The 40420-nt window shown below is 49.1% G+C and carries 28 protein-coding genes; 25 read left to right on the top strand and 3 right to left on the bottom strand.

Annotation, left to right across the window (positions count from 1 at the left end; translation table 11 throughout):
- Positions 1-679 precede the first annotated feature (679 nt).
- Positions 680-2125, bottom strand: a complete 1446-nt coding sequence (locus tag AC0QH1_RS28580) for a glycoside hydrolase family 13 protein (protein ID WP_324634840.1) — start codon at positions 2123-2125, stop codon at positions 680-682.
- Between the two features lie 720 nt (positions 2126-2845).
- On the opposite strand from AC0QH1_RS28580, the gene petM reads away from it, so the two are divergent.
- Positions 2846-2947, top strand: a complete 102-nt coding sequence (gene petM, locus AC0QH1_RS28575; RefSeq protein WP_324634839.1) for a cytochrome b6-f complex subunit PetM — start codon at positions 2846-2848, stop codon at positions 2945-2947.
- 164 nt (positions 2948-3111) lie between these two features.
- Here petM and AC0QH1_RS28570 read toward each other — a convergent pair whose 3' ends face one another.
- A complete protein-coding gene (locus AC0QH1_RS28570; protein ID WP_324634838.1) occupies positions 3112-4176 on the bottom strand; it encodes an AI-2E family transporter in 1065 nt (354 codons plus the stop codon).
- 554 nt (positions 4177-4730) lie between these two features.
- Between AC0QH1_RS28570 and AC0QH1_RS28565 the strand changes: the two genes are divergently transcribed.
- From AC0QH1_RS28565 to AC0QH1_RS28540, 6 genes are all read left to right on the top strand, one after another.
- A complete protein-coding gene (locus tag AC0QH1_RS28565) occupies positions 4731-5480 on the top strand; it encodes a MotA/TolQ/ExbB proton channel family protein (protein ID WP_324634842.1) in 750 nt (249 codons plus the stop codon).
- A gap of 44 nt (positions 5481-5524) precedes the next feature.
- Entirely contained in the window at positions 5525-6058 is a 534-nt protein-coding gene (locus AC0QH1_RS28560) for an ExbD/TolR family protein (RefSeq protein WP_324634837.1), read from the top strand.
- 22 nt (positions 6059-6080) lie between these two features.
- A complete protein-coding gene (locus AC0QH1_RS28555; protein WP_442957380.1) occupies positions 6081-7430 on the top strand; it encodes a class I SAM-dependent methyltransferase in 1350 nt (449 codons plus the stop codon).
- A gap of 108 nt (positions 7431-7538) precedes the next feature.
- Complete coding sequence (locus AC0QH1_RS28550) at positions 7539-8072, top strand: type IV pilin-like G/H family protein (RefSeq protein ID WP_324634836.1); 534 nt, start codon at positions 7539-7541, stop codon at positions 8070-8072.
- Positions 8073-8326: 254 nt separating this feature from the next.
- Complete coding sequence (locus AC0QH1_RS28545) at positions 8327-10522, top strand: O-linked N-acetylglucosamine transferase, SPINDLY family protein (protein ID WP_324634835.1); 2196 nt, start codon at positions 8327-8329, stop codon at positions 10520-10522.
- A 77-nt stretch (positions 10523-10599) separates the two neighbouring features.
- Positions 10600-12849 (top strand): O-linked N-acetylglucosamine transferase, SPINDLY family protein, encoded by a 2250-nt coding sequence (locus AC0QH1_RS28540; protein ID WP_324634834.1) that lies wholly within the window; start codon positions 10600-10602, stop codon positions 12847-12849.
- A gap of 19 nt (positions 12850-12868) precedes the next feature.
- Here the strand turns inward: AC0QH1_RS28540 and AC0QH1_RS28535 are convergent, their stop codons facing one another.
- Complete coding sequence (locus AC0QH1_RS28535; protein ID WP_324634833.1) at positions 12869-13879, bottom strand: FkbM family methyltransferase; 1011 nt, start codon at positions 13877-13879, stop codon at positions 12869-12871.
- 401 nt (positions 13880-14280) lie between these two features.
- Here AC0QH1_RS28535 and AC0QH1_RS28530 point away from each other — a divergent pair, with 401 nt between their 5' ends.
- The 18 genes from AC0QH1_RS28530 to AC0QH1_RS28445 all read left to right on the top strand — a co-directional run bounded on the left by AC0QH1_RS28530 (position 14281) and on the right by AC0QH1_RS28445 (position 40192).
- Positions 14281-14817 carry a class I SAM-dependent methyltransferase gene (locus AC0QH1_RS28530; protein WP_324634832.1) on the top strand — a complete coding sequence of 179 codons (537 nt, stop codon included), beginning with the start codon at positions 14281-14283 and terminating at the stop codon, positions 14815-14817.
- A gap of 149 nt (positions 14818-14966) precedes the next feature.
- The gene (locus AC0QH1_RS28525) at positions 14967-16112 is read left to right on the top strand and encodes a glycosyltransferase (RefSeq protein WP_324634831.1); all 1146 of its coding nucleotides are present in this window, start codon (positions 14967-14969) and stop codon (positions 16110-16112) included.
- Between the two features lie 15 nt (positions 16113-16127).
- Complete coding sequence (locus AC0QH1_RS28520; RefSeq protein ID WP_324634830.1) at positions 16128-16934, top strand: aminotransferase class IV; 807 nt, start codon at positions 16128-16130, stop codon at positions 16932-16934.
- A gap of 184 nt (positions 16935-17118) precedes the next feature.
- Positions 17119-18954: an ATP-dependent zinc metalloprotease FtsH3 gene (gene ftsH3 / locus AC0QH1_RS28515; RefSeq protein WP_442957379.1), complete on the top strand. Its 1836-nt coding sequence runs from the start codon at positions 17119-17121 to the stop codon at positions 18952-18954.
- Positions 18955-20151: 1197 nt separating this feature from the next.
- A complete protein-coding gene (locus AC0QH1_RS28510) occupies positions 20152-22626 on the top strand; it encodes an FG-GAP-like repeat-containing protein (protein ID WP_324634828.1) in 2475 nt (824 codons plus the stop codon).
- 483 nt (positions 22627-23109) lie between these two features.
- Positions 23110-27948, top strand: a complete 4839-nt coding sequence (locus AC0QH1_RS28505; RefSeq protein ID WP_324634827.1) for a TIGR03032 family protein — start codon at positions 23110-23112, stop codon at positions 27946-27948.
- Between the two features lie 617 nt (positions 27949-28565).
- Entirely contained in the window at positions 28566-29027 is a 462-nt protein-coding gene (locus AC0QH1_RS28500) for an ATP synthase subunit I (RefSeq protein ID WP_442957378.1), read from the top strand.
- Positions 29028-29074: 47 nt separating this feature from the next.
- Positions 29075-29827, top strand: coding sequence for a F0F1 ATP synthase subunit A (gene atpB / locus AC0QH1_RS28495; protein ID WP_324634825.1), 753 nt, complete (start codon positions 29075-29077; stop codon positions 29825-29827).
- 151 nt (positions 29828-29978) lie between these two features.
- Entirely contained in the window at positions 29979-30224 is a 246-nt protein-coding gene (atpE, locus tag AC0QH1_RS28490; protein WP_324634824.1) for an ATP synthase F0 subunit C, read from the top strand.
- Between the two features lie 107 nt (positions 30225-30331).
- The gene (locus AC0QH1_RS28485) at positions 30332-30820 is read left to right on the top strand and encodes a F0F1 ATP synthase subunit B' (RefSeq protein ID WP_324634823.1); all 489 of its coding nucleotides are present in this window, start codon (positions 30332-30334) and stop codon (positions 30818-30820) included.
- A gap of 106 nt (positions 30821-30926) precedes the next feature.
- Positions 30927-31463 (top strand): F0F1 ATP synthase subunit B, encoded by a 537-nt coding sequence (locus AC0QH1_RS28480; protein WP_324634822.1) that lies wholly within the window; start codon positions 30927-30929, stop codon positions 31461-31463.
- Positions 31460-32008 (top strand): ATP synthase F1 subunit delta, encoded by a 549-nt coding sequence (gene atpH, locus AC0QH1_RS28475; RefSeq protein ID WP_324634821.1) that lies wholly within the window; start codon positions 31460-31462, stop codon positions 32006-32008. Before AC0QH1_RS28480 ends, atpH begins: the two co-directional genes overlap by 4 nt.
- A 113-nt stretch (positions 32009-32121) precedes the next feature.
- Positions 32122-33639 carry a F0F1 ATP synthase subunit alpha gene (atpA, locus tag AC0QH1_RS28470; protein WP_324634820.1) on the top strand — a complete coding sequence of 506 codons (1518 nt, stop codon included), beginning with the start codon at positions 32122-32124 and terminating at the stop codon, positions 33637-33639.
- 119 nt (positions 33640-33758) lie between these two features.
- Positions 33759-34712 carry a F0F1 ATP synthase subunit gamma gene (locus tag AC0QH1_RS28465; RefSeq protein ID WP_324634819.1) on the top strand — a complete coding sequence of 318 codons (954 nt, stop codon included), beginning with the start codon at positions 33759-33761 and terminating at the stop codon, positions 34710-34712.
- Positions 34713-35095: 383 nt separating this feature from the next.
- The gene (locus AC0QH1_RS28460) at positions 35096-35401 is read left to right on the top strand and encodes an AAA family ATPase (protein WP_324634818.1); all 306 of its coding nucleotides are present in this window, start codon (positions 35096-35098) and stop codon (positions 35399-35401) included.
- Complete coding sequence (locus AC0QH1_RS28455) at positions 35352-35909, top strand: AAA family ATPase (protein WP_324634817.1); 558 nt, start codon at positions 35352-35354, stop codon at positions 35907-35909. Before AC0QH1_RS28460 ends, AC0QH1_RS28455 begins: the two co-directional genes overlap by 50 nt.
- Positions 35902-36678, top strand: a complete 777-nt coding sequence (locus AC0QH1_RS28450) for a hypothetical protein (protein ID WP_324634816.1) — start codon at positions 35902-35904, stop codon at positions 36676-36678. Before AC0QH1_RS28455 ends, AC0QH1_RS28450 begins: the two co-directional genes overlap by 8 nt.
- Positions 36679-37066: 388 nt before the next feature.
- Positions 37067-40192, top strand: coding sequence for an SdrD B-like domain-containing protein (locus tag AC0QH1_RS28445; RefSeq protein WP_324634815.1), 3126 nt, complete (start codon positions 37067-37069; stop codon positions 40190-40192).
- The last annotated feature ends 228 nt before the right edge of the window (positions 40193-40420 follow it).

Below are 40420 nucleotides of genomic sequence, written 5' to 3'. Positions count from 1 at the left end.
TTTGGGGCTGTGTTCCTTGCCCCGCTTACGTTTCGGGCATTTACCCTCCACTTTTGCGGGAACGAATCGCACTTTAGGTCTTGATTATAGCGTTTTTCAGATTGATGCGATCCGCAGGAGTTTCTGTGATTCCAGCACAGGTACCTCGTCAGTGAAACATTCTCTATCTGGCTCATATGAGACCTGCTATAACCATTGGATGTTCGCAACGGTTTTTTCCCCGCCTGATTAACTATTAGATGTTCGCAACGGTTTTTTCCCCGCCCTGGAACCTGGTAGGGAAATTAACCATTGGATGTTCGCAACGGTTTTTTCCCCGCCTGATTAACCATTGGATGTTCGCAACGGTTTTTTCCCCGCCTGATTAACCATTGGATGTTCGCAACGGTTTTTGTCCCGCCGTGGGGGCTGGTGGGGAAATTAACTATTGGATGTTCGCAACGGTTTTTGTCCCGCCGTGGGGGCTGGTGGGGAAATTAAGCAGGTCTGTTGCTTGATGCGATCCGCAGCGGTTTCTGTGCCAACCGCGTCGGCACCTCCGAGGTGAAAAAGTTTCTACCTACTCCATATGAGAACTGCTATAAAAGCAATTTTGCATATTAATCTGAAAATCCTATAGCCGTAGGGTGGGGAATGCCCACCCAAGCTGATTTTAATCCGAAGGTTCGGCGTGATGAATTTAACCTAAGATGCAACCGGTGCGCGCCGGAATCGTTAACGTCAGATTATCGTTACTCCAAACGCACTCCGCATTGCCGTATAAGAGGCGATCGCACCGAGTTTTCAGACGGGTGGCATCCACGGTAATTTCACCCACAGTGGTTCCCACATTAACCGCCACAATCGATTCTTCTTCTGGTAACTGACGGGCGAAGACATAGACCGTGCCTTCTGCGGATAAAACCTGGTAAGTGCCGATTCGCAACGATGGGCGATCGTGACGCAACGCAATCAATTTTTTGTGGTAATCGAGAACCGGACGATTCCAATCTGGTTCGTCAGGAAAACCGCGACGGGAGTCAGGATCCAGACGACCCGGTAAGCCAACTTCATCGCCATAGTAGACGCTAGGAGGACCCGGGAAAGTCATTAATAATAGAGTAGCGAGTTCCACCGTTGGTTCATCGCCACCTGCAATCGAAATCAAGCGTGCGGTATCGTGACTGGCGAGTAAATTCAGTTGGGTAAGTTGGATTTCCCAGGGGTACATTTCCAGCAAATGTTGGATTTTTTCCGCATAATCCCCAGCGAAAAGCGGGGGGTAAGGTTGGTAATCGCGTCCTTCAACTTGTTCGAGGTCCACGCGATCGCCGGCGGTAAAGGCAATTGTGGAGCCGGTAAAGAGATAATTCATCACCCCATCAAACTGAGTCCCATCCAACCATTCCCGGGAATCTCCCCAGACTTCACCGACAATGTAGGCATCGGGGTTAAGCGCTTTGACGCGATCGCGAAATTCCTGCCAAAACCCTTCCGTTTTCACCTCAAACGGCACATCCAAACGCCACCCGTCAATCCCAGAGTTAATCCAATATTCCGCAATTTCCATAATGTATTCGCGCACTGCGGGATTGTTGTGATTAAATACTGGCAGTGCCCGGTTATCTGCCCACCCCAAATAATTTGCCGGTTTACTGCCATCATAAGCAGACAGTGGCCAATCTTCAATTTGGAACCAATCCACATAGGGTGAATGGGGACCATTTTCTAAAATATCGTGGAAAAAGAAAAAGCCGCGACTGGCATGGTTGAAGACTCCATCCAAAACCACCTTCATATTACGTTTGTGCGCCGCCATCAACAGTTCCCGAAATGCAGCGGTACTCCCCAACATCGGATCCACTTGATAGTAATCGTGGGTATGGTAGCGGTGATTGCTCGCCGATTGAAAAATGGGAGTAAAGTAAATGGCATTTACCCCTAAATCTTGCAAGTAATCCAGTTTTTCAAGTACCCCCCACAAATTGCCGCCCTTGTACCCTTGAAGGGTAGGAACCGCAGACCAATCTTCCCAGCGAATATGGTCTAACATCGACTTGCCCGGTTGCTTCCCCTTGGCGAAGCGATCGGGAAAGATTTGATAAAATACTGCGTGCTTAACCCAATCTGGCGTGTGAATTTCCATAACCTTTTATTTGCCCTGCATCGACAATGCTACAATCGTAGCTGAGGTTTTTGGATCTAACCTGCGGTAGAAACTCCCCGCTACAAGGTTGCGATTTTAACGAACATTCAGTTTTTATTCACTTCTGCGTTAACGCTTCGGGTGGATATGAAAACTCGGAAATCTACAATGTAACGGGGTGATAAGTTGTAGGTTAAATTCACGAATATGCGGGTTCCAGGGAAAAGCGATCGCTGGAGGGATGGTGTAAGAAGAAAAAATCCAGGAATTGGGTTAAATTTCTCTTTATAATCGGCTTTCACTATGGGGATGAGTGAGGGGAGTATCATCTCGGCGATGTCCGACTGTTCGAGGGAGGGGAAGATAGAAACCGCCCATAAATTTGCATCGGCTTTTGGAGAAAAACATCGATTCCGAAGCGCGATGGATTGGTTGGGAATTGGATTGGATAGGGATACCAATCAACCCGCTTTAGGCGATCGCAGATTGGGGGGGATGGATTCAGATGATGGGGTGATGGGGTTGAGATAGAACCCGCCCCCACAGAGGCGATCGCCCCAATCGACCCGTTTCATTCCACTTCTAGCACAGATTGAGACCGAAAGTGTTTTACAATACTCCCTGCGGGTGTCACCACCCCAGAATTGAGCTGACTTGCGCGATCGCCCGAGATTGCGGCGGTCAATAGAACTTATTTTTATCCCATTAGGAGAAAACGCGATGACCGGTGAAATTTATACCACAGCCTTTTTGTGCTTTTCCTTAGTCCTGGTAGGATTAGCCCTCGGTTTTGCCTTACTCAAAATTCAAGGAGCGGAGTAAAGCGCAGGGTACTGAGGCGCAGTACCCCTAATGCAAACCCAGTGCAAGCGCACAAAGCAAGCGATCGCCCCCGAACTTATCCAGAAGGCGATCGCTTTTTTCGAGCGCAACCCGCGAAAACCAGTTCGGGGGTTGGTTCCTCGAACTCCGAAAAATTGACCCTTTCAGTGGGCGCTAGATACCTCAACCGGGGAACTATCGGAATCCGCGCGCAAGCTATCCGACGTACTTTTAATAAAACTCGCCAAAGGCACAGCAATCAACAGACCCAGCACACCGCCCAGCTTGGCACCCAGAAGCAAGGAGATTAAAACCCATACCGGATTGAGACCTGTAAAGCCCCCCAACAAGCGCGGCGCGATCCCATTTTCGATGCCTTGTTGGATCGCCAGGGCCACCAGCAGGACTTTAACCCCCAGCCAAAAATCGTTAAACGCCACCAGGACCGTCACCAGAGCAATACTCAAACTGCCCCCAAACGGCACCAAGCTAAACACTCCCACCACAAGACCGAATAACAGACCAAACGGAACTCGCAGCAGTAAAAAGCCCAGAGTCATCGACAGGCCCATCAGAGAAGCAACCGTGACTTGTCCGACGAAATAATTATGGAAATTTTCGCCTAGGGAGAAGCGCAATTCCTTTGCCAGACGGGGAGGAAGCCAGCGTAAGAGACCTTCCCAGAGATTGCGTCCGCGCCACAGCAGGTAGAAGGTTAAGACAACCGTGAGGATGACATCTAAGAGTCCGCCCACCGTACCTACGGCGAAACCGAGGGCTTGACCGGCGATCGCCTGGGCTTGACTGGACAAGCGCTGGGTGAGTTCGGTGGTCAACCCGGTCAAATCGATCGGCCAATTGCGAGCGATCGCCAGATTTTGCAGCGCTTCGAGTTGGGTAGCACCAGACTGGATCCAAGTGGGAAGTCGGTTGGCTAATTCCCTTAACTGAGTCAGGGCGATCGGCACCAAGGTGATGCCGGCACCCACCAATCCGAACAACGTCACCAGAAAAATCAACACCACGGCGGGGGTATGTTTGACGCCATATTTCTCTAGGAGATTGACTGGATAATCCAAAACGAAAGCCAGTAACGAGGCGGCGAGCACCACGTTGAGGATCGTGTGAAAATAGTTAAACACCACCAACAACAGCCACCCGTTGAGGAAGATTAGAGGAAACGCTAATCCTAAAGCCACCCATTGAGGTAGTTTTTCCGCAAATTTCATCGTTAACTCTCGATAAAAGCAATGAGGCATCTTGGCCTCAGAACAGGCAACGGTATTAATAATGTTGTCTATCGTAGATCGCGGGGGAGGCTTCTAGGAGAGGCGGGGAAGATTTCAAAGCAGCGATCGCCTCGGTGGATAGATTGCCCGCCACAGTCCCCCTCATTTAAACCTCGGGCAAGCCAATGCCCACCTTCTACCCAATGGGTGGGAGAATTGCACAACCGAATTGGGGGATCGCGCACCGACAATCATGGCTACAGTTTATTGAGTCGCGCGATGTGGATTATTTCAAAAAAAAGGTTGACATATTAAAAATAGTGTGTTATAATAATTGGATTTGCAAAGTGGGCAGCACCCTACCCCCCGATGCAGGGAGAATTCTACTGAATCGTCCTCGGGTGGTTGTAAAGTAATCGGAATTTATAAAATGGGAATAACAATAGGATGGGTTGAGAACCGTCCGTAGCCCAGGGGCGAGGAACCAACGGAGGAAGGCAAACACAGTGAATTTAGAGACAATCGAACAAATCTTTGACAAAGGCGGCGTTTCCATGTGGCCGCTGTGGCCGTTGCTGGTTTTGTCCGTTCTAGCTGTCGCCACAATTTTAGAGCGCAGTTGGTTCTGGGCCACTGTGGTCAGTAAAGAACGAGAAGTAGCCTCGCGGGTACTCGAAGCCGCGCGATATGATTGGCGAGTCGCCCAGGAGATTGCCAGACAAGCCAGCAAGCGACCCATCGGGCGCGTGCTGTATTCCCCCTTGCGACTGCAAACCCCCGATCCAGAAGTGTTTCGACTGGCGCTAGAAGCGGGAGCCGATGATGAAATTGCCGCTATGCGTCGCGGGGACAAGGTTTTAGAAGCTGTGATTGCCTTGGCTCCTTTGTTGGGATTGCTCGGTACCGTGTTGGGGTTGATCGAGTCGTTGGGATCGATTCGCTTGGGAGATATCGGCACGGGAGCCACTGCAGGCGTGACCACCGGGATTGGTGCGGCGCTGATCAGTACCGCATTTGGCTTGATTGTGGCAATTACCAGTTTGGCCTTTTATCGCCTGTTTCAAGGGTTATTGTTCAAGCAGGTGAAAATGTTCCGCAAGTGCGGGAATGAATTAGAATTGCTTTATCGTCAGTATTGGTCGCAACTGAGCCAAAATCCAACGCCAATGCCCGAGACGCCAGTGTCGTTGAAGTCCCCGGGAAACTTCGGCGATCGCCCCCTGGACTCGAAGAACTCCAAAGAGCCAAAGGGAGAGTCTGAGGATCCCGGAAAGATAGATGGCTTCAATCCCTCGGAATCCTAGACTTGCAGACTCACTCGCGAATTGAATCCCTCCTCACAGGACAAATGAAGATTAATTATGATTCTCCCACGGAAGAAGCTCGCATTGAGCTGATTCCTTTGATTGATGTGATATTTTGCATTTTGACCTTTTTCCTGCTCGCCGCACTGCAGCTAACGCGACAGCAGGCGGTGAACGTGGATTTGCCCAAGGCAGACACCGGAACCGTGCAGATGCAAGAGATGAAACTGTTTGTCAGCATTGACCAGATCGGTCAGACCTACGTGGACAAACAGCCGGTCAGCCGAGAGCAACTTTATCAGTTGTTGGTGGCTTATAAAAGGAATCAGCCCGAGGGGTTAATTGTACTCTCAGCGTCCAAGATGGCCAGTTACAATGACGTGATGCAGGTGTTGGATTTGCTCCGGGAAGTGGGGGGCGATCGCGTTGCCCTCGCTACCCTCCCCGGTACCGGCGAAGTGCAGGAAAATCCGCAGGGAACCCCAGGGGGCGATCGCTTTGGTCTGCCCGATTCCCCGGATTCTGAACCGGGGGGCGAAAATGGGCCCGAGCCACCAGCGCCGGAAAATGGAGGGTAATGTTGGCGCAAGAGTGATAAATATGCTTAATCAGGAACACTACCAAATGAAAATACCAAATTCTCAATTACAAGAAAAAATTCGCCAGCAGTTTGAAGCTGGACCTTATCCCCGGAAACCGTTAGAAGAATCTCCCAAAGAAGATTATGACTTTCTGTTTATTCACAACTTGGTTACGCCTTTTTATCTGAGAAATAAAGTCGTAGTGGATTGTGAAGGAAAAGTCATTTTAGATGCTGGATGTGGTAGTGGATACAAAGCATTAGCATTAGCTTTAGCCAATCCAAAGGCCAAAATCATTGGGATAGATATTTCAGAAGAATCGGTGAAGCTGGCGCAAAAGCGTCTCCATTATCACGGGTTTCAGAATGCCGAGTTTCATGTTTTGACAATTGAAGAGTTGCCCGAACTGGGAATCGAGTTTGATTATATCAACTGTGATGATGTTTTATATCTACTCAGCGATATAGTTGCTGGCTTAAAAGCCATGAAAGCAGTTTTAAAACCCGATGGGATTATTAGGGCGAATCTTCATAGTTTTTTTCAAAGAAATTTTTATTATCGCGCCCAGACGGTTTTTAGAATGATGGGGCTGATGGATGACAACCCGGGGGAACTAGAAATTTCAATCGTTCGGGACACCATGAAGGCGCTCAAAGATGAGATATTGATCAAGCAATACACATGGAAACCCGCGTCGGAAGAAGATCCAGAATATTATCTAGCCAATTATTTATTGCAGGGAGACAAAGGGTACCAGATTCCAGAAATGTTTGCTGCTTTAAAAGCAGCCGAGCTAGAGTTTATTAGTATGGTGAAGTGGCGACAGTGGGAACTAATAGATTTGTTCAAAGATCCTCTCGATCTGCCGGCATTCCTGGCGATGAGCTTGCCCGAAATAGAAGAGGAGGAAAAGCTTCATCTGCTTGAACTACTGCATCCAATCCATCGCTTACTGGATTTTTGGTGCGGTCATCCCAACGCAGCCAAACCAGTGGTTCCTGTGGATGAATGGACCGATGCCGACTGGAAAAAGGGGCGAGTGTACCTGCATCCTCAGCTAAAGATACCAAAATTACGCGAACATCTGCTGCAATGCATTACATACCAGCGTCCGTTTGAGATCTCTCGCTACGTTCCTGGGTCAACAATCAATCCGGTAAAATTAGGCAATGGAATAGCGGCTTGTCTGCTACCTCTGTGGGAGGAACCGCAGCCCATGATGTCCTTACTAGAGCGCTGGCTGAAGATCAGACCCCTCAATCCCATCACCCTAGAGCCAGTCAGGGAGAACGAGGCGATCGCGGAAATCAAGGCCGTTTTGCGCGAGCTGGAAAACTTTCTGTACTTGCTTTTGCAGCGTTCTGGCTAAAAATCTGGAAAAAATTTTGCCCCAGGTGATATGAAATTCTCAGAGGGTGGGTAAGTTATGTTCAGGAGTTAGAAATCACGCATTCCACACCTCAAGGAGATCCCTATTATGAAGACCGAATTTCAAGCCAAGTTCCTGCAACACATCAACCACAAAAAAGCCCAAGAAGGTTTCACCCTGATTGAACTGTTGGTTGTGGTTATCATCATCGGGATTCTGGCTGCGGTGGCGTTGCCCTCTCTGCTCAGCCAAGCCAACAAAGCCAAGCAAGTTGAAGCGCGCAATAATGTGGGTGCAATGAACCGGGCACAACAAGCCTACTTTTTGGAAAAAGGTCGATTTGGTGCTTATAGTGAAATCGGCGTTGGCATCCAGACTCAAACCACTAACTATGAATATACATTCGCGCCAGACGCACCCAATACCAGCAACACAGGTCTTGCTGTTATTGCAACCACGAGAACTCAAGGACTCAAGCCTTACACGGGTCTGGTGTGGTCAGAAGTAGACGCTACCACATCTCAAGCCACAACCCGCGCTCTCCTGTGCGAGGAGCAAAAAGCTCTAGCTACCCCGGGTGGTCCGTCAGTCACAGCCGCAGCAAAAACTTGTGGCGGGAATATGGTGACTCTGGGAGAATAATTCTAGCACGATTAGCGCGGCTTAACTTACCCCCCAAAGCCGTGAACCTTTGGTTGAAAAGAGTGGATAGCGTTTCTATCCACTCTTTCTCAAAAAGCAAAGGAGATAAATTATAGGAAACTGTACAATTTTGGTTTAATGGTGATTCACAACCCTATGTTGGGAATGGGAAAATAACCTAGGTTTTACGTCACTTGGCGTTTTTAGTTTAGCTAGTCATTATCACAGGAAATTTTTTCGCGAGCAGTTCTTCGGTGCAGCAGCAAACTCATCAATTCTTCATCCAAGGAGACTATGGCAAGGCGGCGAAATTTTATCAAGCAGCGATAAAAGCCGAACCCGAGGCTATGTCTCACTACTGGTACCTAGCATTGGCGTTAATGTTGCAAGGGAAGGAAGAAGCGATCGCCAGTAGCTTGCTGCAAATCGTGGAGGCAGACCCGCAACAGCCTGAGGTGTGGACAACACAACTCACAGAAAGCTTGGAAACGGAAGCGAAGCGACAAGAAGCACGAGAAGACTACAGTCGAGCTGGGTTGATTCGGGAACACATCAGAGAAATTGAGCAAACCCATCTTATAACGTTACTGTCTTTGATGCAACTAGCCCTTTCTCAAGGCAGATTTACGGGAGAAGAACTGACACAGTGGGGAGTAATTAGACGGCTACAACAGGAAACCCCCGCTCCTTACATCAATGCCGATGAGTTACTGCAAATCTTAGAAAATATTTTACAGGCTCGTCCACTGCACCCATCCGCAATAGAATTCGCCCAAGGGTGTCTGCCTCATCTACAGCACCATCGCAATTTTATCGGCATGATGCTATCAGCCGCCCTGGAAATGGGGCATTTGCTGTTAAAGCCAGCAATGGCGGCATCGCTTTTGGAGTTGTGTCGGCAAGTAGAACCGCGAAACACAGAAGTCTTGCTCAATTTAGCAGCTTTTTATCAAAATGGGGTAGACTACACCAAAGGCATAGAACTGGCAAGAAGCTGCTATTCGCTTGTGGAAACAGTACCCGAGCGAATTTTTGCCAATCACTTGCTGCTACGAGGATTAATGAGCGCAGGCGGGTACTGGGAAGAAGCCCGCGAGGTCTTGCAGCATCAAGAGTCACTGCTGTTGGCGCTAGAAGAAGAAGACCTGAGAAAAGTAGAGCCAGCAACAGTGGCACGCTTGCTGAGTACAGACTCTTTTTTCCCGTATTTTCAAGATCGGGGGCGGGAAAATCGAGAAATTATTAATCACGTCTCCCGGCAAGCTCAGTGTTATTTTTACGAGCGTGCAATCGAACAGGTGCAGCGCTACGATCGCGGCTTCCGAGAGCGTAAAAAAAGTAGCACGGAAGTTGGCAGCTACCGATTAAAAATCGGATACATTTCTCATTGCCTGAGAAGCCATTCCGTAGGCTGGTTAGCCCGATGGCTGGTTCAACATCACGATCGCGCGCGCTTTGAAATTCATGCATATTTAATGTTTTATCGGGAACTGGGAGATCCCTTACAAACCTGGTATGTGAATCAAGTGGAACGCTGTCACAAATTAGGGGCAGATGCGGGTAAAATTGCCGAGCAAATTTATGAAGATGGAATCGATATATTAATAGATCTCGATAGTCTGACCCTATGCAATACCTGTAACGTCATGGCACTCAAGCCGGCACCCGTTCAAGTCACTTGGCTGGGTTGGGATGCTTCGGGATTACCGACAATTGATTATTTTATTGCCGACCCTTATGTTTTGCCGGCGTCGGTGCAGGATTACTATCGAGAAAAAATCTGGCGCTTGCCCCACACTTATATCGCAGTGGATGGGTTTGAGGTAGCTGTACCCACTCTGCGGCGCGAGGAGTTGAATATTCCGAGCGATGCAGTGGTTTATTATAGCGGACAGAGGGGGTATAAGCGGCATCCCGATACGGCACGACTGCAAATGCAGATTGTCAAACAAGTGCCGAAAAGCTACTTTTTGATTAAAGGCTTTGCGGAGGAAGAGTCAATTATCCGCTTCTTTCGCGAACTTGCACAATCAGAAGGAGTAGAAAGCGATCGCCTAAGATTTCTGCCGATGGAAACCGAGGAAGCAGTGCATCGCGCTAACTTGGGCATTGCTGATGTAGTGTTGGATACCTATCCCTATAATGGAGCGACAACAACCTTAGAAACGCTATGGATGGGCATTCCGCTGGTGACCAGAGTAGGCGAGCAGTTTGCCAGTCGCAACAGCTACACCATGATGGTGAATGCTGGGGTAACGGAAGGAATTGCTTGGACAGATGAAGAGTATGTAGAGTGGGGAATTCGCCTTGGAAAAGATCCAAAGCTGCGACAGCAAATCTCCTGGAAACTGTGGCAATCTCGCCAAACTTCTCCTTTGTGGAACGCCAAGCAATTTACCCAGGAGATGGAAAAAGCATACCTAAAAATGTGGCATAATTCTTGCCGATAAACCTGGGCGAATAAATCAGGCGCTAAATTCAGTATAACCTAGAGGAAATACAAGTTGATGGCGATTGAGTGATTATTATGACTTTTTTAAACTCCCCCAGCAATCCAAGTTCATGGGAAAAGCAAGCTCATACATACTTGCTGCAAGGCCACTATAGCAAAGCGGAAACCTGCTACGAAGAAGCGATAAAAGCCGAACCTGATGTCCAGGAACACTACTGGTATTTGGGATTGGCATTGCTGTTGCAAGGAAAAGAAGAAGAGGCAACAACAACCTGGTTGCTGGCAATGGTGGAAGGAGAATCGGAACAGCTAGAACTGTGGACAGCACAACTGGCAGAAATTTTGGAGACTGAAGCAAGGCGACAAGAAGCAAGAGAAGATTATTCGCAAGCATGGCTAATTCGGGGGCATATCAGAGAACTACAGCCAACCAATCTGGGGAATTTATTGGCTCTGATTCAACTGGCAATTTCTCGCGGGTTATTTACGGGAGAAGAACTCACAGAGTGGGGGGCGATCGAACTGATCCAAGCTCACCAAAGCACTGAGCTAGAGATAGATGAGTTACTCCAAGTTTTAAACGCCATCTTACAGCATCCGCCACTGCATCCATCTGCGATCGAATTCACAGAAGTGTGTGCCCCCCACCTACAGCAGCATCCAGATTTTATGGAAGTTATACTCACGGCGGCAGTGGAATTAGCTTACTCGGGCGGCCAAGTGACAATGGCGCTTCGTCTTCTAGAAATAGGTCGGCACGTTCAGCCAAGTAATCTGGAAATTTTACGACATCTCGCCGCTATCTATCAAAATGGGATTGATTATGCCAAGGGAATCGCTTTGGCAAAAGAAATCTACTCTGTAGTGGAAACTCTACCCGAAAAAATTTTTGCCAATCATTTGCTGCTGCGCGGGTTAATGGGCGCAGGCGGATATTGGGAAGAAGCTGCTTGTGCGATTAAGCACCAAGAATCACTGATCTCTTCACTAATCGGACAAGAACCGACCGAACTCGCCCAAGCTACAGTGGCGCGCTTGATTACTGCCGGTTATTTTTTCCCTTACTTTCGCGATCGGGCGCGGGAAAATCGACAGATTATGAATCAGTTATTGGAACGCTGCCAGTGTTATTTTCAATTTCAAACCTATGAAGTAGAACAAGTCAAACATTATTATCAGCAGGGTAAAAATGTAAAAAAAATTAACGCGGATGAGCAAGGCAGACGGATAAAAATCGGATATCTATCTCATTGTTTTAGAAGTCATTCGGTAGGCTGGCTCGCGCGATGGTTGTTTCAATATCACGATCGCCAACGGTTTGAAGTTCATGCCTATATGATATCGAATCAAGACATCGGCGACCCGTTAAATGAATGGTATATCAATCATGTCGAATTTACTCAAAGGATGGGAAGTAAAAATGTGGAAATAGCCGAAAAAATTTATCAAGATGACATCGATATACTCATCGATCTGGATAGTATCACAATGGATCTGGCTTGTGAGGTCATGGCACTCAAGCCAGCTCCCATTCAAGTGACTTGGCTGGGGTGGGATGCTTCTGGATTGCCGACGATTGATTACTTTATCGCCGATCCTTATGTGTTGCCAGAATCAGCGTCGGATTACTATCGAGAAAACATCTGGCGACTCCCACAAACTTATATTGGAGTAGATGGATTTGAGGTGGGAGTACCAACCCTGCGCCGAGAGGATTTGAACATTCCCAATGATGCCGCGATCTATTTCAGCGGACAGAAAGGCTACAAACGCCATCCCGATACGGCACGACTGCAAATGAAAATTATCCAAGCAGTGCCGAATAGCTATTTTTTGATTAAAGGTTTGGCGGATGAAGCATCAATCAAAAACTTTTTTATCCAACTTGCGGAAGACGAGGGGGTAGATCCAGATCGCCTGCGCTTTTTACCCCCAGCTCCATCCGAAGCGATTCACCGAGCAAATTTGGGGATTGCGGATGTGGTGTTGGATACCTATCCTTACAACGGCGCGACAACAACCCTAGAAACCCTGTGGATGGGCATTCCTTTAGTGACGCGAGTCGGGGAGCAATTTGCCGCCAGAAATAGCTATACCATGATGATGAATGTCGGTGTGACGGAGGGAATTGCTTGGACAGATGAGGAATATGTAGACTGGGGAATTCGTCTGGGCAAAGATGCGGCATTGCGGCAAGAAATATCCTGGCAACTGCGGCGATCGCGGCACACTTCTCCTCTGTGGAATGGTAAAGAGTTTACGCGCCAGATGGAGAAATCTTACCAGCAGATGTGGCAAATTTATCTCCAAAATCAGGCGAGTTAACTCGTAACCAATACGCCCTTTAAGCGTTTTTTTCCTCCTGCAATAGCTCCAGAGCGCTACCGAAGGCGCGATCGCGAATTTTCTCAACTATGGGAAGAGCATTTAACCCTTTAGGAATGAGTTGTGGAAATTTAGCTAAGCCTTCTACGATCGCATTAGCACAATTGTACTGAGATTCGTTTCCATAGTTGAGAGTCAAATACTCCAACAGTTCTAATGCATAGTCGGGAAAGCCCATAATATCAGCAATACAGGCAACTTTGAGAATGCGCTCTGGGGTTTTAAATTCGATTTGTAGGTTTGGATCGATCGGATCGCGGATATAAAATGCATCTCCCCAAAGGAATTGTCCGGGTTGTTCGGATGAAACAATCGGGGAGCTAGCGCGGGGACGGCAAGCTGCTGTCAGTTTAAACAAGCTAAAACCCCACTTTCTGAGAAAAGTATCCACCTCAGCAAATAAAGGTTGACCGACATATAAAGGGGCAAATTCCACTTCAACTTTAACCGCAAGAATGCTGCGTTCTAGCAGTCGAGAGCTTCCTTCCAATACCAGAAGATCTGCACCTTGAACGTCGGTTTGCAAAAAATCAATTTCTTCGATTCTTTCTTGGTCACAAAACTCATCTAAAGTCGTCGTTTCTATCTCCACCGTAAAATCCAGTTCCATTAAATCTGTGACTGTATTATTAAAGCGTCTTAAATAAACTTGGTTTGGTGGATATAACGAACTACACTGGGGGTTTCTGGTGACGTAAAGGGTACGTTCTCCCGACGCATTGGCAAATGCTAAAGGAATGTGTTGTTCGCTCCAATTGATTTGTCTCGCTTCCAGGTCGGCGTTGGCTGCTTCACAAGCATCTGCATCCGCATCAAATCCATAGATAGTTAACTGAGGGGCGAATAAATCCCACCCTTGGCTTGCCAAGTCATCTTCTCTTTCGACTTTACGCGACCCTACGTTAAACAGAGTCATCTGAATTTGGTCTAAGTGACCGCCTTTTTTTAAGAACGGAACAAAAAGCGCCATTTTATCTGGGTTCCTAAAGTTTACATAACCTCATACAAGCAGGGTGGATATTCCATTAAACTTATCGGTTGGAATTTCACCCCCGATTAATAAAGATTATAGAATAAAGTTGGGTGAGTTACTCTCTTTAGACTCCCACTTATTATCTGCCTCGGATGAGAATAGCTCCACCGACGAAGAGTTTTTAAACTCCCTGAATGGCCCGTCCCTCGACAGGTGGGAATCTCTGTGATGTTATTATACCACCTCATTACTTGCGCTTCTCCTCTAAATCTTAATTTTTTTTGAAATTTCCGTCAAGGAGGCGTCTTCTGTGTTAGGATTGGATACCTAGTTGGTAAACAGCAATATTTTTCAATTCGAGCGAGCGGAAACTGAAAGGGAATATGACGCCACTTAAATTGCATATTGGAGGGAAAGAACCTCACCCGGAATGGAATATTTTAGATATCGAGCCTCGTCCGGAAGTGGACTACGTTGGCAATGCTGCTGACTTGAGTCAGTTTGAAAGTGATTCAGTGGACGCTATTTATGCCAGCCATGTTTTAGAACACTTTCATCACACACTAAATGGCGAACTCATCAACACTCTCAGCGAATGGCATCGGGTTCTAAAACCCGGGGGTAAGCTTCTGATTAGCGTACCGGATTTAAAAACTTTGTGCTGGCTCTATTTGCATCCTAATTTGATTCCGATAGAACGGCTGCATTTAATGAGAATTATGTTTGGCGCTCATTCCAATGAATATGACGTTCACAAAGTCGGATTTGATAGCGAAACTTTAGCCATGTATCTGGCAGAGGTGGGATTTGAAGAATACGAACAAGTATCGGAATTTAATTTATTTGATGACTGTAGTAGTTTACGCATTCTAGACACTTTGATTAGTTTGAATGTTGTGGCCACCAAATCAACACCAGCCTCAGATGAAAGTTGAGTGGATTCACATGAGTAGCAATCCCTCCCTCTTCGATCCCTAGAACTATAACTGAGTTGGTAAGTTTCGCAGGAATACAGGCATCCCTAGCCTAACCCCATGTTAGGCTAGGGAATATAGCTTTTTAATTTTAGAAAATTATAACATCTATGAACCAGCCTTTTCTTTCCTTCTGCGCCATTGTCAAGAATGAAAAACACAATCTTCCTCGCTGTTTAACCAGCGTTAAACCTTATGTGGATGAAATGATTGTGGTGGATACCGGGTCGGAAGACAAAACGCCGGAAATTGCTCGCGAACAGGGTGCCAATGTCTTTTCCTTTGAGTGGTGCGATGATTTTGCAGCTGCTCGCAATTATGCTGTATCCCAAGCATCTGGAGAGTGGATTTTAACATTAGATGCAGATGAAAAACTCATTGTTGAGGCAGAAAATTGGCGAGACATCCTAGCGACCAATTCCCAAGCGCTCGTTTATTCCCTCGACTTAATTAATGTAGGCGAGAACTGCTCGCAACTTGGGGGTAAGCTGCAAAGAATCTTCCGAAATAGTCCGGAAATTCGATATCGAGGGCGTTTGCACGAGCAGTTAATCTATCAGGGTCACGCGATAACTGGCGATCGCCGACTCTATTTAGATAGGGTCAAAATTTTGCATTATGGTTATAGCAATCCAGCATTTACACAACACAAAGCCCGAGAACGAAATATTCCGCTACTCGAACGGATGCGTGAGGAAGAGGGGCTGAGTTTACCCAATCTCTATTGTCTGGCAAGTCTGTGTCAAGATGTAGGAGAGACAGAAAAAGCCGAACTCTATTATGGAGAAGTGTTTGAAAATTTGCTGCCACATATTTTAACCGGACAACCTCCAGACGAATTGGTGCGCGTTGCAACGATGCTTCATTTTTTTGCGTCTCAAGCATTGAAACAGGAAGATTATGAGACCTCAAGGATGTTTTGTCAGCGCGGACTTGAATGGTTTCCCGATTTTCCTCCTCTGATTGCCTTGGCGGGGGATATCCTCATGCAGTTAGGATTTTATCTCGGGGCAGTTCCTTATTTTGAAAATTGCCTTCAACTCGATCGCGAAGGCAATTACTACAAACGCGACCCGTTTTCCGTAAGTTATCTTCAAACTTATCCCGCCTATCGGTTGGGGTGTGCCTACATGAATCTGCAACGATGGCAGGAAGCCAAAAAATACCTTGAACTAGCGCTTTCTTTTGATGCCAATTACACGCTGGCTCAACAACTTTTAGAGCAAACCAATGGTTTTTTACAAGAAAAAAGATAGGGCTAAATTGGGAAAATGTTTTTCTACAACGGAAACCTACACCACTCCACCACCCTAGAACTCCCGATCGCCGAACCCGGTTTGCTTTACGGTGCAACGGTATTTACCACCCTGCGGGTTTACGACAATTCCTTAGACCATCACCTGACCCAGTGGGCGGGGCACTGTCGGCGTCTGAAAACCTCTCTGGATGACTTTCAGTGGCCTCAGCCAGACTGGCAGAGCTTGCGAGAGGGTGCCGAAAGGATGATGGAGCACGGGTCGGTGCTGCGAATTGCAATTTTCCCGGACGGCAGAGAATTAATTACGGGACGCATTATACCACAAGACTTGGCCAATCGTCAAGAGATGGGAATTAAAGCCTGGGTCGCGGACGATCGCATGTATGTCCGCTCGCTCCCCACCCATAAAACGGGCAATTACCTCTGCTGCTGGTTAGCGCTGCAAGCGGCGCAACGGCAGCACTGTCAGGAGGCGATTCTCATAAATGGGAAAGGTGATTGGCTCGAGACCAGCACCGGCAATCTGTGGGGGTGGAAGGATGGACGCTGGTGGACGCCACCAGTGGAGGCGGGAATTTTACCGGGGGTGATGCGATCGCAGCTTTTCCAGTGGCTCGAAACCCACCATTACCCTGCGATCGCCCAACCGTGGACCGCCGAGGTAGTGGCTGGGTTTGAAGCGATCGCCTATAGCAACAGCGTCGTCCAAATCATTCCCCTGCGGGAAATCCAGCATCAAAACAGCCACCTCACCTACGATCCGCATCATCCCGCCCTGGCAAAATTGCGAAAACTTTTCCCCGCCACCCGCCCGGGTTAAAATTTCCCATTTCCCTGACCCAGAAAGGGTTTGAGCCATCCAGTTTTCCTCCATGCTCCCCAATCTGAAGCCTCTAACTATACCACGGCTTGCACGGTCAGTGGTAAAGAGTGTTAACATTAATTAACAGTTCAACTAAGAAAAGCGCAAATCCCCCCAAAACCAGAACCTAGGAGGAATGCCGGTGAATAAAAAATGGAGAAACGCCGGACTATATGCATTACTGGCGATCGTTGTCATCGCATTGGCAACGGCATTTTTTGACAAACAACCCCAGAACAAAGAAACCTGGCGCTACAGTCAGTTCATTCAAGAAGTTCAAAATAACCGGGTAGCCAAAGTCAGCATCAGCGCCGATCGCAGCAAAGCGCTGGTCACCACAGGAGACAAAAAAGTTCTAGTCAACCTGCCCAACGACCCAGAACTAATCGACATCCTGACCGAAAACAACGTCAACATCGACGTCTTACCCCAAAGCGATGATGGCTTCTGGTTTAAAGCCCTCAGCAGCCTATTCTTCCCCGTCCTCTTATTAGTCGGGTTAGTCTTCTTGCTGCGGCGCGCCCAAAGCGGTCCGGGTTCGCAAGCCATGAACTTCGGCAAATCCAAAGCTAGAGTGCAAATGGAGCCGCAAACCCAAGTCACCTTTGGCGATGTAGCGGGTATCGAACAAGCGAAACTGGAACTGAGCGAAGTCGTAGACTTCCTCAAAAACGCCGATCGCTTCACCGCCATCGGAGCCAAAATTCCCAAAGGCGTCTTGTTAGTCGGCCCTCCGGGAACCGGGAAAACCCTGCTCGCCAAAGCCGTAGCCGGTGAAGCAGGGGTGCCGTTCTTCTCCATCTCTGGCTCGGAATTTGTGGAAATGTTCGTCGGTGTGGGTGCCTCTCGCGTCCGCGACTTGTTCGAACAAGCCAAATCCAACGCCCCCTGTATCGTATTCATCGATGAAATTGACGCCGTAGGTCGTCAGCGCGGTGCCGGTTTGGGCGGCGGTAACGACGAGCGCGAACAAACCCTGAACCAATTGCTCACCGAAATGGATGGGTTTGAAGGCAACACCGGCATCATTATTATTGCTGCCACTAACCGTCCCGACGTACTGGACCAAGCCTTGTTGCGTCCGGGTCGCTTCGATCGCCAAGTGGTGGTCGATCGCCCAGATTATGCCGGTCGTCTGGAAATTCTCAAGGTTCACGCCCGGGGCAAAACCTTGGCCAAAGATGTGGATCTGGAGAAAATTGCCCGTCGCAGTCCCGGTTTTACTGGCGCAGACTTGTCCAACCTGCTCAATGAAGCCGCTATCTTGGCCGCACGGCGCAATTTGACCGAAATCTCGATGGATGAAATTAACGATGCCATCGATCGCGTCCTGGCCGGTCCGGAGAAAAAAGACCGGGTGATGAGCGAAAAACGCAAGAGCTTGGTGGCCTATCACGAAGCGGGTCACGCTTTGGTGGGTGCCCTGATGCCGGATTACGACCCGGTGCAGAAAATTAGCATCATTCCGCGCGGTCGTGCTGGCGGTCTGACTTGGTTCACCCCGAGCGAAGAACGGATGGATTCGGGTCTGTACAGCCGATGCTATCTACAAAATCAGATGGCGGTAGCCCTGGGCGGTCGGATCGCGGAAGAAATTGTCTTCGGTGAAGAAGAGGTGACCACCGGTGCGTCGAATGATTTGCAACAGGTGGCTCGCGTGGCACGACAAATGGTAACGCGCTTTGGGATGAGCGATCGCCTCGGTCCGGTAGCCCTGGGCCGTCAGCAAGGCAATATGTTCCTCGGTCGCGATATCATGGCCGAGCGCGATTTCTCTGAAGAAACAGCAGCGGCGATCGATGATGAAGTCCGCAATTTGGTGGAACAAGCCTATCGCCGCGCCAAAGAAGTGCTGGTGGGCAACCGTGGAGTTCTCGATCGCTTGGCAGAAATGCTGATCGAGAAAGAAACGGTTGATTCGGAAGAGTTGCAGGAATTGCTGGCTGAGAGTGATGTGAAGATGGCCGCGATCGCCTAAACCCCATTCTGAATAGAGCGCGATCGCTTCGGTCTTCATTCTCGATCGCGCTCTATTTTGAATAAGGTTCGCCGTACTCTCCTTTTCTCGCGTAGCAGGTTGATGCTCAGGCGAGGTTTGCAGGAGCCTCATCCACTCTATTCACTGAAAAGCAGTGAGTGGAGTGGATGAGCGACGAATCACCAACAGGTTTGTGGTACAATCATTTCATCTCGACCGGTACGGTAAAGGGCGCAACACTGATTCCGAGCTACCCGGAGATAGGGCCTCTTGAGAGATGGAGCAACATCCTGTAAATCCTAGAGAGTCGGTTCATACAGGTCGCAGTCCCGGTCAAAGTTTCACTACAGTCCCCATAACGGAAACCACTTGGGGGTGTTGCTGGGCTAACGTTCCCAGAACAGGGCGATCGTGGCTCCTGTGGGGAGGGATAAGCCCTTCCAATCAAAACACCACCACCTGGCGTAGCAGGTGGTGGTGCATTCATGTCGAGGAAATGCTGCAATGACAATCATGTGAGGACTTCTTCATCGTCGAGTAATCCAGTAGGGGAGGTGCGAAACGCACTTCCCCTAGTTTATTTAATATTGGCAATCTGCAAGATTCATAGGTTCTAGCACTTGACAAATTGGTAAATTCGTGGTATGGGAAAAGGAAGATAACAGGCAGTAGCTCTGGCAGGGGGTCCGTGCTGAACCCTGGAAACGAGCAAATTTCTCCAATGACCCATGAGTCATGGGGTTTGTTCTTTGTCATTAGTCCTTTGTCATTTGTGGAAGTACCAATGACAAATGACCAACGACCAACGACCAATGACCAATGACAAACCCGTTAAGATTAGGTTAAAAATGTTACCGTTTCCTGACTTTGCCTGGATTGATTTTATCCCATCAAAGTGTATAACTGCAATTGCAATGAAGACCCCAAACCAGGGCCAAAAGGGTTGCCAATCCCAATGGGAAAGCTTTCTGCGCGAGAGGTGTAGTTTTTGCATAGGTTGCGGTCAATCCCAATTCTCAACATTAATTCAATTAGCGATCGCAGCAGAATCTACGGGAGTTCACTGAGGTTGATGTCCGGGTAGCCGAGTTAAATAGAGTTAACCGTTGACAATACTCGAACGGCTGTTTAATCGTGTTAAAAAAATAACAATCGAGCTGACCCAATCACTCAAAATCGATCGCAGAGGAATTGCAGATGAGTATCCTAAATTACACAAGGCATCAACCGATACAATCCCGAGAGCAAGGCGAGACACAGACCCAGGGCGTAGGTGCCCGGGAATTGGTGGTGATTGACGCCCAGGTTAACCAATGGGACGCGATCGCCGCCGGAGTGCGTCCCCACAGTGAAGTGGTGGTCCTCCATCCCCACGAAGATGGCATCGCGCAGATTGCTGAGCTGTTCTTCAAAACCGGGCATTCCCCGGTGCCAACCACGCTCCACCTGATTTCCCACGGGTCTCCCGGCACCCTTTACCTGGGCAACAGCATTCTCAACCGCGAAACCCTGACCCGCTACGCCACCCAACTGCAACAGTGGCCCATTGACCGACTTTACATTTACGGATGCCAAGTCGCCGCCGATTGCGAGGGACAAGAGTTTTTACAACAGCTATACCAATATCTCCCCATCCCTATCTACGCCAACCGCCATCCCACCGGCAACCCTGAAGCAGGGGGCACCTGGAACCTGCAAGAAATTTTTCCCCAGTGGGAACAGGCACATGGGAAGGGGGAATGGCTCATGGGTGATGGGACAAAAGACCAAGGACCAAGGACAAACGACTTCTTACCCCTTTCCGCCACCACCCTCGCCACCTATCCCCACACCCTGAATTTTGCCGCCCAAACCACCTTCAGTGTCGGAGACTCTCCGCTTGTTGCTGCGGTGGCAGACTTCAACGGAGACGGGAACTCCGACGTAGCCGTAGCGAACTCTTCCGACAACACGGTGTCAGTGTTGCTGGGGGATGGGGCGGGGGGTTTTGGCAACCAAACCACCTTCCCTGTGGGCAGCGAGCCGTACTCGATCGCCGTAGGAGACTTCAACGGGGACAACAATCCGGATGTAGCGACGGCGAACATCGGCAGCAAGGACCTCTCAGTGCTGCTCAATGACGGGTCGGGCAGTTTTTCCACCACCACCGTCACCGTGGCAAACGATCCCTACTCCGTCGCCGTAGCTGATTTCAACGGGGACGGGAACGCTGACTTGGCAGTGGCGAACTATTATAACAACAGCATCTCAGTGCTACTAGGTGAGGGGTCGGGCAATTTCGGTAGCGAAACCAGCTATACCGTGGGAGGCGGTCCGTACTCGATCGCCGTGGCAGACTTCGACGGCGACGGAACCCCGGATTTGGCAACGGAGAATTATATCGATAATACCGTTTCCGTGCTGCTCAATGACGGGTCGGGTAGTTTCGGCAGCCAAACCAGCTACGCGGTGGGTAGCGATCCCTATGTTGTGGCTGCGGGAGACTTCGACGGCAATAATCGCCCGGACTTAGCTGTAGCGAACTATAGCGATAACACCGTCTCCGTGCTGCTCAATGACGGGTCGGGCAGTTTCGGCAGCCAAACCACCTTCCCCGTGGGCAGCGGGCCGTACTCGATCGCCGTGGCAGATTTTGACGGGGATAACAATCAAGATTTAGCCGTAGCAAATTATCTAAGCAATACAGTTTCCCTGCTGCTGGGTGACGGGTCGGGCGGTTTCGGTAGCCAAACGACCTACGCTGTGGGCAATGCAGCGGCGTTTGTCGCCGTGGGAGAGTTCGGGGGGGATAGCAACCCGGATTTGGCTGTGGCGAATTATAACGACAATAGTATCTCACTATTAGTAAGCACTCCTCTGGATACTCTCATCGGCACTAATGGTGCTGACGAGCTAACGGCTGAAGCCGATCGTACCTTTATACAAGGGTTAGAAGGCAACGATCGCCTGTTTGGCAATCAGACTAACGATACCATCCACGGCAACCAAGGCATGGACTCTATCCAAACAGGTCTGGGGGATGACTTGGTTCACGGGGGCAAGGATGACGATAATATCCTCGGTGGCGATGACCGCGATGCGTTATACGGCGACCTCGGCAACGATACCTTGGTTGGGGAGGCGGGCAATGACTTCGCCAATGGCAACCAAGGTATGGACTGGGTTAACGGCGGCGAGGGCGATGATGTGCTGCATGGCGGCAAAGATGACGATACCCTGAACGGCGGCACCGGCATTGATGAATTATTCGGGGATTTAGGGAACGATACTCTATCTGGTGACGCTGATGGGGACTTCATGTATGGCAACCGAGGCGAGGACTCCCTGGATGGCGGCGATGGCAATGATGTGCTGTGGGGTGGCAAGGATAATGATATCCTCACTGGTGGCGGCGATCGCGATTGGTTGCTGGGGGATTTGGGTAACGATACGGTGACGGGAGGCGGCGATCGCGATCGCTTTGTCATCGGCGAAGGTCGCGGTACGGATACCATCCTCGACTATACCGATGACTTTGACTTAATCGGGTTGGTTGACCTCACTTTCGAGCAACTGTCGATAACCGGTAATGGCACGGATAGCTTTGTCAGTTACAATGATGAGCTGCTCGCGATTCTCACTGGCGTCGATGTCAATACCCTGGGATTGGAGGACTTCTTCATCGTCGAGTAATCCAGCAGGGGAGGTGCGAAGGGCACTTCCCCTCGTCTATCTACTGTTCTGAATCTGTAATGATTGGGTGGAGGCGGAGCCTCAGGAGGGGCGTTCCCAGGCGGTCGCCTGGGAACGAGTGAACGAGTGAACGAGTGAGGATGAGTGAGGGCGGGTGAGGGGGAGTGAGAGCGTATGAATCCGCGTCGGGGGACTATAGCTCGCTTCGGGCATGGCTTCGCTAAGGCTAGCGGAGGCGCGATGTCAATGGCCCGCTTTTTATTGACAAATTTATTGACAAAACAGGATTTTTGTGGTATGTTGCTGCGGGGGTTCTGAATCGCGAGAGAAAGAGAATTCTTGTGATTTGAGAAGCGCCAAACCATTGCCGATCGAAAATTGTATGAATCGGGGGGTCGATCGCATAAAATAGACAGAGGGGCAAATCTTCCTAAAAAAAGGTCGATCGCCTGCCTTTGTATTGTTATCAGAAGCGTTAGTGAAATGCCACAAAGCACTCCATTTTTAACCAGCGATCGCGAATTTATTCCGTGGTTGCAACAACAGCAAATCAGTCTAGCATTCACCACCTACCAAACCGGTTGGTTAGCCCTGATTGGCGTCAATCCCGAAAGCGGGCAATTTTCTGCCTTTCAGCGGCGATTCGAACGGGCGATGGGACTGTATTGTAGTCGAGATCGGCTTTATCTAAGTTCCAAATATCAATTGTTGCAATTAGATAACGTACTCGCCCCGGGGCAATTGTACCAAGGGTATGACAAACTGTACGTTCCTCGGATAGGCTATACTACGGGCGATTTGGACGTGCATGACGTTATCGTAACCGAAGCGGGACAACCGATTTTTATCAGTACCCTATTAAACTGTGTAGCCACCACCAGCGATCGCCACAGTTGCAAACCGTTGTGGAAACCGCCCTTTATCAGCAAAATGATTAACGAAGATCGCTGTCACCTAAATGGGTTAGCAATAGTAGAAGGGAAACCGCGCTACGTCACCGCCTGCAGTCGGTCCGACGTAGTAGATGGGTGGCGAGACAAACGGCGCGATGGCGGTATTGTCATCGATATGGAAAGCGATGAAATTATCCTAAGTGGATTGAGCATGCCTCATTCCCCCCGCTTTTATCGCGGCAAATTGTGGGTTTTGAACTCTGGCGCGGGAGAATTTGGCTATATAGATTTAGACACCGGTAAATTCGAATCGGTGACATTTTGTCCCGGGTATGCGCGGGGATTGGCATTTTGGGAGAATTACGCGATTGTGGGACTATCCAAACCGCGATCGGGGGATGGCACATTTTCCGGATTATTGTTAGACGAACGACTGGCGCAGAAAGATGCCGAGGCGCGCTGTGGGTTGCTAATTATCGATTTGAATAGCGGGGCGACGGTACATTGGATGCGGATTGAGGGAACGATAACCGAGTTATATGATATCGGGGTTTTGCCCGAAGTCAAGCGCCCGATGGCGTTGGGATTTCAAACCCAAGAAATCGAGCAGTTGATTACCTTAGAACCGCTGGAAAGTAGCACATCAGAACCCACCAGCGATCGCCCCTCTCGCAGTTCCATCACCCCGGAAGCAAACCGGGAAAAAAAAACGGATTTTCCCAGTCAAAAACCGATCGCATTTCACCCCGGGGATAGGGAGGTAATTTGGCGCGATATTGTGCCAGAACCTACTCCCATAGCGGTAGAAAAAAAAGGCGATCGCGGGGGAATTGTATCCGCAGAAAATCTCCTGGGGCAATCTGCATCCACTCAAAAAACTGCAATGGGCGGCGCGTCTTTTCCCACTTTAAACGTGCTGTTATTTTTTCAAGGCTCGCGCAGCTTCTATCGGCCCATTTTATTCTCGCAGAACGAGATTTTTTGTAGCCCAGACTGCGAAACCATTATAGAAGGCGATCGCTTTCGCACCATGAAAACCCCGGTAGGGCAATTTGACGCCACCGAAATTATCCAGCAGATTCCTACTTCCCAAAAACCGGATTTAGTCATCGTCAAAGCTGACGCGACTCAACGAGTGCTTCCGCAAAACCTACAGGCGATCGACTGTCCGAAAATTTTATTTTGTGCGGATACCCACCACTTAAATAACCCAATTACCCGCTTACTCGATTATGCTGCGGCTGAATCCTTTGATTTCTATTTATTCAGTCGCGATCGCCACCACGCGCATTATTTCCAAGAAGCCGGCTTTGCCAATCTCTTCTGGATGCCCGTGGTTCATATTTACCCGCGTCCCCAATCCCCCCGCACTTCCTACAAATATCCCTTGTCATTTGTGGGACAAGCCGGAAAATTTCACCCTTATCGCCGTTATGTATTAAACTGGATTCGCCAGCATAACTTTCCGCTGAATCAGCAGCAGACTTCCCACGAAAAAGCCGCCGAAATCTATGCCGACTCTCTGATTAATCTCAACGTCAGCTTAAATGGAGATTTGAATTTGCGGAGTTTTGAAGTAATCGCCAGTGGCGGATTTTTGCTGACGGATAAAATTAGTCCGCAAGCGGGGTTAGAGTTATTATTTGCCGATGGAAAGCATTTGGTCACTTACGCCAATGTAGAGGAATTAGGGGAAAAAATTCGGTATTTCTTAAATCAGCCAGAGGCGGCGAGAGAAATAGCCCGCCAGGGGTATGAAGCCTTTTGGCGCAATCATCGCCCGGAACAAAATGTCTGGCGGGTGATGGATTATCTCGATGGCAAACCGCTGGATGCGATTTATCAAATTGAAGCCGAAAAGCGCAGTATTTATTTGACGAAACCCAGCGATCGCCGATGGCCCAGTGAAGAGTTACATCAGCGGATATCGATTTACCAATACCTGCAAGAAATGCACCGAGTTACGCCTACTCTGCGGGGGTTATTTTGGCGTGGCGTGGATGCGAAAATTATCTGCGATGCGGTAGATTTACCGCGATTGCAGGTTCACTTGCTGCAAGATGGAAATACCCCCATCGATTCGCTTTACGATCGCTGCGAAGTCAGGGAACAAATTCAGTTGATTTCCCCCACACAACTCCACTGCATTCGCGAAACTTGGGATGTGGTGGTTATGACTCAGGCGCAATTGCAGGCGATGGGGGTGGAAGAGTTTTGCGAGCGCCTCAATTTTCGGGTTTTGATATTGAGCGATATTGTAGAAAATGCCGATTGCGATCGCAGTTTAACGCAGTATGGATGGGTAAAAATTTGCGATCGCCCGCTGGTATATTCCGCGCAACCCAACCCTGCTGCAAAACCGGATATGGGGCAAATTCTCAATACCGCTATCACTTACCAGAAACAGCAGCAATACGAAGCAGCGATTTCTCTCTATCGACAAGTTTTAAACCTCGAATCCGACAATGCGATCGCCCTTACCAACTTCGGCAAATCCCTGCAAAAACTAAACCGACATTCCGAAGCGATTCCTGCTTTTCGTCGCGCCATCCAACTCAACCCAGAAACGGGTGAATTGCAGTTTTATTTGAGTCAATCTCTCAAAGCGATCGGAGACATTCAAGCCGCTGCAAAGTGTTTGCGCGAAGCCATTCGCTTGCAACCGGATTTTTGGGGTGCTTACAATAACTTAGGGACAATTTTGCAACAGCAAAACAACCTTGTAGAAGCCGCCCAATGCTACGAAAAAGCCCTGGAATACAACCGTAATTTTGCCCAAGCACAAGCGAATTTAGCTAGTATTTGGCAAGTGCAAGGGGATTTAGAACGGGCAAAAATTGGCTTAACTCGGGCGTTGGAACTGCAGCCGAAATACGTTCCGGCGCTGTTAAATTTAGGCGGTATATACAAGCAACAGGGAAATCGCAATAAGGCAATTTCTTTGTATCAGCAAGTTTTGGCACTTTCACCTTGCCCGGAAGCTTATTATAATCTGGGCGAAATTGCTGAATATGAAGGGAATGTGGATGTAGCATTACTGTTTTATCGCAAAGTTCGGGAACTGGATGCGGCGAATTATAATATTGTGGGTCACATCAATTACTTGCGCTTAAAACTTTGCGATTGGGAAGAGTACGAACGCTGCGTTTGTAGTTTTATCGAATCCCTGGAACAGTATCTGCGAGGAGAAACGGAATATTCTCCGAGTCCCCTCGCCGTGAGTAATTTTCCGGTTCCTTTGCAGTTGCATCGGCAATTCGCACAACGCTATGCGAGGCAAATTGCCGAAAAAATGGCGCAAAGCAAACAATCTCTTGATTTTTCCTATCCGAATAGCGCGTCGGAGAGATTGCGAATTGGTTATATTTCGCCGGATTTTCGGGAATATGCGGTGGGTAAAATCGTGAAAGATATGTTCCGCGATCGCGATCGCACCCAGTTTGAGGTGTATGCTTATTCTACCCTCGATTATGCGGATGAGATTACCGAGACGATTCGCGCTGGATGCGATCGCTTTGTGGATATTTCTGGGATGAAACCCGAAGATGCGGCGCGTCAGATTAATGGCGATCGCATTCACATTCTTATCGATTTAGCGGGAAGGACAATTGGTAATGCGATGGAAGTGTTGGCGCTGCAACCCGCCCCGATTCAGGCGCAGTTTTTGGGGTATCCGGATACGATGGGTGCGGATTTCATTCAATATGCGATCGCTGATTCTTGGTTGATTACCCCAGAAATTGCCCAATCCTACACTGAAGAGATTGTTTATTTGCCTCACGCTTTCTTTTCCTCGCCGATGGAAATTTGCGATCGCCCCATGACGCGATCGCAATTTGGCCTGCCCGAAGAGGGGTTTGTATTTTGTTGCTTCAATTCTCATTATAAAATTACCCCAGACTTGTTTGATGTCTGGATGCGAATTTTGCAAAAAGTCCCGAATTCCGTGTTGTGGTTAACTCAGGGTAGCGAAACCGTGATGGCGAATTTGCGACGGGAAGCCCACCAGCGCGGAGTGGAGGCAAAACGATTGATTTTCGCCGAAAAACTCCCCAATTCTGAATATTTAGCCCGCTATCGATTGGCAGATTTGTTCTTAGATACTTTTATCTACAATGCCGGTTCTACTGCAATTAGTGCCTTGTGGGCGGGATGCCCCGTTTTGACCCGCGCCGGGAATACCAACGCCTCGCGCATGGGGGCGAGTATCTGCGCTGCTGCTGAATTAAATTCCTTAATTTGTAATACCAGCGACTATTACGAACAGCGGGCTATTGATGTGGCCAATAATCCGCAATTGCTGGCATACTACCGCCATCATCTTACCACAAAGCGCGACCAATTACCGTTATTTAATCTGCCAGGTTTTGTCGGCAATTTAGAAGCGGCTTTCCGGCAATTGTGGGATGATTATTTGGCTTCTAAATAATGCGAGAAATACTTCATGGTTTGCCAGTATCTTGCTCGCACCTTATCAATCTCAAGCCTCAAAATAGTCCGCGTAGGCGGAATTTACCTGTATAGGCGCGATTTCAATCGCCCGCTCGAATTAATGTCTACTTTGGCTATGCCTCGGCACGATTTCCATTCCCCGCCATTTGTATAGGCGAGATTTCCATCCCCCGCTTAATCAATCGGCTTGATAAAATTAACCTTTTATGGTATTTTACGCCAAACCCGATCGCCATTGCCTAGAGAAGCAGGACAAATGCCACCCCCATCCGCCATCGACCTTGGCTAGGGTTAGCAATCTGCAATCGGAATCCTAGGTCAACCGGAATGGATCCGAGAGAGAGGGGAGGAATTGGGTAGAAGAAAAGGTTGACAAAAGAGACGAAGTGTGTTGTGCGAAAGCGGGGGTGGGAGTGGGGGTGCGCGCCTGGGGCGAAAGAGACAGGGGAGGGGCAGGAGGGATCTGCCGAGAAGAGAATAAAGAAATCTGTGGGGATTGATTAATTAATTTTTAAGGAATGTTACCCGGCGTGATATGATTCATGTTGGCCTGTAGCATCCAGGTTGAAATATCTGGAGAGAAAAGTACAGACGGTGAACTTGTCAGACCCATCTCCCGAAACCAACCCAGAAAGGCAGGAGCCATCCGAAGAGCAGGAGCGCGTAGAAAGCGAGACTGCTAAAGAGAACGTAGATCGCTCAATGGAGGAGTACCTACAGCTCAAAAACCAGTTGTTGGCCTACACCTTTGTAATGAGCGCGATCGCGTTTGTGTCTGCATGGTTCTATTACTCCTTAAACGTCGCCTTGAATTATGCGATCGGGGCGTGCGTGGGTGTGGTTTACTTGAGAATGTTGGCAAGAGACGTCGAGCGGCTAGGGAGGGAGAAAAGCAGCCTAAGTAAATCCAGGCTTGCATTATTCGCTGGGTTGATTATAGTTGCAACCCAATGGAATCAGCTACAGGTATTGCCCATATTTTTGGGTTTCCTGACATATAAAGCCGCATTATTCGTCTACGTCCTACAAACGACCCTTCTGCCTGATGCCGAATAGGCTGTCGTCAGGTTGGAAACCTCAACTGAAAGGGAGAAGGTTCCTAAATGCACACCATCGAGGGATTAAACCAATTGAGTGGTATTTTCCTTGCCGAGTTGGAAGTAGGCCAACATTTTTACTGGCTCCTTGGCAATTTTAGACTGCACGGACAGGTGTTCCTCACCTCCTGGTTTGTGATTGCCGTGCTAGTGGTGCTTTCCATGGTAGCGACTCGGAACCTGCAAAGAGTGCCGAGTGGCGTGCAGAACTTCATGGAATATGGCCTGGAATTCATCCGGGACTTGGCCAAAACCCAAATCGGCGAGAAAGAGTATCGTCCGTGGGTGCCATTTATCGGCACGCTATTTCTGTTCATTTTCGTGTCCAACTGGTCCGGGGCACTAATTCCCTGGAGGGTATTGGAATTGCCATCAGGGGAATTAGCAGCGCCGACGAGTGACATTAACACCACCGTGGCATTAGCGCTGTTGACCTCCTTAGCGTATTTTTACGCAGGAATCAGCAAGCGAGGGTTGGGGTATTTTAAGCGGTATATTGAGCCGACCCCGATTTTGTTGCCGATCAATATTCTGGAAGATTTTACGAAGCCGCTTTCCCTAAGCTTCCGTCTATTTGGTAATATTTTAGCCGACGAACTGGTGGTGGCAGTATTTATTCTGTTAGTCCCCTTATTCATTCCGTTACCGGTGATGATACTGGGATTGTTCACCAGTGCAATTCAGGCTCTTATTTTTGCCACATTGGCAGGTGCCTATATAGGCGAAGCAATGGAAGGACATGGGGAAGAGCATGAGTAGAGAAAAAGGGCGATCGCGATCGTAAAATAGGGAAGGAAAGCGATTGCCTGTGTGCTGAGAGTGCGACCGCGCGAAAACTCGTGTGGAGAGCGCCAAGCGCAAGACCATCAAACTCGTTTTGTCGTTCAACTCGTAAACTAAGGAAAAAATCATGGATTCATTAACTGCTGCTGCGTCCGTTATTGCTGCTGCGTTGGCCGTTGGTTTAGCTGCGATCGGCCCGGGTTTGGGTCAAGGTAATGCAGCGGGTCAAGCAGTAGAAGGGATTGCCCGTCAGCCAGAAGCCGAAGGAAAAATTCGCGGCACCTTGCTGTTGAGCTTAGCCTTCATGGAAGCGCTGACAATTTACGGCTTGGTTGTGGCGTTGGTGTTGCTGTTTGCGAACCCCTTCTCCTAAGAAATAGACAGCCAGTTGTAGGAAAGCGCCCGCTTTTCTGCGACTGGCGAAAATTTTCTGGTCTTGATAGAAATTTGACCCAAACAACCACAAGCGGCTGATTGAATATGATGCATTGGACAATCCTGCTAGCCGCTGAAACAGCGGTAGAAGAAGGTGGCCTGTTTGATTTTAATGCCACCTTACCCCTAATGGCGCTGCAATTCTTGATTCTGGCGGTAGTGCTCAACGCCATTTTTTACAAGCCTCTGGGAAACGCGATCGACGAGCGAGCGGATTATATTCGTTCTAACGAACAGAATGCGCGAGAGCGCTTGTCCAAAGCGGAAAACTTGGCGAGAGAATACGAAAAAGCCTTAGCGAAAAGTCGGAAAGAATCGCAAGAGATAATTACCAAAGCGCAAGAAGAAGCGCAGGAGATCGTCTCTGAGAAAATTGCCGAGGCACAACGGGAGGCCCAAGCGCAACGCGAACAAGCGCAACAAGAAATCGAACAGCAAAAGCAAGCGGCGATGAGTTCGCTAGAGCAGCAAGTCGATGCCTTGAGTCGCCAGATTCTCGAAAAGCTATTAGGCTCTGAGTTAGTCAATAGTTAGAGGGTAGTAATTAACGGTTAAATATTAACGAGAACCTTTCCTCTAACCCGCAAAAAACGTCCCAGAGAACCAGTGAATTTAGAAAAGGAAGTTATCGAAGAGAATCATGGGAACTTTTTGGTGGATCGCTTCAGTAGAAGAGGCGGCAGAAGGGGGTTTCGGTCTAAATCTAGACTTATTTGAAACCAACATCGTAAACCTGGCGATCGTCATCGGCGTCCTGATTTACTTTGGGCAAAAAGTATTAGGGAAAATTTTAGCCGAAAGACGGGAAAATATAGAAAAGGCGATCGCCGAAGCCGAAAAACGGCAGAAAGACGCGGCAGCACAACTAGCCGATCGCGAGAAAAAACTCGCCCAGGCGCAAGCCGAAGCCCAAAGAATCGTCGAGCAAGCCCAAGAAAGAGCCAAAGTGGCCAAAGAAGAAATTTTGGCCCAAGGGCAAAAAGACATAGAGCGCTTGCAAGCCGAAGCCGGACAGGACCTCAGTGCCGCACAAGAGCGAGCGATCGCCGAATTGCGGCAAAGAGCCACACAACTGGCATTAGAACGAGTAGAAAGCCAACTGAAAGCCCAGCTTGACGAAGGCAAACAGCAAAAACTTGTAGATAACAGCATCTCCATGCTTGGAGGGTCTCGATGAGTATAGTCCAAGCGGAAATTCTCGAACCATACGCGCAAGCCCTGATGTCCGTAGCGCAAGAACACAACCTCACCGATGCGATCGGCGAAGACATGCGCGGCATCATCGAAGTGCTGAAAAACTCAGAAGACCTGCAGCAAGTTCTCAGCAACCCCTTTATCAAAGACCAAGCCAAAAAAGACATCTTGGGGCAAATTATGGGCGAGGGGGTACAGCACTTCACCCGTAACTTTGTCATGCTGCTCGTCGATCGCCGGCGCGCGATTTTTCTCGAAGGAATCGCCCAACAATACCTCGCACTGCTTCGCAAGCTCAATCAAACCGTCTTAGCCGAAGTCACCTCCGCCGTAGAACTCAACGACGGACAAAAAGATGCCATCCGCGACAAAGTACGCGCCATCTCATCCGCCCGCGACGTGGAACTCGACACCAAAATCGACCCCGAAATCATCGGCGGCGTGATTATCAAAGTTGGCTCTCAGGTGCTCGATGCCAGCTTGCGCGGACAACTGCGGCGAATTGGGATTAGTCTCAGTAGCGTCTAACCCAGAAGCGTTGGTTTCCGGTTGAGCGGTGAGCGATCCAGCGCCAAAATCAACCCTCAACCCCCTTAGATCTACAACAAACAACCCAAGAGAATTCATAGCGAAAAACTGCCATGATCAGCATCAGACCCGACGAAATCAGCAATATTATTCGCCAGCAAATTGAGCAGTACGACCAGGAAGTTAAAGTTTCCAACGTCGGTACCGTATTGCAAGTTGGTGACGGCATTGCGCGGATTTACGGCCTAGAAAAAGCAATGGCCGGCGAACTGTTGGAATTTGCAGATGGAACCATCGGCATCGCCCTCAACCTCGAAGAAGACAACGTGGGCGCAGTGCTGATGGGAGACGGGGTGGAAATCCAAGAAGGATCCAACGTCACCGCCACCGGCAAAATCGCCCAGATACCCGTAGGCGACGCCCTCAGCGGTCGCGTCGTAGATGCCCTCGCCCGTCCGATTGACGGCAAAGGCGAACTCGACACCAGCGAAAGCCGCCTGATCGAATCCCCCGCCCCAGGGATTATCGAACGGCGGTCCGTGTACGAACCCCTGCAAACCGGCATCACCGCCATCGACTCCATGATTCCCATCGGACGGGGACAGCGCGAGTTGATTATCGGCGATCGCCAAACCGGGAAAACCACCATCGCCGTAGACACCATCATCAACCAAAAAAATGAAGATGTGATCTGCGTCTACGTGGCGATCGGACAAAAAGCCTCCACCGTGGCGCAAGTCGTCGGCACCCTGCAAGAAAAAGGCGCGATGGACTACACCATCGTCGTCGCCGCCAACGCCAACGAACCGGCCACCCTGCAATATCTGGCCCCCTATACCGGTGCGGCGATCGCCGAATACTTCATGTATAAAGGCAAGCACACCTTGGCGATCTACGATGACCTCTCCAAGCAAGCCCAAGCCTACCGCCAGATGTCCCTCCTCCTGCGTCGTCCCCCCGGTCGCGAAGCCTATCCCGGCGACGTCTTCTACCTCCACTCTCGCTTGCTCGAACGCGCCGCCAAACTCAGCACCGAAATGGGCGAAGGCAGCATGACCGCTCTGCCAATCATCGAAACTCAAGCCGGCGACGTTTCCGCCTACATTCCCACCAACGTGATTTCGATTACCGACGGGCAGATCTTCCTGTCTTCCGACCTGTTCAACTCCGGTCTGCGTCCCGCAGTGAACGCCGGGATTTCCGTGTCCCGAGTCGGTTCCGCCGCCCAAACCAAAGCCATGAAGAAAGTGGCCGGCAAAGTGAAACTGGAATTGGCTCAGTTCGCCGAACTCGAAGCCTTCTCTCAGTTCGCCTCCGACCTGGATGCGGCCACTCAGAAGCAATTGGCCCGGGGTCAGCGCCTGCGCGAACTACTCAAGCAACCACAATATTCTCCCCTGTCCGTCAGCGAACAGGTGGCCATTATCTATGCCGGCATTAACGGCTATTTAGATGATGTTCCCTTGGATAAAATTACCCAATTTACCAAGGGTCTGCGCGAATATCTGCGGACGAACAAGCCCAAGTATGCCGAAGTGATTCAAAGCTCCAAGAAGCTGGAAGAAGAAGCCGAAAATCTGTTGAAGGAAGGCATTAACGAATTTAAGCAATCCTTCATGGCAGCCGCTTAGTCACCTCGAGAATGAAGAATTGAGTCGCATAGAATTCACCGAGGCAATGGTGATGCCGGCTCGATTCTTCATTCTTCATCATTAGGGAATTCTTAAGTCTTCATTCTTGATTTTTTGTTATGGCAAATTTAAAAGCGATTCGCGATCGCATTCAGTCAGTTAAAAACACCAAAAAAATTACCGAAGCCATGCGCCTCGTCGCCGCCGCCAAGGTGCGCCGCGCTCAAGAACAGGTTCTCGGAACTCGCCCGTTTGCCGATCGCCTGGCCCAGGTCCTCTACGGCTTGCAATCTCGCCTGAGATTCGAAGACGTGGATTTGCCCCTGTTGCAACAACGGGAAGTCAACACTGTGGGCTTGCTGGTGATTACCGGCGATCGGGGTCTGTGCGGTGGCTACAACACCAACCTAATCAAACGCGCCGAAGCGCGCGCCAAAGAACTGCAAGCCGAAGGACTCGATTATAAATACGTCCTCGTCGGGCGCAAAGCCACCCAATACTTCACCCGTCGCAACGCCCCCATCGACGCCAACTACACCGGCTTAGAACAGATTCCCACCGCCGCAGAAGCCTCGGAAATTGCCGACGAATTGCTCTCCCTGTTCTTATCCGAAAGCGTCGATCGCGTGGAATTGGTCTATACCAAATTCGTCTCCTTGATCAGTTCCAAACCCGTGGTGCAAACCCTCCTGCCCCTCGACCCGCAAGGTTTAGAAGCCGCCGACGATGAAATCTTCCGCCTCACCACCCAAGGCGGATCGTTCCAAGTCGAACGGGAAAAAGTCACCACCCCCTCCTCCGACACCTTCCCCCGCGACATGATTTTCGAGCAAGACCCCACCCAAATTCTGGAAGCCTTGCTCCCGCTTTATCTGAATAACCAACTGCTGCGGGCACTGCAAGAAGCCGCCGCCAGCGAACTCGCCGCGCGCATGACCGCCATGAACAACGCCAGCGAGAACGCCAGCGAACTAATCGGCACCTTGACTCTCACCTATAACAAAGCCCGTCAAGCCGCCATTACCCAAGAAATCCTCGAAGTGGTCGGCGGTGCCAACGCCCTGGAAGGGTAAATTACACTTGACAATTTAGCAGTTTTATGCTATGAGCGTCTGAGACAACTCAGGCGCTTTTTTATTGGAAATCTCCCCAGTTTAAGGTTTGGTTCGATTCACCGTGCTTCTTCTTTTACGTACACTACTGAGCTGGGTTTCTGTAGACAAAAAAGGCATTTTGCTAGAATAAAAGCACAGAGTTTTCCCTCCCTCCAAATGTTACCTCAATGAAAATGCCAATGCACTGGCAACATGGATAATCAAGAGAGGTAACGGAATTTGAATGGCTATTGCAGGGGGTCTGGATTGGGAGTGGCGATCGCCACCGCTGTTCCCCGTTCCCCATTCACCGATTCCCTACCTATCCGTAAACACCCAGACAAGAGAATGCAAACACTTCCATGCTGGAAAATGTAAAACTTCAGAACTTCAAAACTCATCACGATACAGAACTGAATTTAGATGCATCGCGTCTTCACGCACTGGTGGGACAAAACAGTTCTGGTAAAACCTCCGTGTTAGAAGCTCTCCATTACCTGAGTAGATTGGCGAATTCCCCCTTTAAAACTATTTTTGGATATCAAAGAGCGCCTGAATTTTTAACCACCCGTGAACAAGACAAACTGTTGGTGAGTGCTAGGGGTTTTTCAGGAACTATTGCAACGAATTGTTCCACCGGTACGGAAAATAGGCATAAGGCGAGCTAAGGTCAAAGTCAATCGCCAACGCTTAATTGAAGTGGATGGAAAAGCCATTTCCTACGACGAAACTCAGGAAATGGTCGGACAAGAAGTTATCCTCGATATGAATACCGGCGATCGCATTCCAGCCCATGCCATTAGCGAAGGCACAATGCTCGCTCTCGGATTATTGACTGTTTTCATGAATCCTCCACAACCCAATTTAGTCTTACTCGATGACGTGGAACAGGAACTTCATCCCAAAGCACAACGAGAACTCATCGCTGTTTTTCAGGAAATTATCCTCTCTAATCCTAATTTGCAAATTATTTTTTCCACTCATTCTCCTTATATCTTTGATGAACTTACCCCGGCTCAAGTCCATGTATTTAATAATCCAAAATCAGGATTTACTCCTGTCAAACGATTAGACGAACATCCGGATATAGAATGGGCACAACAAACTTTAACTACTGGCGAAATTTGGGATGCGGAGGAGGAAGACTGGGTGCTTGAAGGGGAAAACCATGATTGAGTTTATTGTCATTGTAGAAAGTAGTGCAGACGCAAGAACTGCTACTTATCTAGCCGAACGAGTGTTCCTCGAAAAAATCGATTGGCTAGAGCGCGAACAACTTCTATATCTATTTCGATGGAGCGGTTTAAAAGAAAATTCCGCTCATTCTTGTTGGAAAGATATTGTCGATATCCTTAAGTGGGCAGAAGAACGAGGAATTCAGATGCCAAGGTTTCGCGGTCGTCGTAAGAATAGAATGCCCCCATTGAAATATGATGCAGCTAATTCTATTAAAATTCTTAATTTGATTGGTTATTTTCAAAGAACGCCAGAGATTAAAGCGGTGCTTTTTATTCGCGATTTAGATAATCAACCCGCGCGCAGAGCAGCGATAGAACAAGTCCGCAACGAACGCAAAAATACACAAAATTCATTAAAAATTGTTATTGGCACAGCAGACAAAATGCGGGAAGCCTGGGTTTTAAATGGGTTGGTTCTATCTAATCCAGAGGAAATCCAACGGTTAGCAGAACTAAAGGCTCGATTACCGTTCGATCCTTATGAGGAGTCACATAGACTTCGTTCAAATTCAAAGGAAGAACCCAGTCGCATTAGAAATCCTAAATTTGTGGTAGAAATGCTGACAGATGGAGATATGGAACGCAAACGCCAGTGTTGGGAAGAGACGAGTTTAGAAATTTTACGACAAAGAGGAATTCATACAAGATTAACAGCCTATCTTGACGAAATCGAGCGATTCTTGATTCCCCTTATCGGAGCTGAGTAAAATAGTAAAGGAAATGCCTACAGTCTAAGGCGATCGCTCCATTCTATATCGGTCAGAATACGTCAGAATAATAATCACGCAACGCCGATCGCATCACTCTGAAAAACGCTCTAATCCAGGTTTTCAAAACTAATGATGCCGATGAAAGGAAGTTCTCCGGCTATGCCTGTCTTTACAGGCGGTAGTGCTCCATCACGGGTAAGCGAAAATGGGGATTAAGCCCCATCTCCCCCGCCAACTGTATGGAATATTTCCCTTTCCCTAAAAAATAAAACCAATCGCCATCCATCTGCGAGAAAATACGGAAGCCGAAAATTTTACCTCAGCCAAGGGAACTCCCCGGGCAAAAAACCAGACAACACTGCCAAAGTCAATTTAGGGGGATTGTATGAGCCTTTCCATCGAAGTGCTTTTCGACGAAAACTACTACCTATCGGTGAATACCGACGTTGCAGCAGCCATCACCCGGGGGGAATTTACCAGTGCAGAGCAACACTACCGACTGTTTGGAGAAGCCGAAGGTCGCGACCCCGGTTATTGGTTCGATCCGGAATTCTACGCCCAGCAAAACCCCGACGTTGTTGCTGCAGTGCAAGCCGGACAGGTGAGTAGCTTAATCGAGCATTTTATCACATTTGGAGCCGCCGAGGGGCGCAATCCGTTTGCTTGGTTCGATTCTAACTTTTATCGCTTGGAAAACCCCGAGGTTGCCACTGCAGTGGCCCAGGGAGAATTCAGCAGCCTATTCGAGCATTTCGTTACATTAGGGGCCGAACAACAGCGATCGCCCAGCTTCTTATTTGACGCCGAATATTATTTAGCGCAAAATACCGATGTCGCCGCCGCCGTTAGCCAAGGCGAAATCAGCAGCGCCTTAGAACACTTCCTCCAGTTTGGACTAGAAGAAAATCGCGAATTTTCTCAATTTATCGATTTAGACTACTATCGAACCAACTACAGCACTCAAATCGCCAGCTTCTACAACGTCACCAGTCTGTCCGAAATCAGTTTCGAGCAAACCGTCACCCACCTGGTCGAAGTCGGACTCTCCCAAGGACTCAATCCCTCCCAGTACGTCAATTTCGACTATTATCGCGAAACCTTTGCCCAAAACCTGCGGGAATTTTATCAAGTTGAGTCCATCTCGCAAATTAGCTTCGAGCAGACCTTTTCCTATCTAACCACCATTGGATTGTCATCGGGCTTCAATACCTCCGAATTTATTGACTTCAACTTTTATCGCGATCGCTTCGCCCAACAAATCACCAACTTTTACCAAGTTGAATCCCTCTCGCAAGTGAGCTTCGAGCAAACTTACGAATTTATGATTAGTGCGGGGTTAGCCCAAGGCTTAAGCACCTCAAGCGTGGTTGATTTTGAATTTTATCGCACCAACTTCGCCCAAGAAATCAGCAGTTTTTATGGCGTCGAATCCATCACCCAAATTAGCTTCGAGCAAATCATCCAATATATCGCGATCGCCTCTCAAACCCAAAACACCAGCAGTAGCATTAGCGGCTTAAAATGGAACGACCTGAATGGGAACGGCATCCGAGACGGCGAATTCATCCAAGGAGACGAACCCGATGTGGTCTTCGTGATTGACGTTTCTGGCAGTACCAATGCCCGATTTCGCGGAACTCCCGTGGGCGATGTCAACGACGACGGCAAATCCAACCGGATTCTCGATGCCGAACTCGCCGGTTTTCTCGCCTTAAACCAAGAACTCATCGACCTGGGATTTGGCGATACCGCCGATGTGGGCGTGGTAGTCTTCGGGACCAATGCCGCTTCCGTAGATATGGATCCGAGTACCGATGGCGTGCAACTCAACGCCACCCCCCTCGCCGACGCTGATGGTAACGGCACGTTAGATGTGGAAGATGCCCTCAAATCTATCGAAGTTGCCGATTTAGGCGTCGGACGATTTACCGATTTTGAAGATGCCTTAGAACAATCCCAAGACATCTTAAATGCCTTAAACACCCCCACTGGAGAAGGTAACATCATTTTCCTCTCCGATGGTAAGCACAACCAAGACCCCTATGAAGATGAAGTAACTGCCCTGAAAAATCGCGAGGTGAATTTACGAAGCTATGGCGTGGGAAGCTCTGCGTCATTAGCTGATTTAACCAAAATCGACCAAGGTGCAGAAATTTTCACCACCACCGATGAGATTTTAGACGTCTTCGGCGATTTGAACCCCGGAACCGGTGGGGGTAGTGGGGGCGCTAGCGACCCAGCGTTAGAACCCGGACTCGGTGGAATTACTATTTACCTGGATTTAGATAACAACGGACAACTCGACCCCAGCGAACCGAGTGTGGTCACCGATGAGGAAGGGCGCTATGAGTTTACCGGTTTAGCGCCGGGAGAGTATATCGTCCGCGAGGCGGTGAATGCCGGCGTTTCGCAAACTTTCCCGGAATCCGGCGATGGATATTTGGTGCAGCTTGGATTGAACGAAACGGTGGAAAATCAGGATTTCGGGAATATCCTGGAAGGCAGTGCCTCGGTAAGTGGAACTAAGTGGATTGATTTTAATGGGAATGGGGTGCGCGATCGCGGATTGATTGCTGGCAATTCGCCGGATGTGATTTATGTGGTGGATGTTTCCCGCAGTACCCTGGATGCAATTGAAGGGACGGAAGTGGGGGATGTGAATAATGATGGATTGGCCAATACGGTGTTAGATGCTCAGTTGGCCGGTTTTCAGGCATTGAATCAACAGTTGCGCGATCGCGGTTTGGCTCAAACGACAAATGTCTCTCTGGTGGTGTTTGGCAAAACTGGCGCGCTACTGGATATGGATTTGGCTACCAGTGGCATGCAAATGGCGATCGCAGCCGGTGCAGATGCGGACAATAACGGCATCAATGATGTAGACCAACTCCTGCAATCGATTACCGTAGAATCCTTTGGCGTTGAAGCGGGAACCAGTTTTGAGGCAGGATTGCAAGCGGCACAGAATGCGATCGCCTCTCTGGGCACTCTCCCGGGCAATGCCAATGCAATTTTTATGTCCGACGGCGAGGATGATAGCTTGGACTATCTCGATGAAGTCACCGGATTGCGAGCTTCTGATGTGAACCTGCGCGCGTTTGGCGTCGGGCCGAATGCATCGTTGAGCAGTTTGCGCGAAATCGATTCCCAGGCGCAAGTGTTTGCAACCACTGATGACTTGCTTGGCGTGTTTGGCCCGGATACCGACGGTGGTACTCCCGATGGCACTAACCCACCGATTCTTACTGAACCGGCGTTTGAGGGGGTAACGGTTTATTTGGATGTGAACGAAAATGGCTTGTTCGATCCGAACGAACCCAATGCCGTTACTGATGAGCGCGGTGAATATGAAATTGCCAATTTGCTCCCGGGTACCTACAGTTTGCGGGAAGTGCTGCCGACTGGTTTTTCCCCCAGCTTCCCGGAAGCAGGCGCTTACACTGTTACCCTGGATGTGGCCGAAAGTCTCGAAGACCTGGATTTCGGCAATCGCAACGTAACTGTGGTGTAACCCCTGTGGAATCGCAGCGTCTCGTTCCTTAACTCAAACCATGACCGGGCCTGGGTTTCAATCCACGCCTCGTCATGGGTGGGCCGGCAAATTCTCCCATCCCTTGACAAAGGAGAGGGCGATCGTCTATACTGAACCCGTGGCGGCAACTAGGACTTAAATGCAATGCAAATATTGCTTAAGTGCCCTGCCCCGATGATTGAATTTCGCTTCTCTTAGCATATCATT

The sequence above is a fragment of the Phormidium sp. CCY1219 genome (assembly GCF_055795085.1).
This window is presented reverse-complemented; position numbering and strand designations above follow the sequence as displayed.

Bases quoted from the DNA above. Each gene is read 5' to 3' on its own strand.
- AC0QH1_RS28520 (WP_324634830.1), top strand. From the start codon at position 16,128: ATGTTTTTCTACAACGGAAACCTACACCACTCCACCACCCTAGAACTC.
- AC0QH1_RS28565 (WP_324634842.1), top strand. From the start codon at position 4,731: ATGTGGCCGCTGTGGCCGTTGCTGGTTTTGTCCGTTCTAGCTGTCGCC.
- AC0QH1_RS28480 (WP_324634822.1), top strand. From the start codon at position 30,927: ATGGGAACTTTTTGGTGGATCGCTTCAGTAGAAGAGGCGGCAGAAGGG.
- AC0QH1_RS28510 (WP_324634828.1), top strand. From the start codon at position 20,152: ATGAGTATCCTAAATTACACAAGGCATCAACCGATACAATCCCGAGAG.
- AC0QH1_RS28560 (WP_324634837.1), top strand. From the start codon at position 5,525: ATGAAGATTAATTATGATTCTCCCACGGAAGAAGCTCGCATTGAGCTG.
- AC0QH1_RS28570 (WP_324634838.1), bottom strand. From the start codon at position 4,176: ATGAAATTTGCGGAAAAACTACCTCAATGGGTGGCTTTAGGATTAGCG.
- AC0QH1_RS28505 (WP_324634827.1), top strand. From the start codon at position 23,110: ATGCCACAAAGCACTCCATTTTTAACCAGCGATCGCGAATTTATTCCG.
- atpH (WP_324634821.1), top strand. From the start codon at position 31,460: ATGAGTATAGTCCAAGCGGAAATTCTCGAACCATACGCGCAAGCCCTG.
- AC0QH1_RS28465 (WP_324634819.1), top strand. From the start codon at position 33,759: ATGGCAAATTTAAAAGCGATTCGCGATCGCATTCAGTCAGTTAAAAAC.
- AC0QH1_RS28555 (WP_442957380.1), top strand. From the start codon at position 6,081: ATGCTTAATCAGGAACACTACCAAATGAAAATACCAAATTCTCAATTA.
- AC0QH1_RS28460 (WP_324634818.1), top strand. From the start codon at position 35,096: ATGCTGGAAAATGTAAAACTTCAGAACTTCAAAACTCATCACGATACA.
- AC0QH1_RS28580 (WP_324634840.1), bottom strand. From the start codon at position 2,125: ATGGAAATTCACACGCCAGATTGGGTTAAGCACGCAGTATTTTATCAA.
- petM (WP_324634839.1), top strand. From the start codon at position 2,846: ATGACCGGTGAAATTTATACCACAGCCTTTTTGTGCTTTTCCTTAGTC.
- atpB (WP_324634825.1), top strand. From the start codon at position 29,075: ATGCACACCATCGAGGGATTAAACCAATTGAGTGGTATTTTCCTTGCC.
- atpE (WP_324634824.1), top strand. From the start codon at position 29,979: ATGGATTCATTAACTGCTGCTGCGTCCGTTATTGCTGCTGCGTTGGCC.
- atpA (WP_324634820.1), top strand. From the start codon at position 32,122: ATGATCAGCATCAGACCCGACGAAATCAGCAATATTATTCGCCAGCAA.
- AC0QH1_RS28445 (WP_324634815.1), top strand. From the start codon at position 37,067: ATGAGCCTTTCCATCGAAGTGCTTTTCGACGAAAACTACTACCTATCG.
- AC0QH1_RS28535 (WP_324634833.1), bottom strand. From the start codon at position 13,879: ATGGCGCTTTTTGTTCCGTTCTTAAAAAAAGGCGGTCACTTAGACCAA.
- AC0QH1_RS28485 (WP_324634823.1), top strand. From the start codon at position 30,332: ATGATGCATTGGACAATCCTGCTAGCCGCTGAAACAGCGGTAGAAGAA.
- AC0QH1_RS28450 (WP_324634816.1), top strand. From the start codon at position 35,902: ATGATTGAGTTTATTGTCATTGTAGAAAGTAGTGCAGACGCAAGAACT.
- AC0QH1_RS28540 (WP_324634834.1), top strand. From the start codon at position 10,600: ATGACTTTTTTAAACTCCCCCAGCAATCCAAGTTCATGGGAAAAGCAA.
- AC0QH1_RS28525 (WP_324634831.1), top strand. From the start codon at position 14,967: ATGAACCAGCCTTTTCTTTCCTTCTGCGCCATTGTCAAGAATGAAAAA.
- AC0QH1_RS28550 (WP_324634836.1), top strand. From the start codon at position 7,539: ATGAAGACCGAATTTCAAGCCAAGTTCCTGCAACACATCAACCACAAA.